The following is a 57,671-nucleotide window of genomic DNA, read 5'->3' as shown; positions in this document are numbered from 1 at the left end:
AGATGATTGATCTTGGGGTTCGGGGGTTCCTGGCGCTCCGTGGAGATAGGCCAGAGGGCCACCACCTGCTCTCGGAGGAACTTCCCTTCGCCCGTCATCTGGTCGAGCTCATTCGCGACGTCGAGCGGCAACGAGTGCCCGAATTGTGCGCCGGACGGCTCGCCGTCGGAGTTGCGGCCTATCCGGTCCGTCACCCGGATTCATCGAGCATCCACCAGGACACCGAGGTATTGCTCGCCAAACAGCGAGCCGGTGCGGACTTTGCGATCACGCAGGTCTATACGGACCCGACGCACTACTCCGATCTTGTCGCCCGCGCCTCGGCCAACGGGGTGGACCTGCCGTTGGTTCCCGGGATCCTTCCGGTGACCAGCCTGAAGAGGTACCTCCGGGTGTGTGAACTCGCGGGCCTCGCGCCGGATGCGGATTTCGCTCATCGACTCGAAACCGCCCGTACCGAAGCCGAGAGGTTGGCCGTCGGCGTGGACCACGCAGAATACTTCGCCCGCCAAGCCCTCGACGCCGGAGCACCCGGACTTCACCTCTACACCTTCAACGAACATCGAGCCGCCCTCGAGCTCGTAGACCGTCTCGGTTTGCGTGCCGGACGCACCGAATCCCCACTGACTTCTCAGGAGAACATCGTGACTCAGCGCCAGAATGAACAGACCAGCCAGCAGACTGTCCCGGAAGCAAACCCTGCCGAGGCCAGGCGGCGCGTACCTTCCGCGACCATCGTGGGGTATCCGCGAATTGGACCCGATCGAGAGATCAAACGTGCGCTCGAGAAGTACTGGAGCGGTACCCATGGACGGGACGATCTAGCGAACGCCGTGAAGGGAGTGAGGAGCGCGGCCACGGAAAGGCTCGAACGGCTGGGGCTGACCGACGCGGCGTCGATCCCGGCCTCGTGGGCCCTCTACGACCAGGTGCTCGACGTCGTGTTGGCCACCGGCGCAGTTCCTCGACGCCTCGCGGATCTGCGTGACGACGCCGGGGCTCTGGATGAGGACGCCGCCTTTGTTCTGGCCCGTGGCGATGACGCCCATTCGCCGCTCGAAATGACCAAATGGTTCGACACGAACTATCACTACCTGGTGCCGGAAATTGGTCCGGAGACCCCGTTGAGCGCCAATACGAGCGAGTTTGGCCGGCAGTTGCAGGACGCGGCGTCGTCGGGGTCCTCCGAGAAGCTCCGGCCCGCACTGGTTGGTCCGCTCACGTTCTTGCTCCTCTCCAAGGCGGACGATGACGCCCCGGAGGGGTTCGACCCACTGAGCCGCCTTCAGGATCTGACCGAGGTCTATCGGCAGATCATTGCGGACTTGGGTGCGGCCGGAGCCGAATGGATCCAACTCGACGAACCGGGACTGGTGGCGGACGTCGACCGTCCGGACCTCGCGGAGGCGGTGCGTGAAACGTACCGTCAGCTCACCGAATCTCGCGGTGATGGACGCCCCTCCCTCCTGGTCACCACGCCTTATGGAGATGCCGAGGGGTTGTTGGAACCTTTGGTCGAGAGCGGCGTCGAAGCGGTTCATGTGGACCTCACCTCGGGGCCCGAGCGCGGCGTCCTCCGAAACCTTTCCCCAGAGCAGCTCGCACTGTTTACCCGTCCAGACTCCCCGACGTTGGTGGCCGGCGTCGTCAATGGGCGCAACGTGTGGCGCACGGATCTTCGTCGTGCCTTCGACCTGGTGGAACGGTTACGGGACGCAGGAGCGCGCGTTTCGGTGGGCACCTCGACCTCCCTCATCCACGTCCCTCACGACGTCGAGCGGGAAACACGTCTGTCCGAGGCGCCGAAGCGATGGTTGGCCTTCGCGGACCAAAAGGTCGAGGAAACGGTCGCCCTCGCCCGAGGCCTTGCGGAAGGCAGAGACGCGATCGAGGAGCAACTGCGGGAGTCGGACGAGGCTCTGCGCCACCGTGCGGAGACCGAGGGCGTGCGACGGATCGAAATCCGCGAACGACGCGCTCGCCTTTCGGAAGACGATGCCCGCCGCGAACCCTTCGAGGTGCGTCGGGAAGCTCAAGAGCAGCGCGGGGTTGCCGCGGACTTGCCCCAGATTCCCACCACGACAATCGGCTCCTTCCCACAGACCCCGGAATTGCGGGCCGTGCGTTCCGCCCATCGCGCCGGCCGCGTCTCCGATGCGGATTACGACTCCCGGCTTCGGCAGGAAATTCGCGAGGTCATCTCCCTGCAAGAGGACATCGGCCTGGACCTTTTGGTGCACGGCGAGCCCGAGCGCAACGACATGGTGCAGTATTTTGCCGAGCACTTTGAGGGCTTTGACACCACACAACACGGGTGGGTGCAGTCGTACGGTTCGCGCTGCACTCGGCCGTCGATCTTGTGGGGGGACGTCAAGCGGGTTGGCCCGGGAATTGGGGGAGAAGCCATCACCGTGCCGTGGGCCTCGTACGCGCAATCTCTCACCGACCGTCCGGTCAAGGGCATGCTGACCGGGCCGGTCACCATCCTGGCCTGGTCGTTCATCCGCGAGGACGTGCCGGTTTCCGAGACGGCGGAACAAGTCGCGCTGGCCCTTCGAGACGAGGTGCGCGATCTGGAAGCGGCCGGGATTCGTGCGATCCAGGTCGACGAGCCGGCCCTGCGGGAACTGCTTCCCCTACGACGTCGCGATCACGCCGACTACCTGGAGTGGTCGGTCCGTGCCTTCCGCATCGCGACGTCGGGAGTCCGGCCCGAAACGCAGATCCACACCCATCTCTGCTATTCGGAATTCGGCGAGGTGCTCTCGGCGATTGACGCCTTAGATGCGGACGTGACGAGCGTCGAGGCCGCCCGGTCGCGCATGGAGCTCCTCGGACCGTTGTCCGAGATCGGCTTTGAGCGGGGCATCGGTCCCGGCGTGTGGGATATTCATTCGCCGCGCGTTCCGGCGCAGGAGGAAATTAGCGAGTTGCTGGCCACCGCTGCTTCGGTGGTTCCCCGCGGGAGGCTTTGGGCCAATCCCGACTGTGGTCTGAAAACCCGGGGCTACGCCGAAACAACGGCGGCCTTGCGGCATTTGGTGGCGGGCGCCCATGGGGTCCGGGAAACGGTCGCGGTCTAGCGCATGACGACGACGGCGGGGTCTGCTGCGGCGGGCCCCGTCGTCGTGCGTCCGAGCTTAGGGAATGTCTGGCATCAAGGTCGCGACGTCGGCGGCAAGTCTTTCGAGGTTCACGTCAGGTTCCACGGAAGTGCGCAGTAAGAATCCGTGCAAAATCACCATGATGACGTTGGCAATGCGTTCGGGATCCGTCGAAGGGTCGGAGGGATCTAAGGAGTCCCCTTGTTCCTCGGCCCGAGCGGTGGTCCAGGGGATGAGGTTCTCAGACAAGACCGTGCGAGCCCGTCTCAAGTTCTCTTGTGCGACGCCGGCAAGTTCCGGGTTGACCGTGGATTCCGAAATGAACTGAATCAGAAGGGGGCCGAGACCGTTACTTCGGAGGGTAATGGCCAAGAGTTTGACGAGATCGGCAGGGGTGGGTCCGTAACGCTTGTCACGTTGTAACTCTCGAAGGTCGTTGATCGCGGCGCGAAAAATGCTCTCCGCGGTGCCGCGCATGATGTCGGCCTTTCCCTCGAAGTGGGAGTAGATGGACCCTGCGGACATGCCAGAGGCCTCGACGATGTCGGACATGGACGTGTTGGAGAAGCCATTGCGCCTGAAACATTCGCGCGCGGCGACGATGATCCGCTCGCGGCGTTCCGTCTTGGTGGATTCGGAAAGTTTAGGCATGGAAAAGAGAATAGTCGTTCTGTTAGGCTGATGCCAACAAAAACGAACGTTCTTTTTAGGGGGCGCCATGAGCAGCAGCCAAACGACCGCAGGCGCGGAATCCACCGCGCACCGCGGTAGCCATCTGGGGAAAGTCCTGGGGGTGTCCCTCGTCGCGGCACTCGTCGTGTCGATCTTCGTACTAGCCTTCAGCTGGCCCACCAAGACGGCAGAAACCCACAACCTTCCCGTGAGCGTGGCCGGACCCCAGCAAGCCGTGGACCAGTTTGAAAACAAGATCTCCGAAAAGAGCGGAGATACCTTCGACTTCGTACACGCCGATTCCCGCGATCAGGCCGTGGACCAAATCAAGCACCGTGAAACGTACGGCGCCATCATTCTTGCGGAACAGCCGAATATGCCCGAGGTGCTGACCGCCCCGGCGTCGAACTCCACCGCAACGCAGATCATGAAGGGCATGGGCGACCAGCTCACCACGCAGATGCGGACTCAGATCACCGCGCAGGTGGATCAGCTTCAGAAGAAGTCCGGCGGAAACCTCTCGGGGGCGCAAGCGCAGCAGGCGTTGGCGATGCAGCAGAAGGCCGCCACGGCCGAGGTTCCTGTCACCGAAATTGTCCCGCTGTCCCAGGACGACCCTAACGGGGCTGGCCTCACCGCCGCGGCGTTCCCGCTGGTCCTGGGCGGAATGATCGGTGGCGTGCTCATCACGTTCTTGGTCAAGGGCGTGTGGCGACGCCTCATCGCCGCCGTGGCCTACGGTGCGCTCGCCGGACTGAGCCTCACGCTGATTCTTCATACGTGGTTCGGGTTCGTCAGCGGCAACTTTGGCTTACTGTGGTTGGCCTTCGGACTTTCCGCGATGGCCACGGCGACCTTCATCCTCGGATGTACGGCCATTTTGGGCGCCCCAGGCATTGGCATCGGTGCGTTGGTGACCTTGCTGATTGGCAACCCGCTCTCCGGGGCCACGGCTCCGTGGCAGTTCCTCGCCGAGCCGTGGGGCCACATCGGCCAATTCCTCGTTCCGGGCGCATCGAACACGCTGCTTCGGTCACTGAGCTACTTCCCGGATGCCCCGACCGCGCAGCAGTGGTGGACGCTCATCGCGTGGGTCGCGCTCGGCGTGCTCCTCACGAGCGTCGGCCACTTCCGGCACAACTCGATCAACGACGAAACCCCTGACGTGGAGGACTCTGGTGAGAACTCCACCGAGGGCTCCGACGACGTCGCTGGGCACGACCACGCACCGCGACACCGCAAGAGCACCGCTAGCGGAGAGGCGTCCGAAGTCACGGCATAGGTTGTCGCGAGGACTCAGGGGGGGCGACGACCCCCCCCTGAACAACGAAGGGCTGGTCGCGGAGTCGAGGGTTTCTCGATTCCACGACCAGCCCTGGTCGCGTCTGGGGTAGGGAGGCGACGTCGGCCGCGATCTCTCCCCAGGAAGGTCAGCTGCTAGAGCTGCTGGTTCTTCACCCGGACCGTGCGTTCGTTGGTGAACTGCTGGAGGGCCCACTGGGCGTTTTCACGGCCGTAACCCGAGCGGTTGATGCCGCCGAAGGGGAACTCCGGGCTGGAATCCATGTGGGTATTCACAAAGGTCATGCCCGCATTGATCTTTTCGGCGAACTTCTGGCCTCGTTCGGGGTCGGTGGTCCACACCGACGCCATGAGACCGTACTGGGTATCGTTCGCCAGGCGCAGGGCGTCCTCTTCGTCCTTGGCCTTGTAGATCATGACGGCCGGGCCGAACAGTTCGTTGCACCCCAGATCGGAGGAGGGGTCGATATCGGTCAGCAGGGCCGGGGACATGAACCATCCGTCGCGGTCGAGCTTCTCGCCGCCGGTGTGGAGCGTCGCTCCGTCCCGAACGGCCTGAGCGATGCGCTCGACGACCTCGTCACGAGCGCCCTCGGAGGAGAGCGGGCCCATGTCGGTGTTGGGGTCGTCGTAGGCCCCGACGGTCACGTTCTCCACGGCCTGCGTGGCGGCGGCCACGAAGTCGTCGTAGATCTCCTCGAGAACGATGAATCGCTTGGGCGAGGTGCACACCTGACCCGCATTCGAGATGCGGAGCGTGACGGCCTTCTGGGCGAGGGCCGGGACGTCGTCGGTGTCCAAGACGACCAGCGGGTCATTGCCGCCGAGTTCCAAGACGGAACGCTTGTAGTACTTGGCGGCAATCGCGGCTACGGAAGCGCCCGCATCCTCGGAGCCCGTCAAAGAGAATCCCTTGACTCGGAAGTCCTTGAGGACCTCTTCGGCGTCGCTGCTGTTCAGGTAGATGTTGGTGTAGACGCCCTCGGGGAGGCCTGCCTCATCGAGCATGTCCTGGAAAGTCTGCGAAGACTTGGGGCAGATAGCGGCCTGCTTCATGAGGATCGTGTTGCCCACCATGAGATTCGGCAAGACGAAACGCGCGATCTGGTTGTACGGGAAGTTCCACGGCATGATGCCGAGCAGAACGCCCAGGGGATCGTGCTTAACGTAGGTCTTGTCCGCGCCTTGGGCTTCGGGTAGTTCCGTATTTTCCAGGAACCGCGCCGAATTCTTGGCGAACCAGCGGGCCGTAAAAGCCACCTTGGTGGCCTCCGCCTTGCCCTGCTTGAGCGGCTTGCCCATTTCCCGACCGATGATGTCGGCCAATTCATCGACTCGGGAGTCGACAATATCGGCAAATTTTTCGAGGACTGCGGCCCGGTCCGTGAGCGGGGTGTCCTTCCAGGATTCGAATGCTTGGTGAGCCCGGTCGATGATGTGGGGAATCTGCTCGGGGCTGAGGGAATCGAAGGTTTCCTCGACGACTCCGGTGCTGGGATTGGTTACTGCGAAAGTACTCATATTCCCTAGCAAACCCCGTTTTATACTCGTCCGTCTAGCGAGTTTCGGTCGTGGCTGAATGTTGCCGGTCATGACGACGGCGGAGCCCGTCGCGGAGGGTCGTGGCGGCCTCCTGAGGGTCTGAGGATTCTGTGATCGCTCGCACGACGACGACCCGGGTGGCACCGCTGGCCAACACCTCGTTCAGGTTATCCGCGTTGATCCCTCCAATCGCGAAAAACGGCGTATTCCCCGGTTGTTGCGCGGCGAAGGAAGGAAGGGCCAGTCCCACGGCGGTCCGCCCGGGCTTGGTGGGGGTCTCCCAAACGGGGCCAGTGCAGTAGTAATCGACGTCGGGGTCTTCGACGGCGGCGACGACGTGGTCCTGGTGGTGGCAGGAGCGTCCGATGAGGGTCTCCGGGCCCAGAATCTGTCGGGCCTGACGGGGAGTCACGTCGGTTTGCCCGATGTGAAAGACGTCCACCGCGGCGAGTGCGGCCAGATCGGCCCGGTCGTTGGCCGCCGAGAGGCCACCTTCGGCCCGTGCCACGGAAACCAGGATGCGCAATGCGGTGAGTTCGGTCTGGGCGGAAACCTTTTTGTCTCGGACCTGGATGATATCCACGCCGCCCCGGAAACACTCGCGGAAGAACTGGGTGACTCGCGGGAGGTTCAGGTGCTCGGGGTGGAATTCGTCGGGGGTCCGATCGACGAATTCTTGGAGGTCGGTGCAGAGGTAGAGACGCGCATCGGTGAGGCGTTCGAGGCGCGCGGCATGCGTCGTCTGGCCGTGGGGAGAATCGTCAAGGTGGGTCACGCTCCACAGAGTAGTACAGGAGACTTCTCTGGAAGTTGGTCCTCGTCATAGACTAGGCAGAACGTGGGAGACCGGGATGGCCGGTCTGAGAGGGCAAAACCGCCGACCATTTGGACTCGAAGCGGATCATGCCGCCGTGAGGAGGAAGAATCACGTGCACGTCGTCGTACTGGGCGCAGGAATCGTGGGGTTGCAGACAGCCTGGCACCTGCGTCTTAAGGGGCACCGGGTCACGGTGTGCGACCCCGACGTCGCGGGTGGCGCAACGTATGCGGCCGCGGGAATGCTGGCACCGGTCAGCGAGGTGCAATTTGGTCAAGAGCGGTTGTACCCCTTGCTGGTGGCCGCGCGCCGGGAATACCCGTGTCTCGTGGAAGAACTGGGCCGAGCAACGGACCTCCCCACCGGATTCCTCGACAACGGAACCTTGTTGATCGGCGGCGATCGAAGCGACCTCGAGCGAGTGCGCGATCACGCCCGCGTCCACACGGAATACGGGCTGAATATTCAGCGGCTCGCGACCCAGGAGATTCAGCAGCGCGAACCTTTCCTCAACGCGCGCATCGCCGGAGGATTCGCTGCTCCCGACGACGCCCAAGTGGATCCCAGAGTCCTGTGCGTGGCACTTCGGGACGCCTTGTCTCGGGAGCTCGACCCCACGGAGTTTCCGGGGGCCGGACCGGCCGTTGAGTGGGTCGCCGAGCGAGTGGAACGGGTCACCGGTTCGGCCGACGGACCCTATGCGGTGCACACAGACGGCGGTATGGAAGGGGTGGCGGACCGGGTCGTCGTCGCCTGTGGAATGGGGTGCACGTCGCTGAGCGGAATACTCTCCGACCTGTCCCTCGACCTTCGTCCGGTGTACGGCGACATCCTGCGGTTGCGGCCTCGAGATCCCGTAGGTGCGGATCGGAAGCCCGTGCTCTCGTCGACCATTCGCGCGACGATTCTGGGGCGACAGGTTTACCTCGTGCCGCGCGACGACGGCGAAATCGTGGTCGGAGCAACCGTGCGTGAGGACGGACTCGACGGCATCCACGCAGGGGGAGTGCACGAACTCCTGGAAGACGCCATCACGGTCCTGCCCGCGCTCCGGCACTTCGAGATCGCAGACATCACCGCGAGGGCCCGCCCGGTGTCACCGGATGACATCCCGTACGTCGGCCTGATCCCGAAGGCGCCAGGAATTCTGGTGTCGGCCGGATATTCCCGACACGGAATATTGCTGGCTCCCCTCGGGGCGAGACTCGGCGCGGCGCTGCTTTCGGGGGAGATGCTTTCCTCCGAGGACGCCGAACTCCTTGCGGCCATGAACCCAGGGCGGATCGAACGCGAGGCCGCACCGAATCATTCTCTGACCCAGAAAGGGCCCGCCAATGGCAATCATCACCGTTAACGATCAACAGCTCACCGTGGACGACGGCGCCACCATCGTCGACGTCGTTACCCAGGCCACGGGGCGTCGTCTCGCACCGGATGGCACGCCCCAGGACGGCGGACGTCTCGGGATTGCGGTGTCGATGGACGGGGCCGTCGTGCCTCGGAGCACCTGGTCAGAACGGCGCATCGCCGCCGGAGCCACACTGGAACTCGTCACCGCCGTGCAGGGCGGGTAGAAAGGCATCACCATGGACAACACCACGAAAACTCCTCCCTCGACCACGCCCGAAGTCCAAGCACCGCACATCCCGACGCTGCGCGTGGGCGACTACGAGCTGACGAGCCGACTCATCATGGGAACCGGCGGCGCCACGGACCTTTCCTCCCTGGAACGGGCGCTGATGGCGTCCGGTACCGCCCTGACCACGGTCGCGGTGCGCAAATTCAGTCCCGAGGGCCGCACCAGCGTTTTTGAGCTTTTGGAACGATTGAACATCGACGTCCTGCCCAATACGGCCGGGAGCTTCACCGCCAAAGACGCCGTGCTGACGGCCCAGCTCGCGCGGGAAGCCTTGGAGACCAACCTCGTCAAGGTTGAAGTCATTGCGGATGAGACCACTCTGCTGCCGGACGTCGTCGAAACCCTCAAAGCCACGGAGGAGCTCGCGAATCAGGGTTTCGTGCCGTTCGTGTACACCACGGACGACCCGAGCGTGGCGCTCCGGCTGGAAGATGTGGGGGCCGCCGCCGTCATGCCCTTAGGCTCGCCGATCGGCACGGGCTTAGGAATTCTGAACCCGTTCAATATCGAGCTGATTGCGGCCAGGGCCTCGGTTCCCGTGGTGGTGGATGCCGGCCTTGGGACTGCCTCGGAAGCGGCTCAAGCCATGGAACTCGGGTGCGACGCCGTGCTCGCGGCCTCCGCTGTCACGCGGGCCCGAGACCCGAAAGCGATGGCTCAGGCCATGCGATTCGGAACCGAAGCTGGATACTGGGCCAGGCAGGCTGGGCGCATCCCGCGCCGCGCCGACGCGGTGGCGTCCTCACCCATGAGCGGCCGGGTTCGGGCAGAGGACCGCCTGTGACACGCGTCGAAGATCTCAGCCCAAGCCAAATCGAGCGATTTCAGCGTCACCTGGGCCTGTCAGGATTCGGTCCCGAAGCCCAATGCGCCCTCCTCGATTCCCGAGTGGTCGTCGTGGGGGCCGGGGGACTGGGGGCTCCCATCCTTCAGTATCTAGGCGCGGCAGGCGTTGGCCACCTCGAGATCATCGACGACGACCTCGTGGACCGCTCGAACCTCCACCGCCAAGTCATTCACGGGGAATCCGACATCGGGCGCCCCAAGACCTCCTCAGCGGCCGACGTCGTCCACGAGCTGCATCCGGAAGCCCACGTCGTCGAACATCGAACCCGCTTGACTAGGGAAAACGCTCTCGAGCTCCTTCGGGATGCGGACGTGGTGATCGATGGTTCGGATAATTTCCTCACCCGCTACATCGTCTCTGACGCAGCGGAAATCCTCGGGAAGCCCGTGGTCTATGGTGCGATCCTGCGTTTCGAGGGTCAGGTGAGCGTGTTTTGGGGTGGGCGCGGGCCCACGTATCGCGATCTGTTTCCTGAACCTCCGGCGCCGGGAGAGGTTCCTTCCTGCGCGGAGGCGGGCGTGATCGGTGTCCTGCCCGGCGTCGTCGGAACCCTGATGGCCACCGAGGCCATCAAGCTGATCGCCGGTATTGGTGAGACCCTCTTGGGCCGCGTCATGGTTTATGACGCACTCGCCGCGACCTTCCGCGAATTGCGAGTGAGCCCAGATCCACATCGAGCTCCCGTGACGAGTGTTGCGCCGGACCTCGTCGAGGAGACCGGACCGACGCAGTGTGATATCTCGAGCGAGGCCCTGCCCGGCGAGGCGATTTCCGTGGCCGAGCTGCGGAATCTCCTCGGGGGTGACGCGGAATTGACCATCCTGGATGTCCGCGAGCCGTGGGAATTCCGGCTGGGCGCCATCTCGGGAGCCGTCAACATCCCCTTGGGGAGCATCGGCGAAGATCCCCGAGGCGTTGCGGATCGTCACATCCGGGAAGGAATCCCGACCATCGTGTATTGCAAAGCCGGGGTGCGGTCCCGCCAGGCTCAAGGCCTCCTGGAAGAGGCCCTGGGCGGTGTTTCGATTCGAAGCCTGACGGGTGGTTACGACGCGTGGGGCGAAGCGAGACCTAACTCCGGGGGCTAACCAGCAGCAATTCGGTGTTGTGATCCTGGTCTGTGCCCATGAGTTTGGAATCGGCGTGGAGATCGTTGAAGGAGTACTCGCGGTACAGCGTCGCGGCAGAATCCCCGTCGTAAGGAGCTTCGGATTCGAGGATCGTGGTCAGCAAAGAGACCGTGCCGTTGCCGTTGTCCGTCACTTCGATGGTTCGGGCGTGCTGCGGATAATCCACGTGGGAAGCGGTGTTGATCTCCCAATAGGAGCGCTCGGGGGTGCGGTGCTGCTTCAGCGTGATTTTATTGGTGTGGGTATGGCCGTTGACCCAAGCCAGCACATTAGGAAAGCGTGTCAGGAGGTTCGCGACGTCCCACCCGGCGTGCCGAATCTCGGAATTACCCGGTGCGAGCAGCAGGTTGTTCATAGTATCGGGCGTGTGATGGCTGAAGACGATGAAATAGGTGTCTTCGGCGGACTGGGTCTTCCGAACGCCCAGACCGTCGTACCAGTGACTGGAACCGGCACGTAGCGTCTGTTCCAACCAACGGTATTGGGCATCCCCGATGGATCCGCCGGTAAAGCCGGCCCTATTGGTCGAGTCCAGGGCAATCCCGACGACGCCGTCGGCAATGTCGAAGGAGTAGTACCCGATACCCTGCCCCACATGGTCCGGAGTAAAGCCGTTTCCGAGGGGGCCGACCGGCGACGGGTGGTCCAGGTGGGCCTGCATAAATTCGGATGGCGTGAATGGCTTGCGTCGGGCATCCGCGGTGACGTGAAAGTCCTGTTTGGGCGTCTTATTCGCCGTCACTCTGGGGGCACTGCTGGCTTGAGTGGTGTCGGTCGTGATCTGCCGTTCGAGCTGCCGGTTGGCCGTTGCATCGCGGAACCCGGTGAATTTAAGTGAACCGGTGTACATGTCTCGGAATGCTGCCCAGTCGGAGGGCAACGTTCCGCAGATGGAGTCGTCGTGGTTTCCGAACACGCTAAACCACGGAAATTTCAGGCCCGGGCTGCTGTGCTGGGCCATGGCGCGGGCGAAGAAATCCGAGACGACCGGGAACCCGGCCTTTTTATAACGGTCTTCGACGTCGCTTTCGGGGAGCCAATATTGGGGGTTTGAGGAGTTCTGGACGCCCTCCCATCGATTTGGTGCGCCGGTATTCGGGGTCAGCGAACCGCCATTCATGATGGTGAGGAACCAGTCCAGCTCAACGCTTTCGTGGTTATCGGTGCTGTCGCCCGTGGTGACGACGCAGTCGAGCGGACGGCCCGTTTGCGGGCCCTTGCCCAAAGAGTTAATCCGTTGAATCAGCGATACGGAACCTTGCGTCCCGAATGCTTCCTGCGGACGGAAGGCCGAACCGGTGAGGTCATGCAGGTATTCGAAGCGCATGGGGGATTGTGCGTCGACGACGTGCATATCGGTGAGTTGCACGAAGGAGGCTAACGTTTTGCGACGGTCGGTGCCTTCGGTGGTGGGCGGCGTCGGTAGGGCTTCGGACCGGACCTTGAGGGGATAGCCGGGGCCGGCGGCGAGGCGGCGGTATCCCGTGGTGCCGATGGGGACTGCAGACGATTCAAGGGTGGTGCCCGCGGCAGAAGCGATCCTGTCTTGTGCCATCGCGGGCGTCAGGGTCGAGGGGAGGAGGCTCGAGCTTGCGGCTACGGTGCCGGCGGCCAAGAAGAAGGTTCTGCGTGAATAGCGTGCCATGGTACGGATTCGACCACGGCTACTTGGATTTAAAGTAAAAGAAAATTGGCCGGCATATGGCCTCGACGAGTCGACCGAAACAACCCTCGCAGCCGGGATTCGTCATATTTCGTCATAAAAATACCGACGAGTACAACATGTGGGCATGTGGGTTTAGTTGGGATGAAGGTTAGGCAAGCCAAACTCGCATATTCAACTATTAATTGAGTTTTTAACTCCCCGGTAAAGGTTTGCTTTCATCTGAGAATGATCTTCCGTGAAAGCTTGGCGTGAGTCCTGGCCGGTGGACATTGCGGGGTTCGATGCCGGGGCTTGGATTAAACGATTCGGGTTCGTTTGGAGTGGGTATGAAATCTCGTGGGATCTTTACCAAATCGTTGCAATTCCGGGGGCGAAAGTTCCCAAACTGAGCGTTGGTCGTTTTGTACTGACGCGTAGAAGAACATCGGGGAGTTATGTAATGTCCATTCACAGATCTCGTCGAACGGACCAGATTCGAGGTTGATGACTCGATCCTCGGGCTGGTCCGCTGACTCTCGAAGGCCTCGGCCGGATAAGAGTTCCTGGGCACGGCAGATACGGATCTGGTCGTCGAGATCGCTCGGAACCGGTAAATACGAGGAGCACCTATGAAGCTGACAGGAAAGCTGGTCGGAATCTTGGGCGGAAGCGCACTGATGCTCGGTGTCGCTGCCATGCCTGCTAACGCCACGACCATCGAGAATCACTACCCTGAGACTCCCAAGCTCAACCCCAACTTGCCGATCGTGAACACGTACCACGGTTCGGATCACATCAAGCCGAACGTGCTCAACCCGCACCCGGTCTGCAACGCCCTTGAGGACAAGCGCACCGTGGTTTACAAGGTCACGGACAACTTCTTGCCCGTTGGCACGATCTCCACGACCAACCACACCAACAAGGACATCCCGCTGACGCAGGAGACCTCCAAGGAGCAGACCATTAGCCTCAAGGCCAACGGTCAGCAGAGCAGCTCCACCACCATCAACGGAGGTGCTTCGAAGGACGGTGGCAACATCGGCATCGCTCAGGAGTTCTCCCGCCAGCTCGGCTTCGAGGCTTCGTACAGCCTCTCCTGGACTGCCGGCCAGACCGTGGGCCCCTACGACGTTCCCCCGGGATACACCGGTGAAGCCACCTACGGTTTCCGCACCGTGAGCATGACCGGCACGCAGCAGATCTGCGGTGCCAACGGAACCTGGACCAACCCGACCGCATGGAACGCCTTTGTTCCGGTGAAGAACGAGGTTGCCGTCAAGCTTTACAACAACCCGGCTGATTCCTAAGCCGACGCTGCATTACCGAACGGAGAACTAACACCATGAAAAAGAAGTTCATTGGACGTACGGCAGCGGCGGCCCTGGTTCTGGGCCTCGGCGCCAGCACCTTCGGCGCCGGTGCAGCCAACGCCGCTGAGGCCAAGCCTGCTCATGACCTCAGCGTCAACTACACGGTGTCCAGCGCCAAGGCGAAGGGCTACGCCGGTTTGGTCGCCATCCATGCCAAGAACGAAGGTTCGCAGCGCTACTACTCGGAGTTCCCGGCCATCAGCTTCCGTGTTGACGTGAAGACGGACAAGGGACCCGAGGGTGTCGATCGCCTCATCACCCCGGGCTGGTTCAACGGTGCATACACCCAGGACCTCGGTTTCGATGAGAAGACCTCGACCCGTTCATTCATGGTCACCTTGGCTAACCCGGTGGAGGTGGGCGAAAACCAGCTCATCGCTAACCTCAACTTCGGCGACGGCCTGACCAAGGAAGGTCGCCTGAACAACTACATTCAGGTGACTCAGGTGGGACGTCTCGATGACGACAAGACCACTGGCAACGACCAGAATGTCGACTCGCGTCAGAACACCAAGACCGACTTCGGCAAGGCAATCAACGGCGTCTTCTAAAGAATGAGGGCGTAGTTACGCCTCCAAACCCTCTGTGGGTGCACGGCGGCCGGAAGGATTTTCCTTCCGGCCGCTTTTGTGTGGTGGTGAATTCCGGGATCTACACTCAATAATCATGAAATTACCAGTGGTCTTCGACATCGACGGAACCATTTGTTGGGATGGTCGGGCGATCCCTCAGGACATCCTTGAGGAGCTCCGGTTGCTGAGGAAAATCCGGCAGATCATCTTTGCGTCGGCCCGGCCCATCAGAGACCTCTTGCCCGTTCTTCCGCGCGACTTTTGGGATTGTTCTCTCGTGGGTGGAAACGGTGCGTGGGTGCAGGTTGGTTCCGAGCGGCATTGCCAGGCTTTTGAGGAATCCCAGCGTGCAATCGTCGATGATTGGATCGTTCAACGAGGTTTGGACTATCTCGTGGATGGCGCGTGGAACTATGACTATGTGGGGGATCCTTGTCACCGTATTCATCGTCAAATCGACGCCGGTCATCTTGCCGCTCAGGTTCCTCGCGAGACCTTGGAATTCTACGCCAAGGCTGTGCTTTTTACGACGGATCAGAAGGTCTGTGAATCACTCCGTGGTGCGGGATTGATGGTTAAGAGGCACGAGGGGGAAGGGCTGATCGATATTGCCCCGGCTGGTATCTCGAAATATTCGACATTGCACGGTTTTGTCGTTCGCGAGGGTGGGTATGTGGCCTTCGGCAATGATGTGAATGATGAAGATCTCCTGGCCCATGCGGTCGAGAGCTTTGGCGTAGGAGATCATCCCGCGGTGGCTTCCGCGGATCATGTTCTGAGTCCGGATGAGGTTGCCGGTGCTATCAAGCGCCTTGCCTGACGTTCCATCACCGTAGAGGTCTTTATGGCTTAGTAGAAAAGTTCGCCAAGGCGTATAGTCATGCTTCGTTACTGCAAGGATTGCCGATGAGGAGGTTCAGTGACGAAGCCATCGACGTCCACCGCGCCTTGGGGATCCGCCCAACGGCAACGCAACGCCGTGCCTGGGCGCGGTCGCGGCAAGGGGCGATGGCTCGGGTTGCTAGGGCCGGCCTTCGTCGCAGCGATCGCCTACGTCGATCCGGGAAATGTTGCGTCAAATCTGTCGGCCGGTGCGGACTACGGCTATCTTCTGGTCTGGGTTCTCGTGGTCGCCAACCTGATGGCCGTCTTGGTCCAGTATCTTTCGGCCAAACTCGGCCTCGTGACGGGACAAAGCCTCCCGGACCTCCTGGGGTCTTCGATGAAGCGCGGCCCCCGTTTGGCGTTTTGGGTCCAAGCCGAGATTGTGGCAGCCGCGACAGACTTGGCCGAGGTCATCGGCGGCGCTTTGGCGTTGCACATACTTTTCGGCATTCCCCTTCTATGGGGTGGGGTAATCGTCGGAATTCTCTCGATGGTTCTGTTGATGACCCAAGGGCCGGGTCGCCAGCGGCGATTTGAAATGTTCGTGATCGCTCTGCTGGTGATCATCACCATCGGATTCATGGCGGGCCTCTTCGTGAGCCCGTTGGATTGGGGTGGAGCGGCTGGGGGACTCGTGCCCCGTTTCCACGATGCACAGTCGGTTTTACTCGCTGCGAGCATGCTGGGTGCCACGGTCATGCCGCACGCCATTTATTTGCACTCCGCGCTTGTGCGCGATCGCCACGGGGCGCCGGAGAATCGGGGTGAGGAAGCCACCCGACGCCTCATCGTGGCAACTCGGTGGGACGTCGTCTTAGGCCTCGTCCTCGCAGGCTCGGTGAATATCGGGATGCTTCTGCTTGCTGCCGCATCGCTTCCGGGCGTCGCTGGGACGGATAGCATCGAGGGCGCCGCGGCCGCGATTTCGGATCATGTGGGAAGCGCCGTCGGTGTGATTTTTGCTGTCGGCCTCTTGGCCTCCGGCCTAGCTTCGACCTCGGTGGGGTGTTATGCCGGTTCGGTCATCATGAGCGGTCTGCTCCACGTGAACGTCCCCTTGGTGGCGCGGCGGTTGGTCACCATGGTGCCCGCCTTGGTGATTCTCGGCTTGGGTTGGGACCCGACCTGGAGTCTTGTCATCAGCCAAGTGGTCTTGTCTCTCGGGATTCCTTTCGTTCTGATTCCGCTGGCGGTGCTGACCAGCCAAAGGGCGGTCATGGGCCGGTGGGCCAACCCCCTGTGGGTCAAAGTCGTCACCTGCGTGGTGACCTTGGCGATCGTGGCGCTCAATATTGTGCTGGTGGTTTTGACGCTGGGGGAGCTGTAGTTTTTTGGTGCCGGATCGGGTTTTGAGGGCGTCGACGTCGCCACGGTGGCAACTCTGCATCTCGCGGGGACGTCTGACATGGTGCCCAGAGCCGAGAGACACCCCGAAGCGCCGGGGCACGGTCAACGGGAGGATCACGTAAAATCGAGGCGATGACTTGGACTGAGCTACTCCCGCCCGTGATCGTGGGCCTCGCGGCGGTACTGATCCCCGGCTTCCTTTTGGGGCTTGCCCTGCGGATGCCCCTGCGATACTGCCTGACGCTGGCCCCGATCTTCTCCGTCGGTGCTATGACGGTTGCTGCGGTGATCGCCGGGAAGCTCGGCTGGAGCTGGGGCTTTGCCCCGTACTCGGTTCTGAGCTTGGTGTTCATTGTGCTGGCCGCCGGAATGAGCTTTCTCTTGCGGAAGCGCCGTTCGCCCCATCTGCGTGTCACGTCGTCCTGGACGGTTCCTGGAGTGGGTTTCGTTGGTGCCGTGTTGGCGTCCACCGTGATCATCGCGCAGCTCAAGAAGAGCATTCTGCAACCGGACGCCATCTCGCAGAGTTTCGACAACATCTTCCACCTCAACGCCATCCGGTGGATCCAGCAGTCGGGTGACGGCTCCAGCCTCGCCCTTGGCGCCATGACCACGGCCGACGGCTCCAACGCGTTCTATCCTGCGGGGTGGCACGACCTCGTCTATCTGGTGTTCTCGGTGTTCCCCGACTCGATTCCGATGGCGGTCAATGCGACGACGATCGTCGTCGGCGCGTTCGTGTGGCCGATTTCGATGCTGGCCTTGGCACTGGCGCTGAAGCCGGGCGACCGCATTTTTGCCGCGGCCGCGGGTGGTCTCTCTGGGGCCATGGTCGCGTTCCCCGGGCTCTTGCTGAAATGGGGAATCCTGTATCCGAACCTTCTGGGGTACTCGGTGCTTCCGGCATTTCTCGCCCTGCTGTTGGCGACGGTTCGCATGATCTCACGGCGCGACGGCAAGGCATGGTGGCCGGTGGTCCCCTCGTTGCTTGTTGGAACCGCGGGAATAGTGCTGGCTCATCCCAACGCCCTGACCTCGGCCGCGCTGCTCATTCTGCCGCTGGTCGTCGCGCAGCTCATCAGCACTCTGTCCGGTCGTTCCGCGACGCCGCGTCTGCTGCCCAGTGTTCTGCTGGCGCTTGCCGCGCTCGCGTGCGTCGGCATCTGGTGGAAAGTCCGACCAGCCCCAGAAACCGCGACATGGGCACCGAAATATTCGACCATCGACGCCATCGGTCAGTTTGCCTCCAACGGCTTCAACTTGAACGTGCCGGAATGGGCCCTCAGCGCCCTGGTCCTCGCGGGTATTTTCTGGGCCCTGCGGACCAAGACTCACCGGTGGATCGTGATTTCGTGGCTGTTGCTCGGCTGGATTTGGGTCATTGTCGCCTCTCAGCCCATTGGGCCGTTCCGTCTCCTGATGGTGGGCCCCTGGTACGCCGACGATATTCGTCTCGCGGCGCTGACCGGAATTCCGGTGATCGTGCTCGCGTCCTTTGGGGTCTCGTACCTGGTGCGCATCGCCGTATTTTCGCTTCGGCATCTCGGGGTGCCCCAGCGTGGGCTCATTCGGTCCATGACGGCCGCGGGACTCATCGTCGCTTTGGCGGTCGCCTTCTTCCTCGGCAAGGCCGAACCCATGGCGAAGGCTGCTGACTCGACGGCGCATGAGTTCAAGGTCAGCGATGGGTCGATCCTCATCACCAGTGACGAGCAGAAGGTGCTCGACCGGCTGGATTCGTATGTTCCCCAGGACGAGACCATCATCGTGAATCCGTGGGAGGGCTCGGCCGTGGCCTATGCTCTCGAAGATCGAAATGTCACGAGCAAACACTCTCTGAGTGCGCCGCCCGAGCAATACGACGACATCCTCCAGCACCTGAACGATGCGCAGAGTCATCCGAAGGCCTGCCAAGAAGTTCGCGATCACAAGGCGTTGTGGTACTTGAAGTTCGACGACACCCTGCATCTCGGAGAGGGAAGTAAAGGTGTCTATAAGGGCCTTGATGGGCTTGAGTCCACGGGCATGGTGACTCCGGTATACACCTCGGGTGACGTTGGGCTCTACAAGGTCACGGGCTGTTCGTAAACGTTCCGCCGGTGGAGTCTAGGGCTTTTGTCGGGCGTGACGCCCGAGGTTAGTTTCGAGCCCGTCGTTGAATCCGGTCGAGGAGTTCGCGCGCGGATTGGTGCACACGTTCCGCAAGTGTTTCGGTCACGGAGAGATCATTCGGGGTCGCGTAGATGGCGGTCGGTACGACGTCGGCGTGGAGGAACGTGAAGAGCGGGCGCATCGCGTAATCCAGCACCATCGATTGGCGAGGCGAACCTCCGGTAGCTCCCAAAATCGTGGGGGTACCGGCGACGTCGTCCATCGAGAGGAGATCCCAAAAGGACTTGAAGAGGCCCGAATAGGACGCCTGAAAAGTGGGACTTACCGTAATGATCCCGTCGGTGTCTTGAACCTCCGCGATCAGAGCCTCGAGTTCCCCTTCGGGATAGCCGTTCGAGATGAAATCGGCGATCTCGTAACAGTACTGACTGAGGTGGTGCGTGCGAATCGAGGGCTGGAGGTCTCGGTTCGTGGCCTCGGCTTTGACCGCGTCCTTGAAACGATCCGCCAACTGGGCTGAGGACGAGTGGAGGGCCAGGCCGCCGGTGATGATCGAAATATTCACGGTGCTCATTTAACTCTCCTGGTCGGGGCGTGACGGGCGAGGGCGACGCCGCCTCACACACTATCCCCAGCAGATGCAGAACGGGTGACCCTCAGGGTCCGCGAAGACGTGAAATCCGTGGCCCACAGTTGTATCTGGTGCCTCCCTTAAGAGAGTGGCGCCGAGCCCCAAGGCCTCCTCTTTGGCAGCCTCCACCGCATCCCGTTCCACGATGAGGTCGTAATGGGCCTGCTGGCGTTGGTCGGCGTCGTCTCGCGGCGGCCAGTTGGGTGCCTGGTGGTCGGGAGCATGTTGTACGGCAAGGGCGACCTGATCGTCGACGATCACGTCGCGCCACGATCCGGGGTCGAAGTTCTCGACGTTGCCCACGGTGCCGCCCAGTATGGAGGCCCAGAAAGTGGCTTCACGGTCGATATCCGCGGCATCGAAGACGACGTATTTCTTGAGGATGTGCATGGGGGACCTCCTGGTGGGGGACGGGCAGCGATTGTTCATGAAGTACAAATTCGTGGTTTAATCGGCCCTTTGAATTGTAGGTCACACGGGTGTGTGACGTGCTCTACACTCGCACAACCATAGAAGGGGCTCTCGTCATGAGCAGTCGATCCGTCGAGGCTGAGACCGAATCGCCACAACTCAAGCAGGTCATCGGTCCAAAACTTCTTCTGTTGCTGATTGTCGGCGACATCATCGGCGCCGGAATCTTCGCGATTACGGGACCAGTGTCCACGGAGGTGGGAGGCGTTGCCTGGTTGCCGTTCCTGATCGCCTTCATCGTCGCAACCTTCACCGCGTTCTCGTATTTGGAGCTGGTGACGAAGTACCCGCAGGCGGCGGGCGCGGCGCTGTATATCCACAAGGCCTTCGGCATTCACTTCGTCACCTTCATCGTTGCCTTTGCGGTCGCCTGTTCGGGCATCACGAGTGCGGCCACATCCTCGACCCTGGTGGGGAAGAACCTGTTGATCGGTTTTGGGGAGTTCATCCCTGGCATTCCGACGGGACCGACGGCGTCGATGCTCATGGCGATCGCGATCATCGTGATCTTGGGTTTGATCAACCTGCGAGGCATTGGCGAGAGCGTTAAGTTCAACGTTCTCTTGACCCTGGTGACCATGCTGGTCATGGGCATCATTATCGCTATCGGATTCGGTGCCATTCTCAGCGGCCACGGGGACTTGGGTCGCATCGTGATCTTTGAGAATCACAGTGACCGAAACCTGTTTGCGGCCGTGACCATGGCGACGTCGGTCGCGTTCTTCGCGATGGTGGGTTTCGAAGACTCCGTCAACTTGGTGGAGGAATGTAAGAACCCCAAGCGGGACATGCCACGCATCATGTTGACCGGACTCGGTATCTGTGTGCTCATTTACATCTTGGTGGCCGTGACGGTGACCGTGGTGATTCCACCCGGAGACATCGCCAATCCGAAGAACCCGGACGCCGGCATCTTGTTGGACGTGGTGCGCGTGGGCGCCCCCGGCATCCCGATTGACCTGATCTTCCCCTTCCTGACCGTTTTTGCGGTGGTGAATACGGCCCTCATTAATATGCTCATGGCGAGCCGCCTGATGTATGGCCTGGCCAAACAGCACGTGTTGCCGAAGCCGTTGGCCGCCGTCTTGCCGCGCCGTCGAACCCCGTGGGTCGCGGTCGTCTTCAGTACCCTGATCGCCATCGGCCTGATCATGTTCGTGAACCTGAGCGGCGCCAAGTCGATCGTGGGGGCTTTGGGTGGTACGACGGCGCTCCTGCTTCTGTGTGTGTTTGCCGTCGTCAACGTCGCCGTTCTGATCCTGCGCCGCGAAAAGACTCCGAAGGGAGCATTCCGCGCGCCGACGCTCATTCCGGTGCTAGGAGCGGTGACCTGCCTCTTCTTGGCCGGCCCGTGGGCGCGTTCGGTCGAAAATTACATTCAGTACCAGATTGCCGGTGCGCTGTTAATCATCGGAATCCTGCTGGGCGTGGTGAATTGGTTCTTCGTGCACCGCGGTGGTCAAAAGGTGGAGGCCTTTGACGATATCGAGCATCTCGAGGACTAAGGGCAGAACCCCGGTCGGTGAGGCCGAGATTCGCCCGTGACGAGGCGCGTTCCCCATGGGGACGCGCCTCGTCTTCTCTGTGGTCACTCATCCGCCTGGGTGTGCAGTGGCATGCATGAGCTCCGCCCCCACCACGAGGTTGCCTCGGTACTGGAAGAGTCCCGGCATGACTCCTGGTGCTTCGGGACCCGCGCACGTGACGAGATACAACATCGGAGGTCCATCGCGACGCAGGAACTCTCGATGCTCAGAGAGTTCGGTGTGTGCAACGACGTAGAGGTCCGTGACGCGATATTCATGGGTGCGGCCTGTGCCGTCTGTGGCGGTGATGGGTGAACATTCCTGAAGGTGGTGGAGCTTTCCCCAGGGCGATAGGTGGCCGTCGTCGTGGTTGACGTGGCCCGCGAGCAACGTAGCGCCGGTCGTCGCGCCGATATCGGCGGTCTGGTTATCCCACACGCCATCGGGCGCCGAGACGAGAGGAATGGAGCCGTCTGAGCCCACGGCCGTGGGGACGAGATGGGAACCGGCACCCACGGAGGGAGCCGTCCAGGTACGTTGGCCAGATGTGCTCGTGGGTTCCTCCGGATGAGTGGCAGCCGATGAGACCGGACCGCACGCCGCGTGGCGGAACTGCCGGCCGGGTCGTGGGGCGTATTGCCCGCCGGTCGTGAGATCCAACGACGTCACCTCTGGGCCTCGGTCGATGAGGCGGTGGCCTTCCTCGGAGCGATGGTGGGGCCGGAGAGCCAGAGTGGGATCGTGCAGATAGGAACGCCAAGCTCCGCGGTCGTCCACATGCCACGGGGAAGCTGCTAGGAACGAGAGAGATAACAGTGCAAGACCGGCTATGACCGAGCTGAGGCCCATGGCACGGCGAATCTCAAAGCGTCGAATGAGCTTCATGACCGGTCCCGTCGCCGATGACGGCCCCTATAGGCCCCGGCCCCCGCGATGACTGCCGTCGCCCCGAGCGCCCCAGCCGCCCAGGGGGTTTGGCCGTCGATCCCTGTGGCTCCCGTATGCGCCGTGCGGCCAGGTGGCTGCTGCTGCGGGGAGGGAGGAGCCCAGCTCACCGGAGTCGGCACGGGTGAGGGAGCTTCTTGAGGCTTTTCCTGGGGGCGAGGTTCGGGCGGTGTCGGATTCTGCTCATCGGGCGTCCGGGTCGTGACCGTGTTCGAGGTCAGCCAATGGCCGTTGAAGGATTCTCGGAACACGTTGGTCACGGTTCCTGAGGCGATTCGCCGCATCGGCACGTGTGCCGTCCAACCGTGTTCCATTTCTCGTTGTTCGGGTGCATTGAGGAGGTCCAAGAATTCTCGGCGTGCCGAGATCGAGACGGTGCCTTCCGCTTCGTCCGTGACAATGGTGAAAAACCGGGTGATGTCGGCGCCTACCGGTAGCGATGAACCGTCAGGAAGAGTCAAAGGATAGCGCGTGGAAACGGTGATCCGGCCGTCCAAGGAATCGTGGGTTTGATCGTAGTCGTCGAAGATCGACCATTCGGTGGTTTCCCTGGCGTTGTGGGCCGGTCGGGTTGAGGATTCCAGGTCGTAAACGAATGGAGAATGGAGGGCGATGACGCCGTCGTCCAGCCGTTCCTTGTTTCCGGAGGGTGACGTCGCGTGTTTATTCGGGGAGATGTGGCGGAGCTTGCTGACCACGGACTCGGTGGGGGTGTGGGTGTGGTTGACGATCTGCCACGCCTTATTCACGATGTCACCATCGGAATTCTTGGTGACGTCATAGGGAACCGTGATGAGATACCGCTGGCCCAAGGCAGGGACCAGATGACCCTCCTGTGACCGGGCCATGATGGACAGGCCTTCCGCTCCGTGGTCCTTCACGACGAATTGTCCGGTGACATCTTCGGCATGGGTAGTGAGGGCCGCCCATTTCTCCGGAGAGTCGGCCTGCGCAGTGGAGGGAATGGCCAGAACCTTCACCTCGTCCACGGGAACCTGTCCATGGACCTCGTCGTAGTCGTCGAACATGCCTAGTTGGGTAATCGGGCCAACCGTTCGGTCCAGGTTCGATGCGTCCAACACCAAAAGGTAGGTCAGCCGCTCGCCGAACGTGACCGTTTTTCCATCCACCGATGAACCCTTGGCCCCGACCACGCCGTATTTATGAGGGCTGGGGACCGACTCCGGATAGGAATGCGTGCGGGTGTACTCCGTCTTCCCATTGATGATCGCGAAGCCGACATCTTTCTCGACGTCGGATTTTCCGTCGTCGAGCGCCGTCTGAGTGATGTGCAAGGTCAGGTCAGTATCGAGGGGCAATGAAGCGGGATCTTTGGCTTCGGCACGGATCTGAAGAACCTTACGTCCCTCGACCTGGGCCTCGGCGATGTGAACGCGGAAGCGATTCGTGAAATCTTCTTCGGGAGCGGTAACTCGCACGGTGGCCGGGTCTACCGTCACGGGGATGCGGCCGTCGTCCGTTGCGAGAATGTTGTCACCCAGCACAAATTCTCGCGGCGGGTGAAAACCGGTGTTGCGGTGGATGGTTTGGCGAGTGGACTGCCCGGGGAGCACAAATTTTCCTTCATCGACCGCGATCTTTTCCGTAGGTCTGAAGTCTGTGTGGAGGGCGTGATAACGGGCCGTGACGGGGGAAGGCTCTGGTCGGGGGACCTCGCGCACTGTGGGTTTCTGGGGAGGTCTCGGAGCGACAGGGGCTTGAGCCGTGGGAGCCACGGTGTCGGACGAGAGCATCACGTGGTTGTAGGTCGCCGTGACGGGCCCGACGTCTTGAGGGTCCCGGCCGGAAGACCCGCCCGAGGTGCCGACCCAGAACGACGACCCGTTATGGGCCAAGAACGTCACGCCGAGACGTCGCATGATGTCCGGCTCGGTGTCTCGGATGGATCTCGACTGCCCTTTTCCTTGAGGCAACATGAAGGCCCGGGCGGGGCCGTCCGCCGCCGAGCCATGCACCTTCTGTGATTGTGGCGCGATTTCGGAATCGGGATTGAGGAAGGTTGCGACGACTCCATGGTGCGCATCGACGTACTGTCCCTGGGCAAATTCGTACCGAGAGGCCCCCGAAGCATTCTGGCCGTTCAAGGAACCAAAGGATACGTAATAGCGATTGTTATAAGGGGAACCATCATCCGCGAAGGTATAGGTCAGGGTCTGCTTGGCCGCCGTGACGTTGTAGAGGGCGATGTTGTCGGAGAAGTTGGAGAACACCTCGATGATCGGCCGACCAGGATTGACGGTGGACACCACGACGTCGGAAACCTGCAGGGTCGCGTTGAGTTTTCGTCCGGTGGCCTTGTCCACGGCGACGTTGCGGTAGGTGGCCGTGAAGGACGACCCAGCGACCGGGTGAACGTGGGTCACGGATGCCGAGTTGTAGTTGTTGTGACCGTCGAAGGTGTTGTTCTGCCCAGGCTGATGAGGAATGCCCGTTACCCCGACCAAACTGTTTCGGTCAGCGGAGATCGTGAAGGGCTGTTCGTAGATGAGCTGTTGGGGCCGAAGCGCACTTTCGGGGTCGGCATGGGTGATCTGTTGCTCGACCAGGCGTTCGTAGTTCGCCTGCTGACGTCGAAATTCCCCCATCTGCTTCTGGAAGGTTTCGTGGTCGCGGCGATATGTCTGCATCGCGCTGTCGTATTCTTCCTGCGCGGCGCGTTTCAGGGACTCCCATTGGGAGAGTTGGGAAACCCATCGATCCGTGGCGCCGTCAATGTCTGTGGCTTGGCGCGCGATCGACGCGGCAAGCCTTTCCCGCGCGGCCCCGACGGCGTCTCGTCCGACCGACTCGGTGGCTTCCTGGACGAGGTTCACCGGAACACCGGCTTTCTTGGCCCGTTGGACGGCACGATCTAGCGCGGAATGATCGAGGGGAACCTCTTCGCTCGTGCTCGCCAGCTCCTGAGCAGGGGGAATTGGAGGGGTATTGCCCCCATCTGCGACGGCCGCCGTGCTCCCGAGGACTGACGAGGCCAGCAAACCGCCGAGAGCCGCGAGTGTTACGGGCCGGACAGGCATTCGGAGATCAGAGATGGTCCGATTACAACTCAGTGGGGCACAAGGTGACATCGCGAAGGTTCCTTTCCGAAAGGGGCTTGGCGCCTCGTGGCGGGCGTCCGATTCCGTCAAGGTAGGCCGAAGCAGCCGCTTCCCACCGGGAGTGGGCCGATTGTGGATGATGGTTCGCTCACCAATCTCGGGAGCGAATGACTTCCTGGGAATGTCGGCGAGGACCCCTGCACGCCCTAACCTTCGTGAAATTCAAGCCTGGCGAGGACTCTTTGTGCACGGTATGTTGAGTCCGTACCGAGCAATGTGATCGTCACGGCGTGATTCGACGGGGCGAGTCCGAAACACAACATCAGGCCTCCAGCGAAGGGTGCGGTCGTCGACATGCTGAGTTCCCGCTTCGAGAAGTCGTGGACACATCGATTGACCAAGCCAGCCCTGGCTGTGGTGTCCCTCCTGCTCTTGGCATCGTGCTCAGCAAACGGCTCTCACTCCGGGGCCGAGGCCGGACCGAGTTCGTCCGCGTCGTCATCCCCTTCGAGCGCGAACACGTCATCCTCCGAAGCGGCACCCACCCCGTCCCCCGGTTCCGAGGACCATGAACCCGGGCCTGGGGTTGATCGCGACGCACCGTTCGTGCAGCGGATCCAATACCCGGTGGCTGATGGTGGAGATCCGCAACAAAACTGGGGCGACCTGTACCTTCCTGCCGGCAAACACCAGCCGAAAACCGTTCCCCTCGTGGTCCTGATCCATGGTGGAGCATGGCGCGGCGGCATCGGTGCCGAGGACTTTAGCGACTATGCTCGTGCTCTCGTGGACCGAGGCATGGCCGTCTACAACATCGAATACCGGCGCGTGGGAACCGGAGGTGGCTGGCCCACCACGTTCACCGACGTGGCGGCCGCGATGGACCACGTGCCCGAGATCAGCAAGAAACACCCGGAATTCACCACGGACGACGAAACCGTGGTCGGCCACAGCGCTGGTGCGCAATTGGCCATGTGGGCGGGTACTCGAGATTCGAAGAACGAGCATGAATTGGGTGCGCACCCGAAATTCATGCCGACCCGAGTCGTCTCGCTCGCCGGGCCTCTGGACATGACCTATGCTGCGGATCATGGGGACTCAGCGATCGTCGGAGCCCTGGGCGGCTCACCGGCCCAACGGCCGGACCGCTACAGCAACGTCGATCCCATTCAAAACATCGACACCTCCATCCCGGTCGTGGCGGTACATGGCACGGCCGACGAGGTGGTTTCCCCGGTGAATTCCCAGCGCTACATCGACGCGGTCCAGCGCGCGGGAGGCAAGGGAAGTCTTTACCTCATGGAGGGTGACACTCACGGGTCGCTCATCCACGACAAGGCACCCCACTTCGGACGAATCCTGGACATCATCACTCGCGTGACCACCAAACCTAAGGACCAGGTCGGTCAGGGCGGTTCCGCCTAAGAGGCCGCAGCCCAACGCACAGTCGGTCTCCTGAACCGCCTCGCGCGGATTTCCTGATGGCCCGCGCCCCGAGAGAAACGCTCAATTTCTGGCATGAAACCTGCCACAAAAGCAAACATCAGGTGAACGCATGATGTACCGTGGGGGCACTAAATACATGCGGTAGAGCAACATCAGGAAACTTCGGGCAGGTGCGATCGGGCACGGAAGGCTCGGATTCGAGAGGTATAGCCATGTCCGGTCGGACCCCACGGGCGCTGAAGCGCGCCTGCGTCATCCTAGGCACCGTCCTGGTTTATGTCCTGATCTGGGCCGGCCTCACCACCCTGATCGCCGCCATTGGCATTCGCCATTTCTGGGGAAGAATCTCCGTCTCGCAGATGCTGACCAACCTCGTCTCGGTGCAGACCGACGGCGGTGGCGGGTCACTCGTTTGGATGGGTCTGATCTTCGTGGGTATTTTGCCCATCGTCATCACGCTCGGAATCGCCGTATTTCGGTACTACCGCCATCGACGCCGTCAGCGACTGGGCATTACTCCCACTCAACAACGTGCCCCCTGGATCGGACGCAGCGTCTCCGTCGTGATGGTGATGGCTCTGACCATTGGTGGCACCTCGGCATTTGCCACGACCGTCGGTGTCGGCGACTTTATCCGCTCGGCCAGCTCCCCGTATAACGTGGCCGATTACTACAAGAATCCCCAGGTCACCGACAACGCGAACAAGCGCAACCTCGTGACCATCTACCTGGAGTCCGGGGAACAAACCCTGGCGGACGACCAGCTGTTCGAGAAGGATGCCTTCAAGTCCTTGGAGGACGCCACCCCGGAATCTGAAGGGTGGCAAAGCGTCGATTCGTTGCAGCAGTACAACGGCGGTGGATGGACCATGGCCGGCCTGACCTCAACTCAATGCGGCGTTCCGCTGAAGGGAGCCAGCTCGGCCATCGGCAGCGCCGGATCCTCCAGCGATGACGGATCGAGCGGCAACTACCTGGGTGGCCTCAATTGCGTGGGCGACGTCTTAGGCAAGCAGGGGTACAAGAACGCCTTCCTCGGCGGGGCCAATGGGTCCTTCGCGGGCAAGGATAAGTTCCTCGGCGGCCACGGTTACACCGAGGAAAAAGACCTCGACGACTGGCGTGCCATGGGAGAGCCGGAAAAGAATTTCCGAAGCGACTGGGGCCTGAGCGACCAACGGCTCATGAGCCACGCCAAAGATGAGATCGATCAGTTGCATGCCGACGCCGAAAAGACGGGTCAGCCCTTCAACCTCTCCATGCTGACGCTGGATACCCACGAACCCGTGCACATCTACGACTACTGCAACGTCGACACGAAGTCCGACGTCACCTCGGTATTTGCCTGCTCGATGGAGCAGGTCGCCGGGTACGTGAATTACATGAAGGAGAAGGGCTACCTCGACGACACCGCCGTGGTCATCATGGGCGATCACCTCAAGCACATGAGCGCCGGTGACGCTTTCCACGAGGAGCTCGACAACAATCCGAATCGCTCCATTTTCAACCGGGTTTGGGTACCAGGTGACAAAAAGAGCACCTCGCTGCGCCCCCGCATCGATCAGCTCAATATGTTCCCGACCCTTCTCGAGGCTGCTGGCTTGGAGTTGAAGGATCATGAAGCGGGCCTCGGCGTCTCTGCCTTCGAGGAAAAGGTCCCTGAAGGCTCGGCACAGAACCTCCCGCCGGACCAGTACGCGACCCTTCTGGACTCGTTGTCGAGCTCGTTTTACAACCGGGCATGGACCGGAACCAAACCCGAGAACTGATCGGCAGCTTCCGATCCTGTGAACTCGCAGATCAGACCCTGAAACATTGACCTTAAAATTCCCTCAAGAGTTTCAGTAAAAAACCATGTGTGGCAGAGTGTAGGCCGATCTTCACGGTTTCGAGTCCGTGAAAGCAGTCTGCCCGAAAGGTCTCGTTCATGGTGAGCCGTCCGCAACGTCTCCGCTCTAAGGCTTCAGGTTTGGCCCTCGGCCTCACCGCCGGAGCGTTGCTGTTGAACTCCTGCGGCATGGGCCAGAAGCCTCAAGAGAGCAAACCCCTCTCCGCCGACGACTCGTCGATCGCTACCGTTGAAAAGACCGTGGCGAAACGCGCGGCCCCGTCGGTTCAGCGGGTTTCCTATCCCGTTCAGGGAACCGGTGACCCCTGGCAGAACTGGGGAGATCTCTATCTTCCCTCCGGTATTCATAAGGCGAAGTCCGTACCCATGGTGGTCCTGATTCATGGCGGTGGGTGGCGCAGCACCAGCGGAGCCGGAGACTTTTCCTATTACGCGAGCGCGCTCGCCGACCGCGGCTTGGCGGTATACAACATCGAGTACCGTCGGGTCGGTTCTGGCGGCGGCTGGCCGACGACCTTCACCGACGTCGCGTCCGCCTTGGACCACGTTCCAGATCTCGTGAAGGAGCACCCGGAGCTGAAGCCTGATGCCCAGGTCGTCGGGCACAGTGCGGGCGCTCAGCTGGCGTTGTGGGCCGGGACGCGGGCCGATCGACCCTCCGATGCCATTGCCCCGAATCCGCGGTTCAAACCCTCGAGGATCGTGGCCCTCGCAGGACCCTTGGATATGTCTTTCGCATCGAAAACCGGCGATCAGGGGATGGTCGATGCGATCGGCGGGTCGCCGTCCTCCCTGGCCAGGCGCTATGCAGCGGTAGACCCCATCCAGAACATCGACCCGAACATTCCCGTGGTTGCGGTGCACGGAACTGCGGACCAGACGGTTTCGTATCTCAATTCCCAGCGCTATATCGATGCGGTGCATCGTGCGGGAGGTTCCGGAACATTGAGATTGCTCGACGGTGACAACCACGGGACCTTGATTTGCCCCGGAACCCCCAATTACCAGGGAGTGCTCGACCTCATCTCGAGCGGTTCCGCGAATTAGCCGGTCAGCTCCGTCAGCAATCGGCTGACGTGCCCCTGGGCATCCACGCGGTATTCGGCGTGCCGGAGCGTTCCGTCGGGGTTGACCACAAAGGTCGATCGCAGCGGCCCCACCGAGGTCTCGCCGTTGATGGTGCGTTCGCCCCAGGCTCCCCAGGTCCGGGCGGCGTCGTGACCCGGGTCGGACAGCAACGTGTACGGCAGGTTGTATTCTTCCGCGAACCGAGCGAGTTCTTGGGGCGAGTCACCCGAGACGCCGTAGACGTCGTACCCCTGGCCAGTCAGCGCGGCGAGGTTGTCCCGAAAGTCGCAGGCTTCGCTGGTGCATCCGGGAGTGAAGGCTCGGGGAAAGAAGTATACGACGACGCCGCGCTCGTGCCCTTCAGAGAGGTTGACGGTGTGCCCGTTGTGGTCGGTCAGCGTGAGGGAGGGCGCGGTGCTTCCGACGGTGAGTTCCTGGGTCATGATGTCTCCTAACGATCGTTCGGATGGGTGTGCCAACGGGGTGGGGCGGGTTCAGGCGGTGCCCCGGCGGAGAAGTCTGCCCGTGGGGCGTTGATAATCTACGAGCTGCCCGCCGACGAAGGTCTTCCGAACCTTCCCCGAGAGCACCTTGCCTTGATAAGGCGTGATGGGGTTCTTGTGATGGAGGTTGGCGGCGTCCACCACGAACCCCTCGTTGGCGGCGAAAACGGAAAAGTCGGCGTCGTATCCTAAGGACAGCCGCCCTTTGGAGCGCAGGCCAACGCGCTCGGCGGGACGCCGGGCCATCCAATCGAGGACCTTCGCGAGTGGGATGCCACGGCGTCGAGCCTCGGTCCAGATGAGGGAAAGACCCAGCTGAAGCGACGAGACCCCACCCCACGCGACCCCGAAGTCGCCGTTACCGAGATCCTTGAGCGCGAGGGTCGAGGGGGAGTGGTCGGAGACGATGAAGTCGATGGTGCCGTTCATCAGCCCCTCCCAGAGCTTCTCTCGGTTGTCGACCTCCCGGACCGGTGGGCAACATTTGAAGGCCGTGGCCCCATTGGGGATTTCTTCGGACAGGAGCGTGAGGTAATGAGGGCAGGTTTCCACCGTGATGTCGAGTCCGTCGCGCTTGGCCGTGGCGATCATGGGCAGGGAGTCTGAGGACGAGACGTGCAGGATATGGGAGCGAGCGCCGGTCCAGCGGGTCCGCTCGATGACCTCGGCAATGGCGATGTTCTCGGCACCGCGCGGTCGTGACTGGAGAAATCGGTCGTACACATCCCCGGTCGGGCTTGGCGCTTTGTCGATCGTGCGCGAATCTTCGGCGTGGACGATCATCAGTGAGTCGAAGGTCTTGGTCTTGACCATCGCCTCTTCCATTTCGTCCGCCTCGAGGTGAGGAAATTCGTCCACGCCCGAGTGGAGGAGGAAACATTTGAACCCGAAGACGCCGTCGTCATGGAGCGGGCGAAGGTCATCCACGTTCCCAGGGACCGCTCCACCCCAGAACCCCACGTCCACGAATACGTGGTCACGCGCGAAAAGTCTTTTGTAGGTCAGCGCAGGTTCATTGACGGTTGCCGGAACCGAGTTCAGCGGCATGTCGACGATCGTGGTGACCCCTCCGGCGGCCGCAGCTCGTGTGGCGCTCTCGAAGCCTTCCCACTCCGTGCGGCCCGGTTCGTTGACGTGTACGTGGGTATCCACAAGGCCCGGGATGAGGGTTTCGTCCTCCGCCAGCTCGACGACGCGGTCCGCTTCCAGCCGCGCACCGAGCGGCTCGATGGCCACGATCTTGCCGTCGCGCACCGCGACCTCTCGCGCCGCAAAATGGTCACCGCACGAGACTTGTCGGCCTCGGACCACCAAGTCGTAGCGGTCTCGTCGAGGTTCGCCGGAACAGGTCGGGACGTCGTCGCCCTCGTCGGTGGGGGATATTCCCCGCTCGGCGGAGTAGTCACGGATTAATTCACGGATGCGTTCCGGGTCATTGGCGCGATTGGCCACGGCGATCTGTTCGGCTCGTTCAACTAACGCGAGCCGTTCCGCCCGGGATTTTGCCTCGCCGCGGGCGGGGGGATAGTCGACAGCGCCGCAGTACTTTTGCCCGATCGCGCCGCCAATGGTCCGAAGCAATCTCGGAGCCTCGCGCATCGAGGTCCGGGAGTCGGGAGCGAGGTCTGCGAGGGCGTAGGTGGCCTCAAAACCGGTCTTGCGTAAGGTCTGATCGTCCAGCGTGGTGCGACCGCAGACGGCAATCACGGGCACGCCGTGTGCCTGGCCCACGGCGAGGACGCCCATCGGCGTTTTCCCGCCCAGACTCTGTTCGTCGAGGCTTCCTTCGCCCGTGATCAGGAGGTCGGCTCCAGTCACGGCGTCGTCCAGAGCCACGAGGTCCAAGACGACGTCGATGCCCGGCCGGCGTGTGGCCGCGAGAACGGTCAGGGCGGCAAATCCCACGCCACCGGCGGCGCCAGCTCCGGGTGCTTTCGCGGCGTCGTGCGCCGAATCGCCGAGAGCCTCGGCGAGCTTGTCGCGGAACGTTGCTAAGGCGGAGTCGAGGTCGGCGACGTCGTTCTGCGAGGCTCCTTTTTGTGGACCGAAAACCGCCGCCGCACCGTTGTCACCGAGCAGTGGGTGATCGACGTCGGCGGCCAAAACAAAGTCTGCCTCGCCAATGCGCGGATGCAGAGAGGCGAGGTCCACCCGGTCCAGATCGCTGAGGGCCGCGCCACCGTCGGGAAGGGGCTCGCCGGATTCATCGAGGAGCCGGGCTCCCAGGCCCGCGAGCATGCCCGCCCCACCGTCCGTGCACGCGCTACCGCCCACCGCCACCACGACCGACGTGCACCCGGCATCCAGCGCGGCGGCGATGAGTTCTCCGGTTCCGCGACTCGTGGCTTCCCGTGCAGCGAGGATGGGGTCGCCGTCGTCGTTCTGTGGCAACACGGCAATTCCCGAAGCCAGCGACATCTCGACGACGGCCTCGTCGCCGCGCTGTGCCCACGCCGCGGCGACGGGCTCGCCGACCGGGCCGGTCACCGAGAGGTCCCTACGCTCGAATCCGGCTTCGAGGGCTGCCTCAAGGGTTCCTTCGCCGCCGTCTGCCACCGGGAGAATTGTGAGATCCGCTTCGGGGCAGACGCCGCTCATCCCGTGGGCCAGCTCTTCGGCTGCTTCACGGGCCGTGACCGATCCCTTGAATTTGTCGGGTGCCACCACGATGCGCACGGACGCCTCCTGAAATCTGGGTCGGCCGTAGGGCATGCGGTGTGACCCGCTCCCTCGGCCGACAGGGGTGAATACTATCCGGTCGAGTCAGTCCATGACCGAAACGGCCGTGGGCGCATCCGCGCCGGATTCTGCCAAGTCCTCGAACTCTGTCACATTGTCCAGCTCGGTGCCCATAGCGATGTTGGTGATCTTCTCCAAGATGACCTCGACGACCACGGGAACCTGGAGCTCTTGGGCGAGTGTCGTCGCCTCCGCAAAGGCGTCGCCGAGCTTTTCTGGATCCGTCACGCGGATTGCGCGACATCCCAAACCCTCCGCGACCTTGAGGTGGTCCACTCCGTAACCCTGCGTCTCGGGGGAGTTGATGTTCTCGAAGGCCAATGAAACGTTCTGTTCCATCGTGAAACCGCGCTGGGCTTGGCGGATGAGACCGAGATAGGAGTTGTTGACCACCACATGGACGTACGGCAAGTTGAACTGCGCTCCCACGGCGAGCTCTTCGACCATGAATTGGAAGTCGTAGTCCCCGGAGAGCGCGACGACGGTTTTCCCCGGCTGCGCCCGGACCACACCGAGAGCAGCGGGGCAGGTCCACCCGAGAGGCCCGGCCTGACCTGCATTGATCCACCGGCGGGGGCCGTAAACATGCATGAATTGGCCACCGGCGATCTGCGACAGACCAATCGTCGACACGTACGTGACGTCCTTCCCAAAGGCGGCATTCATCTCTTCGTACACGCGCTGCGGTTTGATCGGCGTCTGAGTGAAATGCGTCTTGCGTTGCATGCTGGCCTTGCGCTGCGCGCATTCCTTGGCCCACACGCCGTAGTCGGGAACGGAGAATTTGTCGGCGCGTTCACGGGCCACCTCCAGGAGCACGTCCAGAGCGGCTCCGGCGTCCGAGGCGATGCCGAGGTCCGGGGAGAAGACTCGCCCGATTTGGGTCGGATCGATATCCACGTGCACGAACGTGCGCCCCTTCGTGTATTGATCGATGGAACCCGTATGACGGTTCGCCCACCGGTTGCCAATACCGAGCACAAAATCCGATTCCTTGAACGTCGCGTTGGCATAACGATGCGAGATCTGAATGCCCACCATGCCAGCCATCAGGGGATGATCATCCGGTATGGTTCCCCAACCCATCAGCGTGGGAATCACGGGGACGTTCAGAGTTTCGGCGAGCTCCACGAGCTGTTCCGAGGCGTTGGCGTTAATGATCCCGCCGCCCGCGATGATGACCGGGTGCTCCGAAGCGAACAGCATGTCCAGGGCCTTTTCGGCTTGGGCGCGGCTGGCCTTTGGGCGCGATGGCTCGAGAGGCTCGTAGAGATCGATGTCGAACTCGATCTCTGCTTGTTGCACGTCCACTGGAAGGTCCAGCAGGACGGGCCCGGGCCGGCCGGAACGCATCAGGTAAAAGGCCTTCTGGAAGGCTCCCGGAATCTGGCCGGGCTCCAGCACGGTCATGGCCATTTTGGTCACCGGTTCGGCGATCGAGGCGATGTCGACCGCTTGGAAGTCCTCTTTGTGCAGCTTAGCCACGGGGGCCTGACCGGTGATGCAGAGGATCGGGATCGAGTCCGCAGAGGCCGAATACAGGCCGGTGACCATGTCGGTTCCTGCCGGGCCGGAGGTCCCCACGCAGATGCCGATATTTCCCGGCGCGGCCCGGGTGAACCCTTCGGCCATGTGAACCGCGCCTTCCACGTGGCGGGCGAGGGTGTGCCGAATGCCTCCGTGGGCGCGCATGGCCGAATAGAGGGGATTGATCGCGGCGCCGGGAAGGCCGAAAGCCTCGGTCGCGTTTTCCTTCTCGAGGATCGCCACAATGGCGTCCACCGTACGCATCTTGCTCATGATCTACTCCTGACGTCTGGTGAGGAACCCGCTGACCGGGTCTACTGGTTGTCCCTGCCCGAAAGTTCTTGGGCCAGAGTGAACAGACCGGAATGGTCCAGACCACCGTCGCCCCGGGCCACCATCGCGGAAACGAATTGGGCCACCAGGCCTCCGAGGGGAATGGTCACGCCGGCTTCGCGGGCCGCGGCCGTCACGATCCCCATGTCCTTGTTGTGCAGCGCCAAGCGGAAGCCGGGGTCGAAGTTGCGGTCCAGCATCTTCTGGCCCTTCTGATCCAGGACCTTTGATCCTGCCAACCCGCCGCCCAGCACCTTGAGCGCGGAGTCGGTGTCGACGCCATACGCCTCGAGGAACACCACGGCCTCCGCGAGCAACTGGATATTCCCCGCCACGATCAGCTGATTGGCGGCCTTGACCGTCTGCCCCGATCCGGAGGGCCCCACGTGCACGATCGTTGCACCGACCGCGTTGAACACCTCTTGAGCGGCCTCAAAGTCTTCGGCCGTGCCACCGACCATGATCGAGAGCGCGCCGTCGATTGCGCCCTGCTCGCCGCCAGAAACCGGGGCGTCGAGGGGGCGGAGGCCCGCTTCCCGTGCGGCCTCCGCGAGTTCTCCGGCGACGTCGGGACGAATGGTCGAGGCATCGATCCACAACGCGTCGGCGGAAGCGTGGGCAAAGACGCCGTCCTCACCCTCGACGATGCCCTTCACATCCGGAGAATCCGGAAGCATCGTGATGATGACGTCCGCATCTCGAACGGCCTCGGCCACCGACTCCGCGGCCTTGCCGCCCTCCTGCGCCAAAGCCTGGGCCTTCTCGGGTGAACGGTTGTAGCCGACGACGTCGTGGCCGGCCGTGACGAGATTTTTGGCCATGGGCAGTCCCATGATTCCCAATCCGATGACTGCAACGGTGCTCATGCTGTTACTCCTCAGAATCGTGATGAAGGTTCGGTATGTGCGGTGTTTTATGCCGGTGTTCCGTGGATCCCGGCGGTGATCTCTTTTAGGCTCGACGTTCCCGTGGCAACCAGGCGAATGGATCCTCGTGGGAGGCCTTGTATTCGAGCCCGATGACGCCCTCGTAGCCGAGCTCGCGGGACCGGTCGATCCACCGCTCCAGCGGGAGGTCGCCCGTGCCGGGTTCGTTTCGTCCGGGGTGATCGGCAATCTGAATGTGGCCGAAGTCGGCCGCATGGTCCTCGATGACCTGGGCGACGTCGTCGCCATTGGCGGCCAGGTGATAAAAGTCCGCCAAGAGTTTGACGTTGGGTTTGCCGACTTTCTCGATGATCGACAGGGCGTCGGCTGCGGTCTTGAGCGGATAGGCCGGGGTTCCTGAGACGGGCTCCAACAACACCACGCCGTCGATCTCTGCCACGGCGTCCGCGGCCCGACGCAGGTTGTCGACGCCCACGCGGTCTTGTTGGGCCGGGTTGTCGCCGTCGACCCGATTGCCGTACAGCGCGTTGAAGGCTCGGCAGCCGGTCGCGCGACCGATGGCCACGACGGCATCGATATTGGCGCGGAATTCTTCGGCCCGGGTTGGCTGCGAGAGGACGCCGCGCTCACCGCCGGGCATGTCTCCGGCGTAGAAGTTCAGGCCGGTCAGCTGGATGCCGGCGTCCCTCAGGGCGGTGACGAATGCGTCCACCTCGGCTTGGGACGGCGTGGGGGTGGGGAATGGCCACCAGAACTCAGCGCGGGTGAATCCGGCGTCGGCCACTGCCTGGGGGCGGTCGTTGATGGGCAGGTCGGTCAGCAGAATCGAGGCGTTGACGGTGTAGCTCACGGTGGCCCTCCTTGAATGGGTTCCCTGAACCCTCTATTTCGTATTACGGAAAGATATTTTTGTTGTATGAAAAAACCATATGTGAGCTTGTGATGTGGGTCAATACACTTCGACAAGTTTGTAGGAGCCATGCGTCGTGCTCGTGAGTGGATCCCACTCTTCGGTGCTGCGCCATGCACGACGCCGCCCCGGTCAGCATCTCGGGCTGACCGGGGCGGCGTGCGGTGGTGGTTTCAGGCGGGATCTCGCGGTGAAACGGGATTTAGGGGGTGGCGTGGCCCCCGAGGCTCAAGGGTGCGTGGCGATTGACGTCCTTATAGAGCAGGTACCGGAAGGGCTTCGGGCCCCCGGCGTAGCAGGCTTGGGGGCAGAACGCCCTCAGCCACAGGAAGTCGCCTTCTTGGACCTCCACCCAGTCCTCGTTCAGCCGGTAGACGGCTTGACCCTCCAAGACGTAGAGGCCGTGCTCCATCACGTGGGTTTCGGCAAAGGGGATGATTCCACCCGGCTGAAAGGTCACGATGGTCACGTGCATGTCGTGGCGCAGGTCTGTGGGGTCCATGAATCGGGAGGTGGCCCATCGTCCTTCCGTTCCCGGCATGGGGGTCGGCTCCACGGCATCGTCGCTCGTGACGAACGACGACGGCGTCTCCAGCCCCTCGACCTTTTGGTACCTCTTGCGGATCCACAAGAATCGCGCCGGTTCTTCGCCTCGCTGGTGGAGTGTCCATGGCTCACCGGGAGCGATGAAAGCGTAGCCTCCGGGCTCGAGCTCGTGGGCGTCGTCGCCCAGGGTCAGGCTCAGCTGCCCTTCGAGGAGAAACAGGACGGATTCGGCGCTCGGGTCTTCTTCGGGCCGGTCCGAGCCGCCGCCGGGGGACACCTCGACCATGTACTCCGAGAAGGTTTCCGCGAACCCCGTCATCGGCCGGGCGAGGACCCACAGGCGGGTGGACGCCCAGAAGGGCAAGACGGAGGCCACGATGTCCCGTTGCGTGCCCCGAGGAATCACGGCGTACGCTTCGCGGAACATCGCCCGGTCGGTCAACATGTCGGTCTGCGGTGGGTGGCCACCGTGAGTGGCCCAGTAGGTGCGGTCTGTCATCGTGACTCTCCTGTTGAAGCGGCCGGGCTAGGGTGAGGCGTCGTCGCCGGGAGGGCGATCCCGCGGATGGTCTCTGGTTCGAGCCCCACCGCGCGGATCTCGGATTCGGTGATCGCCCCGCAGAGATGGGCGCGCAACAGGAAACCTGCCAGCGCCCTGGCCGTTGCTGGTTCGTCGGCGACGTCGGCGGCTTCGATTCCGGGGACCGACCGTCCGGCGTAGGCCACCAACCGGCGGGCGGCGTCGACGAAGGAGTTTCGATAGAAACTGTAGGTCGCCAGGTACCGGGTGGGTAGCTGATGGGCATGGAGGTCCCAGCCCTGGTAGAAACCGCGCTCGAGTGAGCGTCGCACCAAGCGGGAATGGAGGGCCCAACTGGCTCGCCGCTGTTCGGAGTCGCCCACGGGAAGCTGGTTGGAAGAGCCGTCCGACAGGTGAACCCCCGTACCGGCGACGGCCACCTGCATGACGGATTTCGCGTGGTCCGCGGCGGGATGCTCCAGGGATTGGAACTCGGCGGCGATTCCTAAAGACGCCGAGTAGTCGTAGGTGCCGTAGTGCAGCGACGTTACCCTCCCCTCGGCGGCTCGGATCATGGCGGGGATGGGGGTTGCACCATCGGCATCCACCACCATGAGTGGTGTTTCCATCTGAATTTCGAAGCGTAGGCGTCCGGCCGGTAGTGCGAGTGCTTCCTCAAGTGCCTGGCACGCCTGAACCATCACGCGTACCTGCTCCACGGTGGAAACCTTGGGCAGCGTCAGAATCAAACCGTCCGGCAACCCATCCGTGCCGACGCCCGCCTCAGCCAGGCCACCTTCGCGCACCAAGGTAGTCACGAAGAGATCGAGGGTACGGAGTCCTCGACGGCGGGTGGGGGCCTCGAAGCATTTGAACCGGATGCCCGAGAAGGCGGGAGCCGGTGCCGTCCCCCGATGTCGGTTGATCGCGAAGGCCGCAACCGTGTGGGCCGCTTGGACCGCGGCGGCGTCCTCCTCCTGGTCGGACCGGTCCCCGAATCCATCCTCGAGATCCACGCGCAGGTCCTCTATGGGCTCCTGACCGAGTTTCTCGGTGACGCGGGTGACGACCCCGTCCCGAACCTCCGGGGGAATCTCCGCCAGAGCCGCGAGGTGTTCCAAGCCACCGGCCTGTTCCGAAGCCTCGAGCGCGGCGCGCCCCCATTCGGCCGGCGTGTTCTCGGTGACGAGATCGGCTGGGATGTAACAGGTATGCACGGGCTGCCGGGCGCCGGAATCTCCCGGATAGTTCAGGATGAGGTCGGCGTCGGTGGCCGCGAGGGCGTCATCGGCGCGGTCCGCGAATTCGGGCGGAAGGCTCCGTCCCGAATCCGTGGCATCCGCGCCTGCTTCGACGCGGCTCACTGCGTGCCTTCCATTTGGGCGTAGGCCGGCAGGGTGAGGAACTCCGGGTAGTCGTCGCTCAGCACCATGTCCGAGATGAGGCGACCGGCCGGAACGAACCATGTGTCGTAATTCTCCGGATCGATTTCTTCCTTCAACGCGGCGAGCTGCTCGTCCAAGGTCTTCGAGACCAACTCTCGGGTCGCGGTATTCCCGGTGTCCGTGTAGACGATGCCGTTCTTGATCTGTTGCCACACCTGCGAACGGGAAATTTCGGCGGTAGCGGCATCCTCCATGAGGTTGTGAATCGCGACGGCGCCGTTGCCGGAGAGCCACACGGCGATGTACTTGATCGCGACGTAGAGGTTGTCGGCGAGTTCGGCCTCGGTTCGTTGATCACCCGCCGAGGGAACGTCGAGGAGCTGTTCGGCGGTGACGTCGACGTCGGGGCGCTGGCGGTCCACCTGGTTGGGGCGATCGCCCAGGACGCCGTCGAAGACTTCACGGCACACCGGAACCAGGTCCGGGTGGGCGACCCAGGAACCATCGAATCCATCGTTGGCCTCGCGGGATTTGTCGTTACGGACCTTTTCAAAGGCGGCCTTATTGACCTGTTCGTCCTTGCGGGAGGGGATGAATGCCGCCATGCCGCCCATCGCGAAGGCGTTGCGCTTGTGGCAGGTTTGCACGAGGAGCTCGGTGTAAGCCCGCATGAGAGGTGCGGTCATCGTCACCGAGGAGCGGTCGGCCAGGATGTACTGCTCTCCGGCGTCGCGGAAATATTTGATGATGGAGAACAGGTAGTCCCAGCGTCCGGCGTTGAGGCCGGAAGCGTGTTCGCGCAGCTCATAGAGGATCTCGTCCATTTGGAACGCGGCGGGGATCGTTTCAATGAGGACGGTCGCCCGGATCGTTCCGTGCTCGATACCGAGGTACTGCTCGGAGAAGGTGAAGACGTCGTTCCAGAGGCGGGCCTCCAAATACGACTCCATCTTGGGCAAGTAGTAATAGGGGCCGTGCCCGTTCTCGAGCAGCAGGCGCGCGGTGTGGAAAAAGTGCAGGCCGAAGTCCGTGAGAGATCCTGATCCGGATTCGCCGTTGACGGTGATATTGGCCTCGGGCAAGTGCCAGCCGCGGGGGCGCATCACGACGACGGGGCGCGGCTGATCCTCACGCAACCGGTATTCCTTGCCCTCGGGGGAGGTGAAACTCAAAGTTCCGCGAGCGGCATCGCGCAAGTTGGCGATCGATTCCAGCTGGTTATGCCAACTCGGGCTGGCGGCGTCTTCGAGGTCCGCGAGCCAGACCTTGGCTCCGGAATTCAGCGCATTGATGGCCATCTTGGCCGGGCTGGCTGGTCCAGTCATTTCGACCCGGCGGTCCTGAAGGGCCTCAGGGGTCGGCGCTACGGTCCAGTCACCGTCGCGAATTTCCTGGGTTTCGGGAAGGAAGTCCATGGTCTTTTCGGACATGACCTTCTCGCGTGCGGTCACTCGAGCAGCGAGGAGTTCTTCGCGACGGCCTCCAAACTTCTCGTGGAGAACTTCAAGGAACGCGAGGGCTTCGTCGGTCAGAATCTCCGGTGCGGAAGCCAACGTTTCCGGTGTGTTGTGCGTGATGGTCATCGATGTCTCCTCGACGGTCGTAGAGATGAGGTTCTCGGGAGTGTGGTGTGGACTCAGCCTTCGGCATTTCGTCGCGCGGTGCTTTCGACGGCCTCGGCGACGGCGGATGCCACATTGGGGTCAAAGACGCTCGGCACGATGAAATTGGGATTTCGTTCGTGGTCGGCCACGCAGTCCGCGATGTCCTGGGCCGCAGCCACGAGCATGTCTTGGGTGATGTCCTTGGCCCCGGCGTCGAGCAGGCCGCGGAAAAGGCCCGGGAAAGCCAAGACATTGTTGATCTGATTCGGGAAGTCGCTGCGTCCGGTCGCGACGACGGCGGCATGCCGGGCGGCTTCAGCGGGGTCGACTTCGGGGTCCGGATTGGCCATCGCGAAGACGATGGCGTCGTCGGCCATGGTTGCAATGTCGTCGCCGGTCAACAGGTTAGGTGCGGAGACGCCGATGAACACGTCGGCTCCCGCGACGGCCTCCCGAAGGGAACCGCTGAAGGCATTCTTATTCGTGTTCTCGGCCAGCCATTGGCGGTGCGGGTCGGAGTAAGTCTCGCCCGAGTGAATGGCACCGTTGCGGGAGCACGCGATCACGTTCGCGACGCCGTTAGCCAGCAAGAGTTGGATGATGGCGTGTCCGGCTGCACCCACGCCCGAGACGACCACCTTGACGTCTTCTACCTTCTTGCCGACCTCACGCAGAGCGTTGTAGAGAGCCGCGAGGGTCACGATCGCGGTGCCGTGCTGATCGTCGTGGAAAACGGGGATGTCCAGCTCTTCCCGGAGTCGGGCCTCGATCTCGAAACAGCGCGGGGCTGCGATGTCTTCGAGGTTCACGCCGCCGTACACGGGAGCCATCGCTTTGACGATGCTGATGATCTCTTCGGTGTCTTTGGTGTCGAGGCACACGGGCCAGGCGTCGACCTCGGCGAAGGCTTTGAAGAGCGCGGCTTTGCCCTCCATCACGGGAAGTGCTGCGGCGGGGCCGATATCGCCTAGGCCGAGCACCGCGGTTCCGTCGGTGACCACGGCGACGGTATTGCGCTTAATCGTGAGCCGTCGAGCATCTTCGGGTTTGTCGTGGATGGCCTTGCAGACGCGCGCCACGCCAGGGGTGTAGGCGCGGGAGAGATCGTCGCGGTTGCGAAGCGACACGCGGGGAGTCACCTCGATCTTTCCGCCCAAATGGATCAGGAACGTGCGGTCGGAAATGTGGCGGACCGTGACGTTGTCGAGCGCGTTGATCGCGTCTCGGACTTCGTCGCGATGGTCACCGTTCGACACATTGCAGCTGATGTCGAGGATCACGGAGTCCGGGTGAGATTCGACGATGTCGAGGGCCGTGACCTGGGCGCCTGCGGCGGACGCTGCGGTGGTGATCTCGCTCGTGGAGGTGAAGGAGGCCGGCGCTTCGATGCGGAGGACCATGGAGTATCCGGGGCTAGGGGCTGCCATTGCGTGTGTTTCCTTCCCTTGGCGAGGATCTCTGATCCGCGCGGTATCCGTATTGTGGAAAAAGAATTCCATTACTGGAATCGTAAGGGTAGTGTGTCCACCATGACAAGGCTTCGGTGAAATATGATTCTCGGTGTTGCCGACTTATTAACCCTTCGGGCATGGGTCGGCTCATCGCCACCGATGCTTGCGCTGGGGTCCACAAGGGATTCCGCCGAGCGAACCATGACGGTGTGCGATCACCACGAGGAGGGGACACCGATGACAGAAGGCAAGAGCTCCGGAGGTGTGCAGTCGGTCGAGCGAGTCTTCGATCTGCTGAATATCATCACCAGTTCGGGTGGGGAGTCGTCGCTGAGCGAGCTGGCCACCAAGGCAGAGTTGCCGTTGCCGACCATCCATAGGTTGCTGCGAACTCTGGTGTACTTGGGGTACGTGCGTCAGCTACCGAGCCGAAGCTATGCGCTGGGCCCCGGCCTGATTCGGCTGGGTTATACCGCGAGTCTCCAAATGGGTGCATTCGCCCAGCCCGTGTTGAAGAACCTGGCGGACCGATTGGGCGAGTCCGCCAATATGGCCATGCTGGATGGACACATGGTGGTCTACGTGGGGCAGGCGCAATCCACGCATTCGATGAGGATGTTTACCGAGGTGGGGCGTCGTGCGCACACGCACGACACCGGCGTCGGGAAGGCCATCTTGGCAACCCTCCCCGAATCTCAGGTGATCTCGATCGTTTCCTCGATGGGGATGCCGACGCCCACGCGCAAAAGCATCGGGTCGATGGACGATCTCTTGGCTGATCTGGCAACCGTCCGCGAACGCGGCTATGCGATCGACGACGAAGAGCAGGAGATCGGCGTTCGGTGTTTCTCGATGGCCGTACCCAATGCCCCGACGCCGACGGCAATTTCGGTGTCAGGCCCCGTCTCGCGCGTTGACTGGAACTTTGGCGAGCGTGCGGTGCCTCAGCTGCGAGAAGCCGTGGCGGAACTTTCGGCTCAATTCACGTCCGGATCCTAAGGGGCTCACGGGTGCCGCACGACCGTGGCGGCGCGCAGGGCCCGCGTGGAATGGTTCGTTTCTGCGGGTGTTCGGTGGAACGCCAATCGTTCTCGGTGACCCCCTGATGTGATACTTCACGCATTACTTCAAATATTGATGTAAATCTGTGATGACTAGGCGTACTCTTCAAAAGGCGCTTCGTTAGGTGAGGCTCCTTAGTAGACAGAGGTCACTGATCTCACGACGTCGAGAGACGCCCAAGATTAGGACAGAGCACATCGGATTAAGGTGTGTTCCCAGGTGACTTCCCGTTCGTGGATACGCTACTGAGAGTCAAAACTTTTACATGGAAGCGCGTTCCCATGTACATCGTTTTGCGTTGGCTACGTGGGATCCTGCCTACTCTCAGTGAGGTTTCCCATGATGATGAATACTCCTGTCCTGAAGAAGACCACGACCCCTCGGGTTGCTCACAAAGTTTCACTGTCCCTGGTGGGGATGACGCCGTCGTCGGCCGCCAAATATTTAGAACGACTGCCCATTGATCAGGCCTTTCGGCTGTTCTCTGGAGAGCCTCGCCAGCGTCAGACTGGCATTATTCAGACCATCGACGTGGCCGTCGGGGCCCGACTCTTGCGCATGGATGAACACGACGACGACATCCTGAAAGAAATTCCGGAATCGCAGCGTCAACAACTCACCACGCTATTGTCTTGGCCGGATGACTCGATCGGTTCGCGGATGTCCGTGGTCTACTATTCGCTGCCCAGCGATCGCCTCATTGGCGACATCGATTGGGATGAATTGACCGCCAGCCCTTCATGGGCACGTGACCACACCATTTACGTGTGCGACGACGGGCAGTTCCGAGGGACCGTTCCGGAGGACGTGGTGTACACATCCTCGGATAGCGTGTCTCTGGGTTCCTTGTGTACTCGCAACGAGCGCATCATCTCGCCGTTGGAAGACCAAGAATCCGTGATTGTCGAGATCGAGGCTAATGGCTACGATCCCGTCCCCGTGGTCCATGAGGGCGCCATGATCGGGGTGATCCGTCACGACGACGCCGCCGAAATTATTCGTCAGGAATCCACCGAAGACGCCGAAAGGCAGGGTGGGTCCAGCCCCCTCGAGACCCCGTATTTGTCGTCATCGCCGTGGCACCTGTGGAAGAAGCGCATCGGGTGGATTCTCGTGCTCTTCGTGGCGGAGTCGTACACCAGCACCGTGCTGAGCACTTTTGAGGATGAGCTCAGCTCGGTCATCGCCTTGTCGTTCTTCATTCCATTGCTGATTGGTACCGGTGGAAATACCGGCACACAGATCACGTCGACGTTGATCCGCGCCATCGCCGTGGACGGCGTGCGCCTGGGTGATGTTGCGAAGATTATTCGGAAAGAAATGGCCACGGGATTGCTCATTGGCCTCTGCATGAGCGTGGCCGGCATCATCCGCGCAACGATCTTGGGGGTCGGTTTCCAGGTCGCATTGGTCGTGGCGGTGACCCTCGTGGCGATCGTTTTGTGGAGCAGCCTCGTTTCAGCGATTCTGCCGTTGCTCATCAAGAAGTTGCGCATGGATCCCGCGGTGGTTTCCTCGCCGTTTATCTCCACCTTTGTGGACGGCACCGGATTGATCATCTATTTCGAGATCGCGCGCCTGTTGATGTTCTAAAGGGTGAGCAGATCCGGGGAAACCTTGGCTGAAAGCGCACCTATGAAGGCCCCGCCGAACCTCTCGTTCGGCGGGGCCTTCGCAGCGCGGAAGTGGTTTAGCAGAACCCGGCGATGCCGGCCCACACCTCGTCAGCCCTTTCGGCGCCTTCACGCTCGATGGTTGCCTCAATCAACCCGTAGGGCCGATCGGCCGCGTAGTGCGTTTCGTTGTTATTTTCCAGATTGCAGAATCCCAGGTTGTACACGAAATGGTGTTTATTGGGGCACGAGAATCTGATGTCGTCGATTTCCGGGTGAGCCTCGATTACGGCCTTGCCCATCAAATACAGGGTCTCCTGCAATGCCCGGGAATAGTGGTCGGTGAATTTGGCCAGAATAATCTTTTTCACGTCTTCGTAGACGGCGTCGTAATCCACGTCGTCCGTGTTGTACCGCCAACGGGTCGCGATATCCGTGGAGAGCACGCGGTCCTCGGTCTCGGGGAGGGTGGTGTAAGGATCTTTCGGATAGCCCACGAATCCCGATTCGGTGGTTTTGAGAACTGTCAGGTCGCGGAAGCCCGAAATGACGGTGCGTTTCGACCTATCCGTCACGACGACCGCAGTCCGCACTTCATCCTTATTTTGAACGAACGAGTGGTCGTGGTCGTTGATCCGATTCCAGAGATGCTCTTCGGCCGCCCATCGGCCGCCCGTCACCCAGTCAAAGCTGGACGTGAAGTGGTCGGAAAGGGTCAGCAGAAACTCTTCCGGCGAGGCGACGTCGTGCTTTTGGGCCAGTGCAAACACCGTATTTTTCTGAGTATCCGTGGCGACGCAGTGGCCGTTATCTCCCTCGGTGTGGACGGCCTGAAAATCGCCCCGCAATTGCGAGGAGACGACGACGTCCCTCAGGGTGTGGCGATCGCTGTCACGGTTAACGCGAACCACATGGTTCTCCGCCTTGCCGTACTGGTTTATTCCAAGGATCACGTTGGTCATGATGCTGTACTCCTGATCGAAAGCATTTTCGTTTCTTGAGGTGGATCGGCAATCGTCGACGTGGGGTCGGCTCCTGGGTCAACTGCCGCGGTATGTGGAATACGCAAACGGGCTGAGGAGCAAAGGCACGTGGTAATGCCCTTGGTCTTCGCGCGCCGTAAAATCCACCGCGACGAACGGGTACAAGGTCTCCAGGTCAAGCCCGGAGAAGTACGGTTCGGTCGCGAAAATGATCCGGTAATGGCCGGATTCCAGGGTCTCTGGGCCGAGCGTGGAGACTCGGCCGTCCTCATCGGTCACGGCGGTGGCGATGGTCTCGCCGGATCCGTGGAGGAGCGTCACTTCAATTCCGACGGCGGGGCGGCCATGAACGGAATCGAGGACGTGGGCGGAAATGAAACTCATGAGAGCATCCCTTCGATGCGTAGCGCGGCGATGTCGCGCAATTGTTCGGCGACTTCGGCCCGCTCTGACTGGGGGTCATTCTTCATCCGGCGAGTCAGCTCGGCGAGTATCTCGGGGTGGGAACGGCCGGCGGCCCGAATGAGGAAGACGTGGCCAAAGCGTTCTTCGTAGTCGCGGTTGCCTTGCTTGAGGCGTTCCGCGTCGTCGTCGGACGTTGAACCGAGACTGGCCTGTTCCGCGCGGGAAAGTCGGGCTTCGGCAGACTCACTACCGTCGCGCTCTCCGATCTTGGGGTGATGCGCCAACGCCCGGTCGATCTCGGTTTCCGTGAAAGGCTGTGCCGCAGTGAGTGCGAGCTCCTGTACTGATTGGACCGACGTGAAAGGGCGAGCGTCGACGATTTCCTCTTGCCAGCGAGGGATATCCAGCGCTGGCCGAAGGGTCGAGAGCGCGGCGTCGCGACTCAGCTCGTTGAATTCCGTGAGGATCATGCGACTCCGTCGTATTTCGTATAACGAAAATTAAATTCCATTTACAGACAGTGAACTGGATCACTGGATGGAAGTCAAGAGGGTGGGGGCGCGGGTGAGGCGGATTGTGCCCCCTCTGAGTCACTCGACGCGCGCCTATCCGGCCACCCTTTGCCCATGTGGCGCCGGCAACGTGCAGCGAAGAGAATAGCTTGCCAATGCGAAGTTGTAAGTTCGCCAAGCCGTACTTACGATAGTCCTCATCGGCGGCTATCGAGCTGGGCCCACTGGAGTACCAGAACGACGAGCCTCCCCGATGCACCTCGCTCGATCACGGCTCCTAGGAGAACTCCATGCACCGACGCCATCTGCCCCCATCACAAAGCCCACGCCATTCCCGAGGTTTTCGGGGTCGAGCATTGCGGGCATCCGCTGTTGGCATGGTGCTTTTGGCCGGGCTGACCGGTTGCGGAATAGCGGGAAATGCGGAAAAGAAGGCCGACGGGAACGATAAGCCCGTCGTGCTGACCACCTTCACCGTTCTCGCCGACATGGCCCGCAATATCTCCGGGGACCACGTAGAGGTTCGATCGATCACCTCCCCAGGGGCCGAAATTCATGAATACGAACCAACTCCCGACGACATCAAACAAGCGTCCCAAGCGGATTTGGTCCTCGAAAACGGGATGCACCTAGAAACGTGGTTTGAGAAATTCACCCAAGATGCTCACGCCGATCACGTGACCCTTTCCGAGGGAATTGAACCCATCAACATCACCGAAGGGGACGGCAAAGACACGGCGAACCCCCACGCTTGGATGAGCCCTCAAGCCGCAATGACGTACGTGGACAACATGGTCAAAGCGTTCTCTCGTTTGTCTCCGGAACATGCCGAAGACTTCAAGGCCAACGCGGAAAAGTACCGTGGCAAGATTCGGGAGATTCAGGAACGCATGACCCACGGGCTCTCGACGGTCCCCGAGGACCGACGTGTCCTCGTGACCTGTGAAGGTGCGTTCTCCTACCTCGCTCGAGACGCCGGCCTTCGGGAAAAATACTTGTGGGCCGTGAACTCGGACGGCGATCCCACACCCTCCCGCATTGCCGAGACCATTGATGAGGTCAACAAGAATAAAGTTCCGGCCGTCTTCTGCGAATCCACCGTGTCAGATAGCTCCATGCGCCAGGTGGTGGACGCCACCGACGCAAAATTCGGAGGAACCCTGTATGTGGATTCACTCTCCGACCAGAACGGCCCCGTCCCTACGTATCTGGACTTGTTGCGCCATGATGCCGAGACCATCGCTTCGGCGCTCGGTGGCCACCAGTGAGCTCACCCCTCGGAGAGGCTCGGGCGTCGCTGAATGTGGCCGAGGACCCGCCCCTGAAGGTACAGGGGCTGACCGTCTCACATGACGAAGGGCGGGCCCTCGACGACGTCGACCTCACCCTGTCGAGGGGGACGGTCACTGCGCTGTTAGGCATGAATGGGTCAGGAAAATCCACGCTATTCAATGCCGTGGCCGGGCTGATCCCTGCCGTGGGAGGGGAGGTCCAGGTCATGGGCCTCTCGCCCAAACACGCGCGCCGTCGGAATGTGCTGGGATACATGCCCCAGAGCGAAAACGTGGATTGGGACTTCCCGGTCACGGTTCACGACGTCGTGATGACCGGCCGTTATGGGCGGCTGGGCTTCACGCGTCGCCCGCGCCGTGAAGATCGGAAGGCCGTCGCGGAGGCCATTGAGCGGGTGGGTTTGAGCGAGTACACCCACCGACAGATCGGAAGACTCTCCGGGGGACAAAAGAAGCGAGCCTTCCTCGCACGGTCGCTGGCGCAAGAAGCCCAGCTGCTTTTGCTGGATGAGCCCCTCGCCGGGGTCGATACGGTCTCGGCACACACCATCGCCGAAATTCTGCGTGAGGTCGCCAGCGATGGGGCAACGGTCTTGATGTCGGTCCATGAAACCACCCAGCTGCGGAGCTTCGTCGACCATGCCATCTTGTTGAAAAATCGCGTCGTGTTCCGCGGATGCATCGACGAGGTCCTCAAACCGCAGAACCTGAGCCTCGCCTTCGGAGGAGCGACAGCATGAACGATGTCTTGTCCGTCATCCTCGAACCCCTGAATTACCCCTTCATGGCTCGTGCCCTGCTCGCGACCCTCGCGACCGCAACGGTGTGTGCGGTGCTATCGTGCTGGCTCGTGCTGACAGGGTGGTCCCTGATGGGTGACGCGGTCTCGCACGCGGTATTGCCCGGCGTCGTTCTGTCCTATGCCCTGGGACTACCCTTTGCGGTGGGTGCGGTGGTGTTTGGGCTCTTGACGGTGTGGCTGATCGGCGGGGTCAATAGGACCACTCGCATTAAGGAAGATGCGAGCATCGGGATCGTATTCACCACGCTGTTTGCCCTCGGTTTGGTGATGGTCTCGATGACGCCGTCTCCGGTGAATCTGGACCACATCATTTTCGGCAATTTGTTGGGGGTTTCTCCGGGAGACCTGATTCAAGTGGCCGTGTTGAGCGCCGTGTGCCTCACCGTCCTGTTGCTGAAACGACGTGATCTCACCTTGTACGCCTTCGATCCGCGCCACGCGCATGTCCTGGGTCTCCGGCCACGCGTCCTTGGAGGGATCCTCTTGGGCGCGCTCGCCGTGACCTGCGTCGTCGCCCTTCAGGCGGTGGGCGTGGTGTTGGTGGTGGCGATGCTCATTATCCCCGGGGCCACCGCGCTATTACTGACGAATCGATTCGCAACCATGCTCATGGTTGCCGTAGGTCTTTCGCTCTTCTGCTCGGTTTGTGGCGTTTATGCCAGCTACTACGTTGGTACCTCCACCGGAGGAACTGTGGTGCTGTGTCAGGGCCTGATGTTCTGCGCCGTCTGGACGATCACCCGCATGAGGCGCATTCTTGCGGGTCGTTTCGAACGGTTGTCCATGGGGTGACGTTACCCGTTCACGGGTTCCCGGTTCTGGGATTGGCCGATCCATTCGTGGACCAGTGAGACCACTCCGGCGCCCTCGCCCGTCGCGGAGGCCACACGTTTCATGGATCCGGATCGAACGTCCCCGGCACAGAAGATGCCCGGTACGGCGGTGGCGAGCTCAGCCGGAGGCAACCCGTTGGACCAAAACCTCGAGGGGACATCGCGGCCCGTAAGAACGAAACCGCGGTCGTCGCGATAGACGGCATCCGGTATCCATTCACAGTGCGGGTCGGCGCCCAGAAGAAGGAACAAACCCTGGGACGCCACACGTTCGCCGACCTCGGTGCGGACATCGGTGAGCTCCAGCCACGCCAGTTGGCCGTCGACGGCCCCTCCGTCGGAAACTCGTGTGTTCGCCCGGACCGTGATGCGAGGGTTTGCCTCGACCTCGGTGATCAGGTAGGCCGACATGGTTTCTCGGAGCGATGGCCGTCGAATCACGATGGTCACGGAGCGGGCGAACCGAGCGAGATGCACCGCGGCCTGTCCGGCACTATTTCCGCCACCAACCACCACGACGTCGCCACCGGCTACTTCTCGTGCCTGCGACATCGCCGCCCCGTAGTTCACGCCGTGCCCCACGAGCTCTTCGATGTTGTCGACGCCGAGACGACGATACGAAATACCGCTGGCAATAATCACTGACCGCGCGTAAATCGCGCCGGCGTCGGTGAGAACCCGATGAGGTTGCCCCTCGCCCCCGGGGACCAAGCCAGTGACCTCCCAGCCGGTGAAAAACCGCGTACCGAACCGCATGGCCTGGCTCCGGGCCCGGAACGCGAGTCTCATCCCCGAGACCCCGTGGGGAAAACCGAGGTAATTGCGGATCATCGAACTGGTTCCCGCCTGGCCGCCTACGGCCTCGGCCTCTAGGGCGACCGTGCTTAAGCCCTCGCTCGAGGCGTACACGCAGGCGGCCAGGCCAGCGGGGCCCGCGCCAATCACCACGACGTCGAGTACCTCCGAGACTTCACTCAGCGTCGTCGCGTCCGGTCGTCCGTGCAAGCGTCGGGCCAAATCGCGGACTTCCGGACAATGCTCCGGAGACTCTCCCGCGACGGCCACAAGGGGCCATTGAACCTCGTCGCCCTCGTAACCGTCGAGGGCGCGACGGCCCATCTCCGACTCGGGGGCATGCAGGCCGTGGGGAATGCCGGTTCGTTGCAGGTAATCGCGTAGCTGCCAGGCCCCGGCGTGACCAGAAGGAGCAATGACCTGAACGGTTTCCACCTGCGAGGTGCCCACCGTGGCCGCCCAGTCGTTCAGCAGATCCACGATCACCGAGTGAAATTCCTCGTCCCGGGTGCCGCGTGGCATCAGCAGATGCGCGTCGAAGTAGCCCATGGCGACCTTCTGGCGCAGATGCGGTGCGTGTTCCCGAAAGTCGGCCCAAGGCGTCACCGCGATGCGTCGCGCCGTCGGGACCAGGGACCGGAAATCCGTCAGTAATGCTTTGAAGGAGTCCATGCCCACGGTGGTATCCGCGACGAACAGAACGATGGGCACCTCACGTGCCTGGAGGTCCTCGACGTGCGCTCGGGCGGACTCCGCGGAGGGCACCACCAGCACCGAGTACTCCCGCGCATAGCGGTCCAATTGCGCGCTCATCACGTCGATGTGTTCGGCTGTGAGGCACACGATGGCGGGTGTAGACATGGGGCTCCTGTTCAATTGTGAATTAGGCCGTGAGGCGGTGCACGTAACACCAGCGCCAGGACTCGCCGGGTTCAGCGGATTGCATCACGGGATGGCCCGTTCGGTGGAAATGTTCGGTCGCGTGCTTTCCGGTGGAGCTGTCGCAACAACCAATATCGCCACACTCCAGGCACATGCGGAGCGCGACGGCGTGTGTGCCCTCTTCGATGCATTGCTGACACACCGGGGCTTCTGGGGAGGCCTGGGAGGGGTATGCGGCGAGTTCATCGCAGTAGCCACCCTCGCGTGAGCCAATTGCCGCGAACGGCTCTGCCGAAGGCTCCACCGGGGGCTCGAGCATCGACTCTTCATAGTCCAAGGTGTTCAGCACGTCTTGGAGCACATGAGACGGGAATTTTCCCTTCCCCCGGATCGCGATCACGCGGGCGCGTTCGGCCGCGATCATTCGGCGGCGAATACGCGCGTACGCATCGCTGGGTGCTTCGTGCCCCGGCGTCGTGGAGAGGCGCTCCCACGCGGCGAAGGACCGCTCGTCGATACGCTCGCGAATGGTCTCGAGCACACCAGGGGATTCTTGGGTGGTGCAATCCTCCAGCTCCTTCATTCCGGCTTCCCCGGCCTTGTGGATGAGGGTGGCCCGAGCGAGCGCATCTTCGGCCGGGTCCGCGGGCTTGACCTTGAGCAAGCGCGTGAGCAAAGGCAGGGTCAGCCCTTGCACGTAGAGCGTGCCGAGCACCACGGTCAGCGCGGCGAGCACCAGGATGTCGTAGTGAGGCACGGACGGTGGGATCACGAACACCGCCGCGATCGTCACGACGCCGCGCATGCCGGCCCACGAGGTCACGAGCGCGTGCGACCACGGCTGCCGGTTCTCGGGTGACACCCGGAAATTCCTGATCCCTTGGCGGGCGCACACCCAGATCACGCGCACCACGATCACCGTGCCGAGGACGGCGGCGCAGAATCCGATGACCGCTGGGAGTGACATGCCGTCGTCCACACCCGAAATGATCGAGGCGGCTTGCAAACCGATCAGAAGGAAGACGGCGTGTTCCAAGAGGAAGGCGACGGTCGACCACGTCAGCCGTTCGGTGATGCGGGAACTTGCGGTCTGGACGATGGGCGCTTTGTGCCCGATGAGAAGGCCGGCCACGACCACAGCGATCACCCCGGAAGCCTCCACGGACTCCGCGATGAGATAAGCCGCGAAAGGAACCACGAAGGACATTCCCATGTCGATGAGGGCATCGTGGATGAACTTGCGGACCCAGATCACCACAAAAGCCACCGCAAGTCCTACGAGGACGCCGCCGCCGGCGGCGACGAGAAACTCCAGTCCGATCCCGCCGGCGGTCACGGCTCCACCAATAGCCGCCGTGGCTGCACGCAGAGCCACCAGCGCGGTCGCGTCGTTGAGGAGAGATTCGCCTTCCAGGACGGTCACGATCTGACGGGGCAGGCCGATCCTGCGCGCCACGGCGCTCGCCGAGACGGCGTCGGGCGGGGCCACGACCGCGCCGAGGGCCAGTGCCACGGGCCACCCAATGTCGGGCGAAATCGTGTGCACCATCGCCCCGACGGCCAGCGTGGTGACGACGACGAGGGCCACCGAGAGAGAAGCGACCGAGGCGATGTTGGCTCGAATGTCGATGATCGATGTGTGGATCGCCGTGGAATACAGCAGGGGCGGCAGGAGGCCGAAGAGAACGATCTCGGGGGATAGTTGGATCTCCGGCACAAACGGCAAGAATGAGGCCAGGGCTCCTAAAACGATCAGAACCATGGGCGCGGGAAGCCGAAGGCGTTCGCTGAGGGCGGTCCCCACGAGCACCGCGACAACGAGGCAGACTAATAAGAGGACGACGTGCACGAATTGATCTTCGCACGTGGGAGGTCGTTTGAGCAGAGCCCGGCCGAGAGAGCTCCCGTTTTAGCAGAATCCGTTGGAATTACTCCGGTAGTGCTGCCGTGAGAGAGACGACGCGGGTGATCTGACGGGCATTGAAGTTATCGTCGCTGATCAAGTTGATCTCGTAGACGCCGTGTTGGCCGCCGGTTACTGCCATCCCCTCGTAGTTGTCCATCAGGGGGTTGGATTGCGTCTGATGCGTCGGGGCGTCCTGTGAGGGAAGGCCCGTCACGTCCACGGCCCGCGATTTTGTGAGGAAGGAGCCCGCCGAGGCTTGGGCGAGGTTCGGCACATTTGTGACGTCGGGGGCCGCGTCCAGGTTAGTCACGGCGTACAGTTCGGCGGTATTCCCGCGATCGGCGGACCACGCCGCTTCTTCCACGAGGAGATTGTCTTTGCCGTAGAACTGGACCTCAGGGATGCGGTTGCCGGTTTGGGTGCGGTAACCGACCTGTTTGTCTAGTCTCCACTGGCCACCGTGCTTGCGGTAGACGAGGAAACGATGAGCCGTCGCGTCGGCGGTGGTGACGTCTCCGCTGAGGGGGCCCTCCATCGAGGCGACGAGCGACTGCCCATTGGGGCTGAGCGTGAGCCCTTCCAGGGTCGCGTTGTCGGTGGCCTGGCCTTGGGCGGATTTGCCCGCGACCCCGAAGTTTCCTGGAACCGGCAGGGTTGCCTTCTGGACGCCGTCTCGACCGAATACCCGAATGGTTGGCTCGGTTTCGGAGCTGACCAGGTAATCCCCCTGGGGCGTGATCGCCAGACCTTCGTTGTCGGCGGTTTGGCCTGTGTACGGGGTGCCGTCCGGTTTCTTCAAGACCAAGGGGGCGCCCGTGATGCGGGGATTGTGGGGATCCGAGTAGAACCAGATGCGCGACGGGTCGTCCGCGTGGTTGTCCACCGTGGAAGCCCACGCGTGCCGTCTCTTGTCGTAGGCCATGGACGAGAGGCCGCCGACCTCCGCGCCGTCGGCGCTCACCTTGTCCAGGGCGTCGGAATAGCCGACGACCTGCGGCGATGAAGGCGTGTCATGCCCGGGATTGGCTTCAGCGGCGGGGGAGCCCAGACCGATGAGGAGCGTGCCGGCCAGAGCGGCGGCGGCACATTGCGTGTGGCGATGCATGATGGACTCCGAGGTGGTTGGTGTCGTGGCCGCCGACGGCGGCAACGGAGGCAGACATCGTCGATGCTGGACGGCTCGGGTGTCGCCCGAGTGACGTGCGGGCCAACACGTCGCGAATCTTCGCACGCGGTCGATCCCATCGATAGCTGGCAATTCAGACGAGAAATTATTTCGCAACCGAAATATTTTCCACGAGCATGGGGTTTAATCCGACATTGCCCGAGAATGGGTGATCGTCGTGAACAAGGAAGGGAGGGATCATGTCGGGAAAGCGGCTGTTCACCATGGAGAAGAGCTCGTCCCACGTGGGGCTCGTGACATTTTGGCTGGCGGCGGGCACGTTTGCCTTCGGGGCGGGCGAATTCGCGTCGATGAGCCTGCTGCCCTCGATCGCCTCCGGTCTTGGAGTGAGTGAGGGCCAGGTCGGCCACATCATCACCGCGTACGCCGTCGGCGTCGTTTTGGGCGCGCCGGTCATCGCGGTGTTCGGCGCCCGGTGGCCCCGCAAGCCGTTGCTCTTGGCGCTTCTGGGCGTTCTGGTTCTCGGGAATATCTTTGCCGGGCTCGCACCTTCCGTGCTCTTGCTGAACGTCGCACGATTCCTCTCGGGCATACCTCACGGAGCCTTCATCGGGTTGGGCACCTTGGTTGCCGTCGAGATGTCTTTGCCCTCCAAGAAAGCGCGTGCCGTGAGCTCGGTGGGCCTGGGAATTCCCGTGGCCACCATCATCGGCGTTCCCGTGTTCACGATTCTCGGTCAGCTCGTAGGGTGGCGCGCCAGCTACTTGCTCATGGCCGTGATTGCCGCAATTGCCCTGGTCGCTCTGTGGGCGACGGCGCCCAATACCGCCGGAAACCGTGCCACGAGCCCCAAACTCGAGATGGCTGCGATGACCAATCCCAAGGTGCTTTTGACGCTGTTCACCGCAGCCATCGGGTTCGGCGGCATTTTTGCGGTGTATTCCTTCTTCACGTCGGCCTACGAGGGGACCGACGCCGGCCCGGTGTGGGCGATGTCGCTCATTCTGATGCTCTATGGGTTCGGGGCGACCGTCGGCAACTGGCTGGCGGGTTTCGCCACGGAGCGGTTCCTGCTGGGCGCCGCCATCATTTTCCAGATACTCCTGGGGCTCTCCGCGGCTCTGTACGCCGTTGGGATGGGCAACGTCTGGATCATGGGCCTCGCGATGATCCTCATCGGGTCCAGCGGTGGGCTGGTGGTGCCGATGCAACCCCGCCTCATGGTCGCCGCCGGCGACGCCCGGACATTGGCGGCCGCCATGAATCACGTGGCATTCAACCTAGCCAACGCGATCGGCCCGCTGGTTGCGGGAGCCGCGATGACGGCGGGTGGCGGCTGGGCTTCCACGGGGTGGGTCGGCGTCGCACTCGCTGCTGGAGGGTTGATCCTGCTGCTCGTCAACGTGCTCAGCGATCGCCGCACCCCGGTGACCCATCACGCGATCCGGTTCGACCCGCACACGGGGACCGTGCAGATCGTCGACCCGAAGCAGTAAGCACTTCGGAGCCGCATGAATAGGCAAGGCCCCGCGATTCCGTGAAGAATCGCGGGGCCTTGCGTTGTGCGGCTAGTGTCGGCCGTTGCCGTTGCCGTTGCCGTTGCCGTTGCCCTGGCCGTTCCCGTGGCCATTCCCCTGGCCGGGACCCTGGTGTGAGCCAGTGTCGCTGGCGGGTTGATAACCGGGACCCTTGGCGGAGGCCGGGATCGAATCCATGTTCACGTGCAGGAACTCGCCGTCGTCTTGTTGACCATCCGGAAGGTTCTTCGGGGTCAGACCATACGGAGCCTTGTCGCCGGTGGAGCCGCCCAGCCCGTAATCGCTGTCGTTGGAAATCCAGAGGTCACGCCCGCCGTTGAGCGCGGCGACGCCCTCGATCTTGTCGTGGGCAAAGAACCCGCCGGTGGGATCGATGCCCCAGACGAGCTTGGTGATGTCCAGGTACATCGCGCTCGATACGGGCGTGATACCCGCGTTCTTCAGCGCCGAAGCGGCATCGGCCTCGTTGGACTTACCGGTGAGCCCCTCGATGCTCTTGCCACCCACGAGCAAGCCGCCTTTGCCTGCGTCATACGTACTTCCCTGAACGTTGCCATTCTGAGAGACATCCGTGGCCCCGGAAATATCTACCTTGTGCAATTTTTTGTACGAATTCGCACCCAGGTCGCCGTCGCGCTCATCCACGAGGAATTCGTGATTCGACAACGCGGTGATTTCGCTGATGTTGGTCGAGGCTGAGTCCAGATGCCGCATGTACAGGTATTCATGGCTCTTTCCTGTTGCGAGGTCGATGGTCACGATGCGGGTCGGCACCACATTCTTAGGCTTGCCCTTCAAATCCGGGGTGACCAGGGCGGACTGCATGGCGCCCACCAGAGTCTTGCCATCGGGCGTGATGGTGAGGCCTTCCATGCCCTTATTTGGGTCCCGCATCTTCAGCTCGCCCGGGAGGCTGCCGTTGAAAGGCGAGAGGCGCTGGAGCTGTCGGCCCTGAGCGTCGAAGTGAGTCACGTACGGGCCGTACTCGTCGCTCACCCAGAACGAGCCATCGGGCATGGCCACCAAGCCCTCGCTGTCATATCCGTGATCCGACTTCGGCAGCACCTTGCCCGAGAGGTCTTGAATTTCCTCGCCGGTGTCGGCCTCGGGAGAAACCTGGCCATTCAACGGTTTGCCGTCCGTGCCCTTGAGCTCGATCACGCGGTTGAGCTTCGCGTGGCCGTTGACCATGCGAAATTCACCGATCTGCGGTGCGTAGTCGGGGTAGGGCTCGATCTTGATGCCGTCCGGCCCATCGACGTTGGGGCCACGGTCGGTCAACCCGTAGAACACATCCTGGCTACCGGGCTTGGGCGTTAGGGCGGAACCATAGGCCGAACCCTTGACCGGGACGTTACCCACGGATCCAAGGTCCTTGATGTGCGTGGTGTAAACCTCCGCGCCGGGAGCCTTCTGGGGAGGATTAGCCATCGCGGGAGCGGAGGGGAACACCAGGATTCCGGTTGCGGCTGCGGCGAGCAGGAGGGTGCGTTTCTTCGTCATGGTTTGGTCTTTCCATCGATGCTGAGTGACCGACC

General features: G+C 62.2%; 45 protein-coding genes, 1 pseudogene and 1 riboswitch (1 of these 47 only partly in view). Of the genes and pseudogenes, 21 read left to right on the top strand and 25 right to left on the bottom strand.

Annotated elements, in window-relative coordinates; all coding sequences use genetic code 11:
• Positions 1-3,083, top strand: the 3' portion of a protein-coding gene (gene metE / locus B9Y51_RS03515; RefSeq protein ID WP_158088245.1) for a 5-methyltetrahydropteroyltriglutamate--homocysteine S-methyltransferase. Its footprint begins 265 nt before the window's first position; the window shows 3,083 of its 3,348 coding nt (coding positions 266-3,348); its start codon lies off the left edge, out of view; it ends in the stop codon at positions 3,081-3,083.
• A 57-nt stretch (positions 3,084-3,140) separates the two neighbouring features.
• On the opposite strand, the gene B9Y51_RS03510 is transcribed toward metE, so the two are convergent.
• Entirely contained in the window at positions 3,141-3,755 is a 615-nt protein-coding gene (locus B9Y51_RS03510; protein WP_158088244.1) for a TetR/AcrR family transcriptional regulator, read from the bottom strand.
• 67 nt (positions 3,756-3,822) lie between these two features.
• Here B9Y51_RS03510 and B9Y51_RS03505 point away from each other — a divergent pair, with 67 nt between their 5' ends.
• Positions 3,823-5,058: an ABC transporter permease gene (locus B9Y51_RS03505; RefSeq protein WP_143467974.1), complete on the top strand. Its 1,236-nt coding sequence runs from the start codon at positions 3,823-3,825 to the stop codon at positions 5,056-5,058.
• Between the two features lie 155 nt (positions 5,059-5,213).
• Here the strand turns inward: B9Y51_RS03505 and B9Y51_RS03500 are convergent, their stop codons facing one another.
• A complete protein-coding gene (locus B9Y51_RS03500) occupies positions 5,214-6,599 on the bottom strand; it encodes an NAD-dependent succinate-semialdehyde dehydrogenase (protein ID WP_085528784.1) in 1,386 nt (461 codons plus the stop codon).
• A gap of 34 nt (positions 6,600-6,633) precedes the next feature.
• Positions 6,634-7,395, bottom strand: coding sequence for a thiamine phosphate synthase (gene thiE / locus B9Y51_RS03495; RefSeq protein WP_085528783.1), 762 nt, complete (start codon positions 7,393-7,395; stop codon positions 6,634-6,636).
• 154 nt (positions 7,396-7,549) lie between these two features.
• Between thiE and thiO the strand changes: the two genes are divergently transcribed.
• From thiO to moeB, 4 genes are read left to right on the top strand one after another with little or no spacing between them, the layout of a single operon-like run.
• Positions 7,550-8,791, top strand: a complete 1,242-nt coding sequence (thiO, locus tag B9Y51_RS03490) for a glycine oxidase ThiO (RefSeq protein ID WP_085528916.1) — start codon at positions 7,550-7,552, stop codon at positions 8,789-8,791.
• Positions 8,772-9,011 (top strand): sulfur carrier protein ThiS, encoded by a 240-nt coding sequence (thiS, locus tag B9Y51_RS03485; protein ID WP_048681711.1) that lies wholly within the window; start codon positions 8,772-8,774, stop codon positions 9,009-9,011. Before thiO ends, thiS begins: the two co-directional genes overlap by 20 nt.
• Positions 9,012-9,023: 12 nt before the next feature.
• Positions 9,024-9,860 (top strand): thiazole synthase, encoded by an 837-nt coding sequence (locus tag B9Y51_RS03480; RefSeq protein WP_085528782.1) that lies wholly within the window; start codon positions 9,024-9,026, stop codon positions 9,858-9,860.
• Complete coding sequence (gene moeB, locus B9Y51_RS03475) at positions 9,857-11,011, top strand: molybdopterin-synthase adenylyltransferase MoeB (protein ID WP_085528781.1); 1,155 nt, start codon at positions 9,857-9,859, stop codon at positions 11,009-11,011. The genes B9Y51_RS03480 and moeB overlap by 4 nt, the downstream gene beginning before the upstream one ends.
• Here the strand turns inward: moeB and B9Y51_RS03470 are convergent.
• A complete protein-coding gene (locus B9Y51_RS03470; RefSeq protein WP_085528780.1) occupies positions 10,995-12,698 on the bottom strand; it encodes a TIGR03767 family metallophosphoesterase in 1,704 nt (567 codons plus the stop codon). The genes moeB and B9Y51_RS03470 overlap by 17 nt on opposite strands.
• A 629-nt stretch (positions 12,699-13,327) precedes the next feature.
• On the opposite strand from B9Y51_RS03470, the gene B9Y51_RS11040 reads away from it, so the two are divergent.
• From B9Y51_RS11040 to B9Y51_RS03450, 5 genes are all read left to right on the top strand, one after another.
• Positions 13,328-14,005, top strand: a complete 678-nt coding sequence (locus B9Y51_RS11040) for a hypothetical protein (protein ID WP_048681728.1) — start codon at positions 13,328-13,330, stop codon at positions 14,003-14,005.
• A gap of 35 nt (positions 14,006-14,040) precedes the next feature.
• On the top strand, positions 14,041-14,619 hold the full coding sequence (locus B9Y51_RS11035; RefSeq protein ID WP_048681730.1) for a hypothetical protein: 579 nt from the start codon (positions 14,041-14,043) through the stop codon (positions 14,617-14,619).
• 115 nt (positions 14,620-14,734) lie between these two features.
• Positions 14,735-15,460 (top strand): HAD hydrolase family protein, encoded by a 726-nt coding sequence (locus tag B9Y51_RS03460; protein ID WP_085528779.1) that lies wholly within the window; start codon positions 14,735-14,737, stop codon positions 15,458-15,460.
• Positions 15,461-15,559: 99 nt separating this feature from the next.
• A complete protein-coding gene (locus B9Y51_RS03455) occupies positions 15,560-16,852 on the top strand; it encodes an Nramp family divalent metal transporter (RefSeq protein WP_085528778.1) in 1,293 nt (430 codons plus the stop codon).
• Positions 16,853-17,004: 152 nt separating this feature from the next.
• Positions 17,005-18,960 (top strand): DUF6541 family protein, encoded by a 1,956-nt coding sequence (locus tag B9Y51_RS03450; RefSeq protein ID WP_143467972.1) that lies wholly within the window; start codon positions 17,005-17,007, stop codon positions 18,958-18,960.
• Between the two features lie 49 nt (positions 18,961-19,009).
• Here the strand turns inward: B9Y51_RS03450 and B9Y51_RS03445 are convergent, their stop codons facing one another.
• Positions 19,010-19,558, bottom strand: a complete 549-nt coding sequence (locus B9Y51_RS03445; protein ID WP_048681733.1) for a CE1759 family FMN reductase — start codon at positions 19,556-19,558, stop codon at positions 19,010-19,012.
• Between the two features lie 51 nt (positions 19,559-19,609).
• Entirely contained in the window at positions 19,610-20,005 is a 396-nt protein-coding gene (locus tag B9Y51_RS03440) for a VOC family protein (RefSeq protein ID WP_048681735.1), read from the bottom strand.
• A 137-nt stretch (positions 20,006-20,142) separates the two neighbouring features.
• On the opposite strand from B9Y51_RS03440, the gene B9Y51_RS03435 reads away from it, so the two are divergent.
• On the top strand, positions 20,143-21,591 hold the full coding sequence (locus B9Y51_RS03435) for an APC family permease (protein ID WP_048681774.1): 1,449 nt from the start codon (positions 20,143-20,145) through the stop codon (positions 21,589-21,591).
• A gap of 87 nt (positions 21,592-21,678) precedes the next feature.
• Here the strand turns inward: B9Y51_RS03435 and B9Y51_RS03430 are convergent, their stop codons facing one another.
• Entirely contained in the window at positions 21,679-22,497 is an 819-nt protein-coding gene (locus B9Y51_RS03430) for a class F sortase (protein ID WP_085528776.1), read from the bottom strand.
• On the bottom strand, positions 22,494-25,595 hold the full coding sequence (locus tag B9Y51_RS03425) for an LPXTG cell wall anchor domain-containing protein (protein ID WP_158088243.1): 3,102 nt from the start codon (positions 25,593-25,595) through the stop codon (positions 22,494-22,496). Before B9Y51_RS03425 ends, B9Y51_RS03430 begins: the two co-directional genes overlap by 4 nt.
• A gap of 375 nt (positions 25,596-25,970) precedes the next feature.
• On the opposite strand from B9Y51_RS03425, the gene B9Y51_RS03420 reads away from it, so the two are divergent.
• The 3 genes from B9Y51_RS03420 (at position 25,971) to B9Y51_RS03410 (ending at position 29,958) form a co-directional block, all read left to right on the top strand.
• Positions 25,971-27,041, top strand: a complete 1,071-nt coding sequence (locus B9Y51_RS03420; RefSeq protein WP_085528774.1) for an alpha/beta hydrolase family protein — start codon at positions 25,971-25,973, stop codon at positions 27,039-27,041.
• Between the two features lie 233 nt (positions 27,042-27,274).
• Entirely contained in the window at positions 27,275-28,831 is a 1,557-nt protein-coding gene (locus tag B9Y51_RS03415) for an LTA synthase family protein (protein WP_085528773.1), read from the top strand.
• Positions 28,832-28,989: 158 nt separating this feature from the next.
• On the top strand, positions 28,990-29,958 hold the full coding sequence (locus B9Y51_RS03410; RefSeq protein ID WP_085528772.1) for an alpha/beta hydrolase family protein: 969 nt from the start codon (positions 28,990-28,992) through the stop codon (positions 29,956-29,958).
• On the opposite strand, the gene B9Y51_RS03405 is transcribed toward B9Y51_RS03410, so the two are convergent.
• The 10 genes and pseudogenes from B9Y51_RS03405 to B9Y51_RS03360 all read right to left on the bottom strand — a co-directional run bounded on the left by B9Y51_RS03405 (position 29,955) and on the right by B9Y51_RS03360 (position 42,360).
• Positions 29,955-30,422, bottom strand: coding sequence for a peroxiredoxin (locus B9Y51_RS03405; protein WP_085528771.1), 468 nt, complete (start codon positions 30,420-30,422; stop codon positions 29,955-29,957). The two genes, B9Y51_RS03410 and B9Y51_RS03405, sit on opposite strands and share 4 nt — an antisense overlap.
• A 51-nt stretch (positions 30,423-30,473) precedes the next feature.
• A complete protein-coding gene (allB, locus tag B9Y51_RS03400) occupies positions 30,474-31,796 on the bottom strand; it encodes an allantoinase AllB (protein ID WP_245826056.1) in 1,323 nt (440 codons plus the stop codon).
• Positions 31,797-32,048: 252 nt separating this feature from the next.
• Positions 32,049-33,194 (bottom strand): annotated as a pseudogene (locus tag B9Y51_RS03395) (glycerate kinase); the annotation flags it as partial.
• Between the two features lie 51 nt (positions 33,195-33,245).
• The gene (gene gcl, locus B9Y51_RS03390) at positions 33,246-35,021 is read right to left on the bottom strand and encodes a glyoxylate carboligase (RefSeq protein ID WP_085528770.1); all 1,776 of its coding nucleotides are present in this window, start codon (positions 35,019-35,021) and stop codon (positions 33,246-33,248) included.
• 41 nt (positions 35,022-35,062) lie between these two features.
• Positions 35,063-35,947 carry a 2-hydroxy-3-oxopropionate reductase gene (locus B9Y51_RS03385; RefSeq protein WP_085528769.1) on the bottom strand — a complete coding sequence of 295 codons (885 nt, stop codon included), beginning with the start codon at positions 35,945-35,947 and terminating at the stop codon, positions 35,063-35,065.
• Between the two features lie 85 nt (positions 35,948-36,032).
• Positions 36,033-36,818: a hydroxypyruvate isomerase family protein gene (locus B9Y51_RS03380; protein ID WP_048681752.1), complete on the bottom strand. Its 786-nt coding sequence runs from the start codon at positions 36,816-36,818 to the stop codon at positions 36,033-36,035.
• A gap of 262 nt (positions 36,819-37,080) precedes the next feature.
• On the bottom strand, positions 37,081-37,923 hold the full coding sequence (locus B9Y51_RS03375; protein ID WP_085528768.1) for a bifunctional allantoicase/(S)-ureidoglycine aminohydrolase: 843 nt from the start codon (positions 37,921-37,923) through the stop codon (positions 37,081-37,083).
• On the bottom strand, positions 37,920-39,308 hold the full coding sequence (locus tag B9Y51_RS03370) for a DUF6986 family protein (RefSeq protein ID WP_085528767.1): 1,389 nt from the start codon (positions 39,306-39,308) through the stop codon (positions 37,920-37,922). Before B9Y51_RS03370 ends, B9Y51_RS03375 begins: the two co-directional genes overlap by 4 nt.
• The gene (aceB, locus tag B9Y51_RS03365) at positions 39,305-40,912 is read right to left on the bottom strand and encodes a malate synthase A (protein ID WP_085528766.1); all 1,608 of its coding nucleotides are present in this window, start codon (positions 40,910-40,912) and stop codon (positions 39,305-39,307) included. Before aceB ends, B9Y51_RS03370 begins: the two co-directional genes overlap by 4 nt.
• Positions 40,913-40,965: 53 nt before the next feature.
• Entirely contained in the window at positions 40,966-42,360 is a 1,395-nt protein-coding gene (locus tag B9Y51_RS03360; protein WP_085528765.1) for an NAD-dependent malic enzyme, read from the bottom strand.
• 261 nt (positions 42,361-42,621) lie between these two features.
• Between B9Y51_RS03360 and B9Y51_RS03355 the strand changes: the two genes are divergently transcribed.
• Complete coding sequence (locus B9Y51_RS03355) at positions 42,622-43,383, top strand: IclR family transcriptional regulator (protein ID WP_085528764.1); 762 nt, start codon at positions 42,622-42,624, stop codon at positions 43,381-43,383.
• Between the two features lie 172 nt (positions 43,384-43,555).
• Positions 43,556-43,724, top strand: a riboswitch (M-box (ykoK) riboswitch).
• Positions 43,725-43,785: 61 nt separating this feature from the next.
• Positions 43,786-45,039, top strand: coding sequence for a magnesium transporter (mgtE, locus tag B9Y51_RS03350; protein ID WP_085528763.1), 1,254 nt, complete (start codon positions 43,786-43,788; stop codon positions 45,037-45,039).
• Positions 45,040-45,136: 97 nt separating this feature from the next.
• Here the strand turns inward: mgtE and pucL are convergent, their stop codons facing one another.
• From pucL to uraD, 3 genes are all read right to left on the bottom strand, one after another.
• Positions 45,137-46,021, bottom strand: a complete 885-nt coding sequence (pucL, locus tag B9Y51_RS03345; protein WP_085528762.1) for a factor-independent urate hydroxylase — start codon at positions 46,019-46,021, stop codon at positions 45,137-45,139.
• 78 nt (positions 46,022-46,099) lie between these two features.
• A complete protein-coding gene (uraH, locus tag B9Y51_RS03340) occupies positions 46,100-46,426 on the bottom strand; it encodes a hydroxyisourate hydrolase (RefSeq protein ID WP_048680929.1) in 327 nt (108 codons plus the stop codon).
• Positions 46,423-46,917, bottom strand: a complete 495-nt coding sequence (gene uraD / locus B9Y51_RS03335; protein WP_085528761.1) for a 2-oxo-4-hydroxy-4-carboxy-5-ureidoimidazoline decarboxylase — start codon at positions 46,915-46,917, stop codon at positions 46,423-46,425. Before uraD ends, uraH begins: the two co-directional genes overlap by 4 nt.
• A 419-nt stretch (positions 46,918-47,336) precedes the next feature.
• Here uraD and B9Y51_RS03330 point away from each other — a divergent pair, with 419 nt between their 5' ends.
• From B9Y51_RS03330 to B9Y51_RS03320, 3 genes are read left to right on the top strand one after another with little or no spacing between them, the layout of a single operon-like run.
• On the top strand, positions 47,337-48,227 hold the full coding sequence (locus B9Y51_RS03330; protein WP_238651206.1) for a metal ABC transporter substrate-binding protein: 891 nt from the start codon (positions 47,337-47,339) through the stop codon (positions 48,225-48,227).
• The gene (locus tag B9Y51_RS03325) at positions 48,224-48,991 is read left to right on the top strand and encodes a metal ABC transporter ATP-binding protein (protein ID WP_245826037.1); all 768 of its coding nucleotides are present in this window, start codon (positions 48,224-48,226) and stop codon (positions 48,989-48,991) included. Before B9Y51_RS03330 ends, B9Y51_RS03325 begins: the two co-directional genes overlap by 4 nt.
• Complete coding sequence (locus B9Y51_RS03320; RefSeq protein ID WP_085528760.1) at positions 48,988-49,845, top strand: metal ABC transporter permease; 858 nt, start codon at positions 48,988-48,990, stop codon at positions 49,843-49,845. The genes B9Y51_RS03325 and B9Y51_RS03320 overlap by 4 nt, the downstream gene beginning before the upstream one ends.
• Positions 49,846-49,847: 2 nt before the next feature.
• Here B9Y51_RS03320 and B9Y51_RS03315 read toward each other — a convergent pair whose 3' ends face one another.
• The 3 genes from B9Y51_RS03315 to B9Y51_RS03305 form a co-directional block, all read right to left on the bottom strand.
• Positions 49,848-51,542, bottom strand: a complete 1,695-nt coding sequence (locus tag B9Y51_RS03315) for an NAD(P)/FAD-dependent oxidoreductase (protein ID WP_085528759.1) — start codon at positions 51,540-51,542, stop codon at positions 49,848-49,850.
• A gap of 22 nt (positions 51,543-51,564) precedes the next feature.
• Positions 51,565-53,412, bottom strand: coding sequence for a Na+/H+ antiporter (locus B9Y51_RS03310; protein ID WP_085528758.1), 1,848 nt, complete (start codon positions 53,410-53,412; stop codon positions 51,565-51,567).
• 79 nt (positions 53,413-53,491) lie between these two features.
• Complete coding sequence (locus B9Y51_RS03305) at positions 53,492-54,574, bottom strand: esterase-like activity of phytase family protein (protein ID WP_085528757.1); 1,083 nt, start codon at positions 54,572-54,574, stop codon at positions 53,492-53,494.
• A 260-nt stretch (positions 54,575-54,834) separates the two neighbouring features.
• Between B9Y51_RS03305 and B9Y51_RS03300 the strand changes: the two genes are divergently transcribed.
• Complete coding sequence (locus B9Y51_RS03300; protein WP_085528756.1) at positions 54,835-56,091, top strand: MFS transporter; 1,257 nt, start codon at positions 54,835-54,837, stop codon at positions 56,089-56,091.
• 72 nt (positions 56,092-56,163) lie between these two features.
• Here B9Y51_RS03300 and B9Y51_RS03295 read toward each other — a convergent pair whose 3' ends face one another.
• Positions 56,164-57,636, bottom strand: coding sequence for an esterase-like activity of phytase family protein (locus B9Y51_RS03295; protein ID WP_085528755.1), 1,473 nt, complete (start codon positions 57,634-57,636; stop codon positions 56,164-56,166).
• Between the last annotated feature and the right edge of the window lie 35 nt (positions 57,637-57,671).

Origin of the sequence: Kocuria massiliensis (assembly GCF_900169715.1) — a bacterium.
GTDB lineage: Bacteria > Actinomycetota > Actinomycetes > Actinomycetales > Micrococcaceae > Rothia > Rothia massiliensis.
Note: the sequence above shows the minus strand (reverse complement) of the source record. Positions and strands in the feature narration are given on the sequence as shown.

Bases quoted from the DNA above. Each gene is read 5' to 3' on its own strand.
- B9Y51_RS11040 (WP_048681728.1), top strand. From the start codon at position 13,328: ATGAAGCTGACAGGAAAGCTGGTCGGAATCTTGGGCGGAAGCGCACTG.
- B9Y51_RS03360 (WP_085528765.1), bottom strand. From the start codon at position 42,360: ATGGCAGCCCCTAGCCCCGGATACTCCATGGTCCTCCGCATCGAAGCG.
- B9Y51_RS03470 (WP_085528780.1), bottom strand. From the start codon at position 12,698: ATGGCACGCTATTCACGCAGAACCTTCTTCTTGGCCGCCGGCACCGTA.
- B9Y51_RS03450 (WP_143467972.1), top strand. From the start codon at position 17,005: ATGACTTGGACTGAGCTACTCCCGCCCGTGATCGTGGGCCTCGCGGCG.
- B9Y51_RS11035 (WP_048681730.1), top strand. From the start codon at position 14,041: ATGAAAAAGAAGTTCATTGGACGTACGGCAGCGGCGGCCCTGGTTCTG.
- B9Y51_RS03440 (WP_048681735.1), bottom strand. From the start codon at position 20,005: ATGCACATCCTCAAGAAATACGTCGTCTTCGATGCCGCGGATATCGAC.
- B9Y51_RS03500 (WP_085528784.1), bottom strand. From the start codon at position 6,599: ATGAGTACTTTCGCAGTAACCAATCCCAGCACCGGAGTCGTCGAGGAA.
- B9Y51_RS03430 (WP_085528776.1), bottom strand. From the start codon at position 22,497: ATGAAGCTCATTCGACGCTTTGAGATTCGCCGTGCCATGGGCCTCAGC.
- mgtE (WP_085528763.1), top strand. From the start codon at position 43,786: ATGATGATGAATACTCCTGTCCTGAAGAAGACCACGACCCCTCGGGTT.
- B9Y51_RS03295 (WP_085528755.1), bottom strand. From the start codon at position 57,636: ATGACGAAGAAACGCACCCTCCTGCTCGCCGCAGCCGCAACCGGAATC.
- B9Y51_RS03460 (WP_085528779.1), top strand. From the start codon at position 14,735: ATGAAATTACCAGTGGTCTTCGACATCGACGGAACCATTTGTTGGGAT.
- B9Y51_RS03355 (WP_085528764.1), top strand. From the start codon at position 42,622: ATGACAGAAGGCAAGAGCTCCGGAGGTGTGCAGTCGGTCGAGCGAGTC.
- B9Y51_RS03480 (WP_085528782.1), top strand. From the start codon at position 9,024: ATGGACAACACCACGAAAACTCCTCCCTCGACCACGCCCGAAGTCCAA.
- B9Y51_RS03420 (WP_085528774.1), top strand. From the start codon at position 25,971: ATGCTGAGTTCCCGCTTCGAGAAGTCGTGGACACATCGATTGACCAAG.
- gcl (WP_085528770.1), bottom strand. From the start codon at position 35,021: ATGAGCAAGATGCGTACGGTGGACGCCATTGTGGCGATCCTCGAGAAG.
- B9Y51_RS03300 (WP_085528756.1), top strand. From the start codon at position 54,835: ATGTCGGGAAAGCGGCTGTTCACCATGGAGAAGAGCTCGTCCCACGTG.
- B9Y51_RS03510 (WP_158088244.1), bottom strand. From the start codon at position 3,755: ATGCCTAAACTTTCCGAATCCACCAAGACGGAACGCCGCGAGCGGATC.
- thiS (WP_048681711.1), top strand. From the start codon at position 8,772: ATGGCAATCATCACCGTTAACGATCAACAGCTCACCGTGGACGACGGC.
- uraH (WP_048680929.1), bottom strand. From the start codon at position 46,426: ATGAGTTTCATTTCCGCCCACGTCCTCGATTCCGTTCATGGCCGCCCC.
- B9Y51_RS03505 (WP_143467974.1), top strand. From the start codon at position 3,823: ATGAGCAGCAGCCAAACGACCGCAGGCGCGGAATCCACCGCGCACCGC.
- B9Y51_RS03415 (WP_085528773.1), top strand. From the start codon at position 27,275: ATGTCCGGTCGGACCCCACGGGCGCTGAAGCGCGCCTGCGTCATCCTA.
- uraD (WP_085528761.1), bottom strand. From the start codon at position 46,917: ATGATCCTCACGGAATTCAACGAGCTGAGTCGCGACGCCGCGCTCTCG.
- B9Y51_RS03410 (WP_085528772.1), top strand. From the start codon at position 28,990: ATGGTGAGCCGTCCGCAACGTCTCCGCTCTAAGGCTTCAGGTTTGGCC.
- B9Y51_RS03445 (WP_048681733.1), bottom strand. From the start codon at position 19,558: ATGAGCACCGTGAATATTTCGATCATCACCGGCGGCCTGGCCCTCCAC.
- B9Y51_RS03405 (WP_085528771.1), bottom strand. From the start codon at position 30,422: ATGACCCAGGAACTCACCGTCGGAAGCACCGCGCCCTCCCTCACGCTG.
- B9Y51_RS03330 (WP_238651206.1), top strand. From the start codon at position 47,337: ATGGTGCTTTTGGCCGGGCTGACCGGTTGCGGAATAGCGGGAAATGCG.
- aceB (WP_085528766.1), bottom strand. From the start codon at position 40,912: ATGACCATCACGCACAACACACCGGAAACGTTGGCTTCCGCACCGGAG.
- B9Y51_RS03320 (WP_085528760.1), top strand. From the start codon at position 48,988: ATGAACGATGTCTTGTCCGTCATCCTCGAACCCCTGAATTACCCCTTC.
- pucL (WP_085528762.1), bottom strand. From the start codon at position 46,021: ATGACCAACGTGATCCTTGGAATAAACCAGTACGGCAAGGCGGAGAAC.
- B9Y51_RS03375 (WP_085528768.1), bottom strand. From the start codon at position 37,923: ATGACAGACCGCACCTACTGGGCCACTCACGGTGGCCACCCACCGCAG.
- B9Y51_RS03425 (WP_158088243.1), bottom strand. From the start codon at position 25,595: ATGCCTGTCCGGCCCGTAACACTCGCGGCTCTCGGCGGTTTGCTGGCC.
- B9Y51_RS03315 (WP_085528759.1), bottom strand. From the start codon at position 51,542: ATGTCTACACCCGCCATCGTGTGCCTCACAGCCGAACACATCGACGTG.
- B9Y51_RS03305 (WP_085528757.1), bottom strand. From the start codon at position 54,574: ATGCATCGCCACACGCAATGTGCCGCCGCCGCTCTGGCCGGCACGCTC.
- B9Y51_RS03435 (WP_048681774.1), top strand. From the start codon at position 20,143: ATGAGCAGTCGATCCGTCGAGGCTGAGACCGAATCGCCACAACTCAAG.
- B9Y51_RS03385 (WP_085528769.1), bottom strand. From the start codon at position 35,947: ATGAGCACCGTTGCAGTCATCGGATTGGGAATCATGGGACTGCCCATG.